General features: G+C 39.6%; 53 protein-coding genes (2 of these 53 cut by a window edge). 22 read left to right on the forward strand and 31 right to left on the reverse strand.

Features of this window, described 5'->3' with window-relative positions:
- The 14 genes from I6F43_RS09910 to rsmD form a co-directional block, all read right to left on the reverse strand.
- Nucleotides 1-33: the 5' end (the start) of a hypothetical protein gene (locus tag I6F43_RS09910; protein WP_010553373.1), read on the reverse strand. Its footprint begins 261 nt before the window's first position; only the first 33 of its 294 coding nucleotides appear in the window; the start codon lies at nt 31-33; its stop codon lies beyond the left edge, outside the window.
- A gap of 6 nt (nt 34-39) precedes the next feature.
- Nucleotides 40-849: a DUF2797 domain-containing protein gene (locus I6F43_RS09915; RefSeq protein WP_197102083.1), complete on the reverse strand. Its 810-nt coding sequence runs from the start codon at nt 847-849 to the stop codon at nt 40-42.
- A gap of 22 nt (nt 850-871) precedes the next feature.
- A complete protein-coding gene (locus I6F43_RS09920; RefSeq protein ID WP_197102085.1) occupies nt 872-3,412 on the reverse strand; it encodes an EAL domain-containing protein in 2,541 nt (846 codons plus the stop codon).
- Between the two features lie 112 nt (nt 3,413-3,524).
- A complete protein-coding gene (gene purD, locus I6F43_RS09925; protein WP_197102086.1) occupies nt 3,525-4,808 on the reverse strand; it encodes a phosphoribosylamine--glycine ligase in 1,284 nt (427 codons plus the stop codon).
- 15 nt (nt 4,809-4,823) lie between these two features.
- Nucleotides 4,824-5,645: a class I SAM-dependent methyltransferase gene (locus tag I6F43_RS09930; protein ID WP_007586523.1), complete on the reverse strand. Its 822-nt coding sequence runs from the start codon at nt 5,643-5,645 to the stop codon at nt 4,824-4,826.
- A 106-nt stretch (nt 5,646-5,751) separates the two neighbouring features.
- Nucleotides 5,752-7,338 (reverse strand): bifunctional phosphoribosylaminoimidazolecarboxamide formyltransferase/IMP cyclohydrolase, encoded by a 1,587-nt coding sequence (purH, locus tag I6F43_RS09935; RefSeq protein ID WP_007586526.1) that lies wholly within the window; start codon nt 7,336-7,338, stop codon nt 5,752-5,754.
- Nucleotides 7,339-7,529: 191 nt separating this feature from the next.
- Nucleotides 7,530-7,820 (reverse strand): DNA-binding transcriptional regulator Fis, encoded by a 291-nt coding sequence (gene fis, locus I6F43_RS09940; protein WP_002957804.1) that lies wholly within the window; start codon nt 7,818-7,820, stop codon nt 7,530-7,532.
- Nucleotides 7,821-7,839: 19 nt separating this feature from the next.
- Nucleotides 7,840-8,811: a tRNA dihydrouridine synthase DusB gene (dusB, locus tag I6F43_RS09945; RefSeq protein ID WP_010553368.1), complete on the reverse strand. Its 972-nt coding sequence runs from the start codon at nt 8,809-8,811 to the stop codon at nt 7,840-7,842.
- A 281-nt stretch (nt 8,812-9,092) separates the two neighbouring features.
- Entirely contained in the window at nt 9,093-9,974 is an 882-nt protein-coding gene (gene prmA / locus I6F43_RS09950; RefSeq protein WP_197102087.1) for a 50S ribosomal protein L11 methyltransferase, read from the reverse strand.
- Between the two features lie 67 nt (nt 9,975-10,041).
- The gene (rpoD, locus tag I6F43_RS09955) at nt 10,042-11,889 is read right to left on the reverse strand and encodes an RNA polymerase sigma factor RpoD (RefSeq protein ID WP_007586533.1); all 1,848 of its coding nucleotides are present in this window, start codon (nt 11,887-11,889) and stop codon (nt 10,042-10,044) included.
- A gap of 124 nt (nt 11,890-12,013) precedes the next feature.
- Nucleotides 12,014-13,765, reverse strand: a complete 1,752-nt coding sequence (dnaG, locus tag I6F43_RS09960) for a DNA primase (RefSeq protein WP_007586534.1) — start codon at nt 13,763-13,765, stop codon at nt 12,014-12,016.
- Between the two features lie 244 nt (nt 13,766-14,009).
- A complete protein-coding gene (locus I6F43_RS09965) occupies nt 14,010-14,456 on the reverse strand; it encodes a GatB/YqeY domain-containing protein (protein WP_007586535.1) in 447 nt (148 codons plus the stop codon).
- 19 nt (nt 14,457-14,475) lie between these two features.
- A complete protein-coding gene (gene rpsU, locus I6F43_RS09970) occupies nt 14,476-14,691 on the reverse strand; it encodes a 30S ribosomal protein S21 (protein WP_002957797.1) in 216 nt (71 codons plus the stop codon).
- A gap of 145 nt (nt 14,692-14,836) precedes the next feature.
- Complete coding sequence (gene rsmD, locus I6F43_RS09975) at nt 14,837-15,442, reverse strand: 16S rRNA (guanine(966)-N(2))-methyltransferase RsmD (protein WP_165725129.1); 606 nt, start codon at nt 15,440-15,442, stop codon at nt 14,837-14,839.
- Between the two features lie 228 nt (nt 15,443-15,670).
- On the opposite strand from rsmD, the gene ftsY reads away from it, so the two are divergent.
- From ftsY to rpoH, 4 genes are all read left to right on the forward strand, one after another.
- Nucleotides 15,671-18,007 (forward strand): signal recognition particle-docking protein FtsY, encoded by a 2,337-nt coding sequence (gene ftsY, locus I6F43_RS09980; RefSeq protein WP_442960238.1) that lies wholly within the window; start codon nt 15,671-15,673, stop codon nt 18,005-18,007.
- A gap of 87 nt (nt 18,008-18,094) precedes the next feature.
- On the forward strand, nt 18,095-18,772 hold the full coding sequence (gene ftsE, locus I6F43_RS09985) for a cell division ATP-binding protein FtsE (protein WP_007582842.1): 678 nt from the start codon (nt 18,095-18,097) through the stop codon (nt 18,770-18,772).
- Nucleotides 18,769-19,755 (forward strand): permease-like cell division protein FtsX, encoded by a 987-nt coding sequence (ftsX, locus tag I6F43_RS09990; RefSeq protein ID WP_007582840.1) that lies wholly within the window; start codon nt 18,769-18,771, stop codon nt 19,753-19,755. The genes ftsE and ftsX overlap by 4 nt, the downstream gene beginning before the upstream one ends.
- A gap of 314 nt (nt 19,756-20,069) precedes the next feature.
- Nucleotides 20,070-20,933: an RNA polymerase sigma factor RpoH gene (rpoH, locus tag I6F43_RS09995; protein ID WP_007582838.1), complete on the forward strand. Its 864-nt coding sequence runs from the start codon at nt 20,070-20,072 to the stop codon at nt 20,931-20,933.
- A 382-nt stretch (nt 20,934-21,315) separates the two neighbouring features.
- On the opposite strand, the gene I6F43_RS10000 is transcribed toward rpoH, so the two are convergent.
- The 4 genes from I6F43_RS10000 to gpmM are packed head-to-tail and all read right to left on the reverse strand — an operon-like array spanning nt 21,316 to nt 26,114.
- Complete coding sequence (locus tag I6F43_RS10000) at nt 21,316-22,077, reverse strand: divergent polysaccharide deacetylase family protein (protein ID WP_169044347.1); 762 nt, start codon at nt 22,075-22,077, stop codon at nt 21,316-21,318.
- Between the two features lie 49 nt (nt 22,078-22,126).
- Nucleotides 22,127-23,392 carry a S41 family peptidase gene (locus tag I6F43_RS10005; RefSeq protein WP_197102089.1) on the reverse strand — a complete coding sequence of 422 codons (1,266 nt, stop codon included), beginning with the start codon at nt 23,390-23,392 and terminating at the stop codon, nt 22,127-22,129.
- 34 nt (nt 23,393-23,426) lie between these two features.
- The gene (locus tag I6F43_RS10010) at nt 23,427-24,566 is read right to left on the reverse strand and encodes a murein hydrolase activator EnvC family protein (protein WP_197102090.1); all 1,140 of its coding nucleotides are present in this window, start codon (nt 24,564-24,566) and stop codon (nt 23,427-23,429) included.
- 3 nt (nt 24,567-24,569) lie between these two features.
- Nucleotides 24,570-26,114 carry a 2,3-bisphosphoglycerate-independent phosphoglycerate mutase gene (gene gpmM, locus I6F43_RS10015; protein ID WP_197102092.1) on the reverse strand — a complete coding sequence of 515 codons (1,545 nt, stop codon included), beginning with the start codon at nt 26,112-26,114 and terminating at the stop codon, nt 24,570-24,572.
- A 603-nt stretch (nt 26,115-26,717) separates the two neighbouring features.
- On the opposite strand from gpmM, the gene I6F43_RS10020 reads away from it, so the two are divergent.
- The 4 genes from I6F43_RS10020 to gpsA are packed head-to-tail and all read left to right on the forward strand — an operon-like array spanning nt 26,718 to nt 28,969.
- Nucleotides 26,718-27,149, forward strand: coding sequence for a rhodanese-like domain-containing protein (locus tag I6F43_RS10020; RefSeq protein ID WP_002957784.1), 432 nt, complete (start codon nt 26,718-26,720; stop codon nt 27,147-27,149).
- Between the two features lie 31 nt (nt 27,150-27,180).
- On the forward strand, nt 27,181-27,438 hold the full coding sequence (grxC, locus tag I6F43_RS10025) for a glutaredoxin 3 (protein WP_002957783.1): 258 nt from the start codon (nt 27,181-27,183) through the stop codon (nt 27,436-27,438).
- 34 nt (nt 27,439-27,472) lie between these two features.
- Entirely contained in the window at nt 27,473-27,958 is a 486-nt protein-coding gene (gene secB / locus I6F43_RS10030; protein ID WP_007582825.1) for a protein-export chaperone SecB, read from the forward strand.
- 3 nt (nt 27,959-27,961) lie between these two features.
- On the forward strand, nt 27,962-28,969 hold the full coding sequence (gene gpsA, locus I6F43_RS10035) for an NAD(P)H-dependent glycerol-3-phosphate dehydrogenase (RefSeq protein WP_007582822.1): 1,008 nt from the start codon (nt 27,962-27,964) through the stop codon (nt 28,967-28,969).
- Between the two features lie 69 nt (nt 28,970-29,038).
- On the opposite strand, the gene trmL is transcribed toward gpsA, so the two are convergent.
- Nucleotides 29,039-29,503, reverse strand: coding sequence for a tRNA (uridine(34)/cytosine(34)/5-carboxymethylaminomethyluridine(34)-2'-O)-methyltransferase TrmL (gene trmL / locus I6F43_RS10040; protein WP_007582820.1), 465 nt, complete (start codon nt 29,501-29,503; stop codon nt 29,039-29,041).
- Nucleotides 29,504-29,664: 161 nt separating this feature from the next.
- On the opposite strand from trmL, the gene I6F43_RS10045 reads away from it, so the two are divergent.
- Nucleotides 29,665-30,531: a cation diffusion facilitator family transporter gene (locus I6F43_RS10045; protein WP_101163300.1), complete on the forward strand. Its 867-nt coding sequence runs from the start codon at nt 29,665-29,667 to the stop codon at nt 30,529-30,531.
- Here I6F43_RS10045 and I6F43_RS10050 read toward each other — a convergent pair.
- The 3 genes from I6F43_RS10050 to I6F43_RS10060 are packed head-to-tail and all read right to left on the reverse strand — an operon-like array spanning nt 30,491 to nt 33,524.
- Nucleotides 30,491-31,438 carry an alpha/beta fold hydrolase gene (locus I6F43_RS10050; RefSeq protein WP_007586153.1) on the reverse strand — a complete coding sequence of 316 codons (948 nt, stop codon included), beginning with the start codon at nt 31,436-31,438 and terminating at the stop codon, nt 30,491-30,493. The two genes, I6F43_RS10045 and I6F43_RS10050, sit on opposite strands and share 41 nt — an antisense overlap.
- Nucleotides 31,439-31,441: 3 nt before the next feature.
- Complete coding sequence (locus I6F43_RS10055) at nt 31,442-32,857, reverse strand: ATP-binding protein (RefSeq protein ID WP_197102094.1); 1,416 nt, start codon at nt 32,855-32,857, stop codon at nt 31,442-31,444.
- Nucleotides 32,835-33,524, reverse strand: a complete 690-nt coding sequence (locus I6F43_RS10060) for a response regulator (protein ID WP_101163286.1) — start codon at nt 33,522-33,524, stop codon at nt 32,835-32,837. Before I6F43_RS10060 ends, I6F43_RS10055 begins: the two co-directional genes overlap by 23 nt.
- 165 nt (nt 33,525-33,689) lie before the next feature.
- Here I6F43_RS10060 and I6F43_RS10065 point away from each other — a divergent pair, with 165 nt between their 5' ends.
- Nucleotides 33,690-34,178: a periplasmic heavy metal sensor gene (locus I6F43_RS10065; protein WP_197102096.1), complete on the forward strand. Its 489-nt coding sequence runs from the start codon at nt 33,690-33,692 to the stop codon at nt 34,176-34,178.
- 71 nt (nt 34,179-34,249) lie between these two features.
- Here the strand turns inward: I6F43_RS10065 and yacG are convergent, their stop codons facing one another.
- From yacG to I6F43_RS10090, 5 genes are all read right to left on the reverse strand, one after another.
- Nucleotides 34,250-34,480 carry a DNA gyrase inhibitor YacG gene (yacG, locus tag I6F43_RS10070; protein WP_007586146.1) on the reverse strand — a complete coding sequence of 77 codons (231 nt, stop codon included), beginning with the start codon at nt 34,478-34,480 and terminating at the stop codon, nt 34,250-34,252.
- A gap of 114 nt (nt 34,481-34,594) precedes the next feature.
- On the reverse strand, nt 34,595-36,271 hold the full coding sequence (gene pilB, locus I6F43_RS10075) for a type IV-A pilus assembly ATPase PilB (protein WP_197102098.1): 1,677 nt from the start codon (nt 36,269-36,271) through the stop codon (nt 34,595-34,597).
- A gap of 126 nt (nt 36,272-36,397) precedes the next feature.
- On the reverse strand, nt 36,398-37,039 hold the full coding sequence (gene coaE / locus I6F43_RS10080) for a dephospho-CoA kinase (RefSeq protein ID WP_197102100.1): 642 nt from the start codon (nt 37,037-37,039) through the stop codon (nt 36,398-36,400).
- A 1-nt stretch (nt 37,040) separates the two neighbouring features.
- Nucleotides 37,041-37,934 carry a prepilin peptidase gene (locus tag I6F43_RS10085; RefSeq protein ID WP_197102102.1) on the reverse strand — a complete coding sequence of 298 codons (894 nt, stop codon included), beginning with the start codon at nt 37,932-37,934 and terminating at the stop codon, nt 37,041-37,043.
- Nucleotides 37,935-38,049: 115 nt separating this feature from the next.
- Nucleotides 38,050-39,276: a type II secretion system F family protein gene (locus I6F43_RS10090; RefSeq protein ID WP_197102104.1), complete on the reverse strand. Its 1,227-nt coding sequence runs from the start codon at nt 39,274-39,276 to the stop codon at nt 38,050-38,052.
- 123 nt (nt 39,277-39,399) lie between these two features.
- On the opposite strand from I6F43_RS10090, the gene I6F43_RS10095 reads away from it, so the two are divergent.
- Nucleotides 39,400-40,011 (forward strand): fimbrial assembly protein, encoded by a 612-nt coding sequence (locus tag I6F43_RS10095; RefSeq protein WP_197102105.1) that lies wholly within the window; start codon nt 39,400-39,402, stop codon nt 40,009-40,011.
- Here the strand turns inward: I6F43_RS10095 and I6F43_RS20240 are convergent.
- The 3 genes from I6F43_RS20240 to nadC form a co-directional block, all read right to left on the reverse strand.
- Nucleotides 39,992-40,423: a pilin gene (locus I6F43_RS20240; RefSeq protein ID WP_197102106.1), complete on the reverse strand. Its 432-nt coding sequence runs from the start codon at nt 40,421-40,423 to the stop codon at nt 39,992-39,994. The genes I6F43_RS10095 and I6F43_RS20240 overlap by 20 nt on opposite strands.
- 13 nt (nt 40,424-40,436) lie before the next feature.
- The gene (locus I6F43_RS10105) at nt 40,437-40,859 is read right to left on the reverse strand and encodes a pilin (protein ID WP_269435318.1); all 423 of its coding nucleotides are present in this window, start codon (nt 40,857-40,859) and stop codon (nt 40,437-40,439) included.
- A 482-nt stretch (nt 40,860-41,341) separates the two neighbouring features.
- The gene (gene nadC / locus I6F43_RS10110; protein ID WP_197102107.1) at nt 41,342-42,193 is read right to left on the reverse strand and encodes a carboxylating nicotinate-nucleotide diphosphorylase; all 852 of its coding nucleotides are present in this window, start codon (nt 42,191-42,193) and stop codon (nt 41,342-41,344) included.
- 421 nt (nt 42,194-42,614) lie between these two features.
- Between nadC and ampD the strand changes: the two genes are divergently transcribed.
- The 7 genes from ampD to I6F43_RS10145 all read left to right on the forward strand — a co-directional run bounded on the left by ampD (nt 42,615) and on the right by I6F43_RS10145 (nt 52,427).
- The gene (gene ampD, locus I6F43_RS10115) at nt 42,615-43,169 is read left to right on the forward strand and encodes a 1,6-anhydro-N-acetylmuramyl-L-alanine amidase AmpD (protein WP_197102108.1); all 555 of its coding nucleotides are present in this window, start codon (nt 42,615-42,617) and stop codon (nt 43,167-43,169) included.
- A gap of 13 nt (nt 43,170-43,182) precedes the next feature.
- Nucleotides 43,183-44,034 (forward strand): beta-lactamase regulator AmpE, encoded by an 852-nt coding sequence (ampE, locus tag I6F43_RS10120; protein WP_007586130.1) that lies wholly within the window; start codon nt 43,183-43,185, stop codon nt 44,032-44,034.
- A 351-nt stretch (nt 44,035-44,385) separates the two neighbouring features.
- On the forward strand, nt 44,386-45,135 hold the full coding sequence (gene pdhR / locus I6F43_RS10125; protein ID WP_008170672.1) for a pyruvate dehydrogenase complex transcriptional repressor PdhR: 750 nt from the start codon (nt 44,386-44,388) through the stop codon (nt 45,133-45,135).
- 90 nt (nt 45,136-45,225) lie between these two features.
- Nucleotides 45,226-47,892, forward strand: a complete 2,667-nt coding sequence (gene aceE, locus I6F43_RS10130; RefSeq protein WP_197102109.1) for a pyruvate dehydrogenase (acetyl-transferring), homodimeric type — start codon at nt 45,226-45,228, stop codon at nt 47,890-47,892.
- A gap of 10 nt (nt 47,893-47,902) precedes the next feature.
- Complete coding sequence (aceF, locus tag I6F43_RS10135) at nt 47,903-49,822, forward strand: pyruvate dehydrogenase complex dihydrolipoyllysine-residue acetyltransferase (protein WP_007586126.1); 1,920 nt, start codon at nt 47,903-47,905, stop codon at nt 49,820-49,822.
- A gap of 175 nt (nt 49,823-49,997) precedes the next feature.
- A complete protein-coding gene (gene lpdA / locus I6F43_RS10140; protein WP_007586124.1) occupies nt 49,998-51,422 on the forward strand; it encodes a dihydrolipoyl dehydrogenase in 1,425 nt (474 codons plus the stop codon).
- Nucleotides 51,423-51,746: 324 nt separating this feature from the next.
- Nucleotides 51,747-52,427 (forward strand): tRNA-uridine aminocarboxypropyltransferase, encoded by a 681-nt coding sequence (locus I6F43_RS10145; protein ID WP_024590630.1) that lies wholly within the window; start codon nt 51,747-51,749, stop codon nt 52,425-52,427.
- A gap of 10 nt (nt 52,428-52,437) precedes the next feature.
- Here I6F43_RS10145 and I6F43_RS10150 read toward each other — a convergent pair whose 3' ends face one another.
- The gene (locus I6F43_RS10150; protein ID WP_024608319.1) at nt 52,438-52,953 is read right to left on the reverse strand and encodes a hypothetical protein; all 516 of its coding nucleotides are present in this window, start codon (nt 52,951-52,953) and stop codon (nt 52,438-52,440) included.
- Between the two features lie 937 nt (nt 52,954-53,890).
- On the opposite strand from I6F43_RS10150, the gene I6F43_RS10155 reads away from it, so the two are divergent.
- The 4 genes in view from I6F43_RS10155 to I6F43_RS10170 are tightly spaced (at most 48 nt apart) and all read left to right on the forward strand, a layout consistent with a single transcriptional unit that may run on beyond the window.
- Complete coding sequence (locus I6F43_RS10155) at nt 53,891-54,895, forward strand: Fe(3+) ABC transporter substrate-binding protein (protein ID WP_197102111.1); 1,005 nt, start codon at nt 53,891-53,893, stop codon at nt 54,893-54,895.
- The gene (locus tag I6F43_RS10160; RefSeq protein WP_197102113.1) at nt 54,895-56,526 is read left to right on the forward strand and encodes an ABC transporter permease; all 1,632 of its coding nucleotides are present in this window, start codon (nt 54,895-54,897) and stop codon (nt 56,524-56,526) included. The genes I6F43_RS10155 and I6F43_RS10160 overlap by 1 nt, the downstream gene beginning before the upstream one ends.
- Entirely contained in the window at nt 56,527-57,576 is a 1,050-nt protein-coding gene (locus tag I6F43_RS10165) for an ABC transporter ATP-binding protein (RefSeq protein WP_197102115.1), read from the forward strand.
- 48 nt (nt 57,577-57,624) lie between these two features.
- Nucleotides 57,625-57,671: the 5' end (the start) of a Dyp-type peroxidase gene (locus I6F43_RS10170; RefSeq protein ID WP_197102117.1), read on the forward strand. The gene runs 853 nt beyond the window's last position; 47 of the gene's 900 nt are visible here — the first part of the coding sequence; its start codon is at nt 57,625-57,627; its stop codon lies off the right edge, out of view.

Raw genomic sequence — 57,671 nt, forward strand, 5'->3', positions numbered from 1 at the left:
AATAACCAATAACTGTGGGTAGCTGTTTAACATAGCCCGTTAGCCTACGGTTACTTCATAAGACGTAAATTTACGAATATTAATAACGCCTTTTTCAAAAATTAAGTATTGGCCTTTAATACCTTGTAAAACACCACTTACAACAGGGTCTTTATCAAAGTTAAATGAGCTGATTTTTATTGGGTATTCGGTTACTGGAAAGTTTAAATCAACCACATCTTCATCAAGTTGTTCTATTGCTGTTGCGCCAAATAATTCACTGAGCTCGTTTAGCTTTTCACTAATTTGTGGGATCAGCTCGGCTGCAGCTGCTTTTAAGTCAATTGCTTCGTTTTGACCTTTTAGCATATTGCGCCAATTCGTTTTATCGGCAATAAATTCAGCCAATGCAACTTCCACTAAACCTGATTGCAGGCGAGTTTGCACTTTAAAAATAGGTAATGCCTGAGTCGCGCCTTGATCAACCCAACGAGTCGGTATTTGTGTGTGGCGGGTAATACCTACTTTTAACCCAGAGGTGTTAGCGAGATATACATAGTGTGGGATCATGCAGTTTTCTTCGCCCCACTGTGGCTCTCGGCAAGTGCCTTGATCGTAGTGGCAGGTTTCTGGTTTCATAATACACATATCGCAACTAGCGAGCTTGCGCATGCATACAAAACAGTGACCTTGAGAATAGCTTTTTTTGGTTTTTTTACCGCAGTTAGAACATAAAATAGTGCCACTAAAGGTAAGCGTAAGCTCCTTACCTATAAATGCATTTAAGTCTACTAGGTGTTCACCTACAGGTAAGTGATATTGTACTGGTTCGGTTAAGCTCGATTTTAATTTACGCAGTGTGCCTTGCATCTTTACTTGGCCCCTAAAGATGTTAAAAAGAGGAGTCTAACATTTTTAAGCTATATTGGCTTTTTAAGAAGTGTAAATAGTCGGTGTAAGGCAGTGCTTTTGCGTATAAATAACCTTGGGCGTAGTCAGCGTTCATATCTTTGAGTAAGTGATGGATTTCCTGGGTTTCTACCCCCTCAATTGTTATTGATAAATTGAGATTATGCGCCATATCAATGGCTGTTTGTACAATAACCTGGTGAGTAGGGTTATTAGGTAAATCAAAAACAAATGACTTATCTATTTTAAGTTCACTAAAGTGATAATTGACTAAGTAGCTAAGTGACGCATAGCCTGTCCCAAAGTCATCCAGTACTACTTTAATACCTAATGCGGTTAGCTCATCAACTAACTTTATAAGTGCATCCTGGCTATCTACGAAGGCCGATTCGGTTAGTTCAAATTTAAGTAACTGTGCCGGCACTTGGTATTTAATTAAAATATTTTCTACTTTTTCGGCTAAGTTATTTATAGTTAAGTTTTTAGCGCTTAAATTTACGCTAATTGTGTGCTCGTTATAGCCATTTTTTGTAAGCTTGACTATGTCTTTACAGGCTTGCTCTATTACCCACAGTGTTAGCTCGTTAATAATGCCTGTGTGCTCAGCAAGTATTATTAGTTCTTCAATTGATAAGTTGCTGTAAGTTGGGTCGGGCCAACGTAATAAAGCTTCAGCACCACTTACGTGGTTACTTAATAAGTTTATTTGAGGTTGGTAATAAAGTGCCAGTTGATTTGTTTTGATGGCTTGTTGCAGCTTAGCGGCTAGAGCAACGTCCATCATTAGATTATTACCGTTTGACGATGACCCAACTTGATTAACGCTACCTTTTGCTTTTTTAAGCGCTAAATAACCACGCTTTAACCAATATTCAAAGTCGTTACTCTTACCTGCACTACTAATACCTATACTGTAACTAAGCTGCAGGTTTAGCCCTTTAATTTCATATTGTTTTGGTAGGCTGCTAATTATTTTAGTCAGTAGTGCTTCTAGCATTTCTTGGTTTTGTGTTTTAGTAGAAATACAGGCAAATACGCCACTGCTTAAATCGGCTAAGCGTGGGCTGGTGTTTAAATCTGTTTCGAGGTTTGTAAATTCGCGTTCATGGCTGAGTTCTAATTCAAGCTCTTTGGCTACATGCTTTATAAGTGTGTAGCCCTGAGAAGAGGTAATAATTGTATTGAGCGAATTAAAGTGACGTATTTTTATTAAACATAAAGTTGTTGAGCGGTTTTGGCTTTGTAGCGCCATAAATGCTTGTTTTAGCTTGGAGCTATTAAGTAACTTTGTTTGTTGTGTGTGCGTGGCATGGTAAAGCGCACGTTCGCGCTGATACCTTACTCGGTCAGCTAACGCCATTGCCATTAAAATAACTTCGCACAAAATAGCCATTAAAAAGGCATGGCGGGAGGTAAAGCTATAAGCCAAAAAGCCAGTGAGCTCCATAGGCTGTATTACCGCACCAAATATCAGCGGTATCCACGAAAGTACATAAAACTTAGCCCACCTAAAGCCGCTACGTAGCTTGTTATAAATTAAAATAATACAAACAACGTATAAAAGTGCCATTACACAAAAAAACAACGGGGCTGCAATGTACTCAGGAATAAATAGACTAGCTATAGCCATTACTGACATAAACAAAAGCAGTTTTACGCTCATTTTGTATCGCCAGCAATTGTCCTTGTGATAGCGTAAAAACATAGTACAAAAGGCGAGAGTGAAAAATGATATTGCGTAGTTAAAAAATATGACTTTTTCGTGAATATATAACTGCCATTGCACTGGCCATAAATAAAATCCAAAACCAAGCACTGCACCCAATAAGGTTAACGCACTAATGATATAGCCAATATAAATTAAATAAACACGGTCTTTTATGCCAAAATAAAGCACCAAGTTATAAAGCGCAGCCATCAATAGCACGCCTACAAAAATGCCCCAGATCCCAGTTTGAGAGCGCACTAAGTCAATAAACTCTTTATCACGATATAAGTTTACAGGTGTTTTACTTATGCCGATTGTGTCTATTTTCATTACTAGGCGCTGTGACGATTTTCTTTCTACTAAAAAACGAATATGCGGTACGCTGTACTCAAACAAAGAGAGGGCTTCTTCTTTATCGCCGAGTTTGTATGTTTCAATTAGTTTGTTATTTTTGTCGAGGCGATAAACCGTAAGATGATCGACCATAGGGTTGTCAAAATGTGCCACAACATTTTGCTTGTTAAGGCTTTTATTTTCTAAATCAAGAAACAACCAATAGTTTTGCTGGCTAAAACTCCATGGAACATCTGAAAATGGTTGATGAGTAAGTAATTCAGGTTGGTTAATGATGGTATCGAATGTTTTAGTTTTGGTTTCGTCAATATAGTAGGCGTAATCGAGGTACATTGGAGCCGTTTTATCAATTGTATATCGTGTAGGCACGACAAGGTTTGATGCCAATGTACTGATTATAAAAAATATAAATATCAGTATGGCAACAGCAATTGCATGGTAACGTAAAGTTCTTAGTTCCAACGTTAATTTACTTTTAAAAAACCTTTTAATTAGTGTAGCACTAAAAAAGCGCAGATAAACTGCGCTTTTGTAGTTAAATTAACTGGTTATACCAATGAATAGGTATTACAGGCTATTGCTCGCGTGCAATAGCACGGTAAGCTATATCAGTACGATATTCCATACCATCCCAGCTAATTTGTTTAACAAGCTCATAGGCGCGCTGCTGCGCTTGCGTAACGGTGTTACCAAGTGCTGTTGCGCATAATACGCGACCGCCTGCGGTTACAACGTCATTGCCACTTTTCTTAGTACCCGCATGAAACACTTTTTCACCCGCAGGGTAATCAACTTTTAGCCCCGAAATTGCATCACCTTTAGGGTAATCACCAGGGTAACCTTTAGCTGCAAGTACAACACCAACGGCTGCGCGTGGGTCAAACTTAATCGTTGTTTTATCAAGTTCTACACGGTTAGCAGCTTCAATCAATTCAACTAAATCTGATTGCAAACGTAGCATCATTGGTTGAGTTTCAGGGTCGCCAAAGCGACAGTTGTACTCAATTACTTTAGGGGTACCTGTATCGTCAATCATCAAACCTGCGTATAAAAAGCCGGTGTACGGATGGCCTTCGCTTGCCATGCCTTCTACCGTAGGGTAGATCACTTCATTCATAATACGCTGGTGGATTTCATCCGTAACAACTGGCGCAGGAGAGTATGCACCCATGCCACCCGTGTTAGGACCAGCATCGCCATTGTAAGCGCGTTTATGGTCCTGACTGGTAGCAAATGGTAATACGTTTTTGCCATCAACCATTACAATGAAAGACGCTTCTTCACCGTCTAAAAACTCTTCGATAACAACACGACTTCCCGCATCGCCAAAAGCATTACCCGCAAGCATATCGCGAATAGCTGCTTCGGCATCGGCTTCCGTCATTGCTACAATTACGCCTTTACCCGCAGCCAAACCATCTGCTTTTACAACAATTGGCGCGCCTTTTTCTTTTAAATAAGCAAGGGCTGGGTCAATTTGTTCAAACGTTTGATAATCGCCTGATGGGATATTGTGGCGTGCTAAAAAATCTTTAGTAAACGATTTAGAGCCTTCAAGCTGGGCTGCGCCTGCCGTTGGGCCAAAAATAGCCATGTTATGTTCACGAAACTTATCAACAACACCCAGTACTAACGGTATTTCTGGACCTACAATAGTAAGCTCTACATTGTTTTGCTGTGCAAAACTAAGTAAACCCTCTAAGTCGTCAACGTTTATTGCTACGTTTTCAAGTTTTGGTTCAAGTGCAGTACCTGCATTACCAGGGGCTACAAATACAGTATTTACTTTGGTGTTTTGAGCGGCTTTAAACGCAAGTGCGTGTTCGCGGCCGCCGCTGCCAATGACTAAAACATTCATGGCGAAAATTCCTATTTAAAGCGGTTTCTTAAATTTCAGCGTCATGCGGTCGCTTTCACCAATGGCTTTATATTTGTCAGCATCTTGTTCGCCGAGTCTTAAGCTTGGTGGTAGCGTCCATACACCTTTAGGGTGATCGGCTGTATCTTTTGGATTTGCATTTATTTCACTGCTTGCTACTAATTCAAACCCAGCTTGTTTAGCAAGGTCTACTACGTAGCTCTGCTTCATATAACCTGATGTTTTTTGATCTTCGTCAGCACGCTCTTCAGCTAAACGGTGCTCAACTAAACCTAATGTACCACCTGGTTTAAGGGCTTTATAAAAAGCTTGGAATGCACTTAATGCACCGCTTTTATCTTTGCCCATATACCAGTTATGTACATTACGGAAAGTTAAAACCATATCGGCACTGCCAGCTGGCGCAATATCTAAATGTGTTACAGGTGCAAACTCAGTAATTTTAACGCTACTAAAGCGCTCATCTTCAGCCACTTTTTGTTTAAAGCCCGCAAGAGAGCGTTGGTAGTAGCCAACTGATGAATCAGCAGGAAAGTGCGCGGCATAATAAGTGCCTTGCTCTTTTAGTGCTGGCGCTAAAATTTCACTATACCAACCACCGCCTGGCGCAATTTCAACAACTGTCATAGTTGGTTTAAAGCCAAAAAATGCAAGTGTTTGAGCCGGGTGACGATATTCGTCACGAACGCTGTTTTTAGCGCTACGTTCGCTTGATTGAAGCGCATGCTCAAGGCTCGATTCGTGGTTATGGCTAAGCGCCATAGTCGATGTCATCGTTAGTGTGGCTACAAGTAGCGATTTTAGCGCAAATTTCATTGTTTGTTCCTTCACATTATAATTTTAAATAGGTTATTGAATAATCAGAATACGTGAATTTATAGCAAACAAAAAGGGTTAAACCAACGTTTAACCCTTTGTGTGATTAGTGGCGGAAATGGCGCATACCAGTAAGTACCATTGCCATGCCAGCTTCATCAGCAGCTGCAATCACTTCTTCATCACGCATTGAGCCACCGGGCTGAATTACCGCAGTAATACCAGCGGCTGCTGCTGCGTCAATTCCATCACGGAATGGGAAGAACGCATCAGACGCCATAACTGAGCCTTTAACTTCAAGGTTTTCGTCTGCAGCTTTTATGCCTGCAATTTTAGCTGAGTATACGCGGCTCATTTGGCCTGCGCCTACACCAATGGTCATACCGTCACGGGCATAAACAATTGCGTTTGATTTAACAAACTTAGCTACTTTCCAACAAAATAGTAAATCTTTAAGTTCTTGCTCTGTAGGCTGGCGCTTAGAAACAACTTTTAAGTCGCCTTGCGTTACCATGCCTAAATCGCGGTCTTGAACTAAAATACCGCCGTTAACGCGTTTAATATCTTGGCCAGCTGCTTTACCTGTCCACTGTCCACATTCTAATAAACGAACGTTCTTTTTAGCTTCAACAATTTTTGCAGCGTCGCTCGAAATACTAGGTGCGATAATGACTTCAACAAACTGACGATCAACAATTGCTTGTGCAGTTGCTGCATCTAGCTCTCGGTTAAAGGCAATAATGCCACCAAATGCTGATGTAGGGTCTGTTTTAAAAGCGCGCTCGTATGCTTGTAGAATATTGTCCCCAATTGAAACACCACACGGGTTAGCATGTTTTACAATTACGCACGCAGGTACGTCAAATTCTTTAACACATTCAAGTGCTGCATCGGTATCTGCAATGTTGTTAAACGAAAGGGCCTTACCTTGCAATTGAGTTGCTGTTGCAACTGATGCTTCAGCAATGTCACTTTCAACATAAAAAGCAGCATCTTGATGTGAGTTTTCACCGTAACGCATATCTTGCTTTTTAGTGAACTGCATATTGATAGTACGTGGGAATTTAGTCTCTACAGCAGCTTCCTCGGTGTAATCAGGAACCATTTTACCGAAGTAGTTAGCAATCATGCCATCGTATGCGGCAGTGTGCTCGTAAGCAGCAATCGCTAAGTCAAAACGTGTTTTATACGTAGTAGAGCCATTGTTGTTTTGCATTTCGCTAATAACACGGTCGTAGTCGCTCGCGTTTACCACGATTGTTACGTCTTTGTGGTTTTTAGCGGCTGCACGAACCATTGTAGGGCCGCCAATATCAATATTTTCAATAGCATCTTCAAGGCTGCAGTTTTCTTGAGCGACTGTATTCGCAAAGGGGTATAAGTTAACTACAACTATGTCGATAGCAGAAATGTTGTTATCTGCCATTACGCTTTCATCTTGTCCGCGACGGGCTAATATGCCGCCGTGAATTTTTGGGTGAAGAGTTTTTACGCGACCATCCATGATTTCAGGGTGGCCTGTGTGATCTGATACTTCAGTCACTTTTATGCCGTTATCAGCAAGTAGTTTACATGTGCCGCCAGTTGATAATATATCAACGCCTTGCGCTTCTAGTGCGCGGGCAAATTCAACAATACCGGTTTTATCAGACACACTTAATAGTGCGCGACGAATGGGACGATGAGTATCCATTGTAGTTTGATTTCCTCAGTTAATGAGCTAGCTTAGAAGCGGGCATTTTAACTGATTACAACTCAAAAAACGACTTATAAAGCGCCGATGAGGGTGAGCATTTTGCAACACGGCTATTAAACTACGGGCATAAAAAAAGCACCCTAGGGTGCTTTTTTAATAATTAGCTGTGATAAATCACAGCCAGCATATTAGTTCATGCCGTATTTTTTAAGCTTTTTACGTAAAGTACCACGGTTGATACCTAGTAAAATTGCTGCACGAGTTTGGTTACCACGTGTATATGTCATCACTTCTTCAAGTAATGGCGCTTCTAGCTCTGAAAGAACAAGGTCGTAAACGTCTTGCACATCTTGACCGTTAAGCTGCTTTAAATAGTGGTGAACAGCTTTTTTTACTGCATCACGCAATGGCTGCGGTTTCTCGTGTGACTGAACATGAGGGTTAGTGATAAATGGAGAAGTCACGTTTTGTTCGAACATTATTAAGTCTCTTTCTTTCTTAGTTAGCTGCTAGTGTTTTAAAGTATTGCTCTAATGCGACGACCTGTGCTTGTGGGTTGTCGAGCGCATTAAATACTCGCCTAAACTGACCATCACTGTCATGGGTTTGCAAATACCAAGATACATGTTTGCGAGCAATTCGCGCTCCCATTGGCTCACCGTAAAACAGATGGAGGTTTGTTAAATGCTCCATTAAAATACTGCGCACCTCTGCAATAGCAGGCGGCTGTAAGTGTTCCCCAGTTCGCAAATAGTGGTCTATCTCCCTAAATATCCAAGGGCGACCTTGGGCGGCTCGGCCAATCATAATGGCATCTGCACCCGTATAGTCTAAAACCTGTTTTGCTTTTTCTGGTGATGTAATATCACCATTTGCAACAACAGGAATCGACACTGAACGTTTTATATCCCTAATCGTGGCGTACTCAGCATCACCTTTGTACATACATGCGCGCGTACGCCCATGTACAGCAAGTGATGCAATGCCATAACGTTCAGCTATTCTCGCAATCTCTACACCATTACGGTTATCCGGATCCCATCCTGTACGGATTTTAAGTGTCACAGGTATATCAACAGCATTAACGACTGCATCAATAATCTCTTCCACAAGTTCAGGAAACTGTAATAAGGCAGAGCCTGCGAGTTTCTTGTTCACTTTTTTTGCTGGGCACCCCATATTGATATCTATGATCTGTGCACCGTTAGCAACATTGAATTGTGCGGCCTGCGCCATAAGCTCAGGATCTGCTCCTGCAATTTGCACAGCGCGTATACCCGACTCACCGCTGTGATCCATACGGTTCATCGACTTTTCCGTTTTCCAAACCTTAGGATTAGACGATAGCATTTCAGAAACAGCTAGCCCTGCGCCTAAACGACGGCAAAGTTGTCTAAATGGTCTGTCTGTAATGCCAGCCATTGGCGCGACAATTACATTATTCTCAAGTTGGTATTTACCGATACGCACTATATTCAATAGGCCTCTTTTCAAGGGGCGCTAAGTTTACGGTTTTTTTCACAAAAATCAAAGGCTATAAATTGAACAAAAGTAACTTTTTTTTGCCCTTTTCGTATTGACATTTGATAACCACATGACAAGTAGGTTGATTTGTTTGAAATTTATACAAGTTTTATTTTTTACACAATAATCAGAAAACTTTTAATATGTAAAAAAATAGTAAAGCCTGTTAAATACAGGCTTTACATGCAGGTTTTGAGTTAATGCTCTAAATTTGGTTATGCAGTTTATTACGCTTTTTTAGTGCCACTCACTCGAGTCCAATCACCTTCAACGGCAATGTCATCTAGTTCAATAAACGGTGCATAAATATCAGCAACTGATTGTGCTTGTTCTTCTAAAATACCCGACATTGCAATCTTGCCGCCAGGCTTTAATAAACCTAAAATTACACTGTGCAATTCGCGAAGTGGCTGGGCTAATATATTTGCCACTACTATGTCGGCGGTAAACTCAGGTTGGTTTTCTGGAAGGTATACTTCAAGTTTGTCTGCAACGCCATTACGGTTAGCATTATCGAGGCTTGCCTCAAGCGCTTGAGGATCAATATCAATCCCAATCATGCGCTCTGCGCCTAGTTTTATAGCTGCAATACCTAAAATGCCTGAGCCACAACCAAAATCAACAACCGTTCTACCTGTTAGATCTTGGCTTTCTAACCACTTAAGACATAAGGCCGTTGTTGCATGTGTGCCTGTACCAAAAGCAAGGCCAGGGTCAAGCAGTACATTTACTGCATCAGGATCTGGAATGTCGCGCCAGCTTGGACAAATCCATAGTCTTTCACCAAATTGAATAGGGTGGAAGTTATCCATCCATTCACGTTCCCAGTCTTTATCCTCAAGCTGCTCTATTTTGTATACTAAATTGTCTTTTAGTTCATCATGGCGTTTCAATAACGCAACGACTTCATTCATATCGTGATTAGCTTCAAACAAGCCAATTACTGTTGTATCAGCCCAAAATACAACGGTGCCAATTTTGGGTTCGTAAATAGGGGTGTCTTTTGCGTCAATAAAGGTTACTGAAGCACTACCCGCTTCCATTAATAGGTCACTTACTGCATCTGCTGTTGCAGCATTGGCGTTAATACGAATTTGGATCCAAGCCATGATTATTTCCTTCAAATAGAAAAAAGGCCGCTATAGCGGCCTTTTTAGTTTATATAGTAGCGCTAAATTATTTAGCGTCTAAAAAGCTTTTCAGTAAATCTGAGCGAGAAGGGTGGCGTAATTTACGCAGCGCTTTCGCTTCTATTTGACGAATACGTTCACGTGTTACGTCAAACTGTTTACCTACTTCTTCTAAGGTGTGGTCGGTATTCATATCAATACCAAAACGCATACGTAGTACTTTAGCTTCACGGGCTGTTAGGCCTGCAAGTACATCGTTAGTTGCGCCACGAAGAGACTCCATTGTTGCCGAATCGATTGGCGAATCAATAGTTGTATCTTCGATAAAGTCACCTAAGTGAGAATCTTCATCATCACCGATTGGTGTTTCCATTGAAATTGGCTCTTTAGCAATCTTAAGTACCTTACGGATTTTATCCTCAGGCATCATCATGCGTTCTGCTAATTCTTCTGGATTTGGCTCACGACCCATTTCTTGTAACATTTGACGAGAAATACGGTTAAGTTTATTAATCGTTTCAATCATATGTACTGGAATACGGATTGTTCTTGCTTGGTCAGCAATAGAGCGAGTGATTGCTTGACGTATCCACCACGTAGCATAAGTAGAGAACTTATAACCACGGCGATATTCAAACTTATCAACTGCTTTCATCAGACCAATGTTACCTTCTTGAATTAAATCCAAGAATTGTAAGCCACGGTTTGTATATTTTTTAGCAATTGAGATTACAAGACGTAAGTTAGCTTCAACCATTTCTTTTTTCGCACGGCGTGCTTTCGCTTCACCAATGCTCATTCGACGGTTAATGTCTTTAATACGCTCAATGCTTAAACCTGTTGTTTGTTCAATAACAGATAGTTTATTAATGCTACGAATGATTTCTGGCTTAACTTCTTCAAGTTTAGCTGAGTATTTTTCGTTACCTGAAATTTCTAAATCAACCCATGAAGCGTCAGTTTCGTTATTAGCAAAATGCTTAACGAATGTTTTCTTCGGTAATTTAGCAATTTGTACAGCTTGTTTCATGATTAGACGTTCTTGAACGCGAACACGATCCATCATTTCACGCATGTTATTTACCATGCGGTCAAACTGTTTAGGTATTAATTTAAAGGTTCTGAAAAGCTCACCAATTTCAAAAATGGCGGCTTGTGATTCAGGATGCGAACGACCTTTAGCTTCAAACGTATCACGTGCTTTATTGTATAAATCACGTAAATTTTCAAAATGAATGCGCGCTTCTTCAGGATCTGGCCCTGTGTCTACTTCTTCTTCATCTTCGTCATCGCTATCAGCATCATCTTTGTCATCTTTATCGTCATCAAGTTGCTTAGCACTTAATTCTGAACCGATATTAGTTGCTGAAATTGGCGCTGTATCTTCATTAGGATCGATAAATCCAACGATGATATCGCTTAAACGCATTTCTTCAGCTTCAAACTTATCCCACTGCTCTAGCAGGTAAGTGATTGCTTCAGGGTACTCTGCAACAGAAATCTGTACTTGGTTAATGCCTTCTTCGATACGTTTAGCGATTACAATTTCGCCTTCACGTGTAAGAAGTTCAACAGTACCCATTTCACGCATGTACATGCGAACCGGATCCGTTGTACGGCCGATTTCTTTTTCTACAGTCGCAAGGGCTGCAGCGGCAGCTTCAGCTGCGTCTTCGTCTGTCGTTGTTTCTTGCATCATTAATTCATCAGCATCAGGCGCGTTTTCGCTAACCTTGATACCCATATCATTAATCATGCTTATGATATCTTCTACTTGATCTGAGTCTATAATGTCTTGTGGAAGGTGATCATTTACTTCTGCAAAAGTTAAGTAGCCTTGCTCTTTACCTTTTTGAATCAGAAGTTTTAATTGTGACTGAGGAGTTGGATCCATAGAGATTGTTTCTTCCACTCTGATAAGTTGATACAACAGGCGCCATCATGTAGTTTGCATTAAAGCCAACTAGAATAATGTGACGCAGTGAATAGCACAGTATAACAGTTTAAATCAATTTTGACTAGCTGTTAGTGGCTTTTAACGCTGTCATTAACAAATGACACTCAAGTCTTTCGTCGCTACTAAGGCCTTGAGTCTTGTCCTTTATTAATAGGGTCTCGAGTCGATAATTTAAACACTGATCTTCAATAAACTTGAAAGTATTTTTAAAAACCGTCTCTAAACGCTCTTCATTTATGTCGTGTTGCCACGTTGCAAGCTTGATTAAGGGCTCGTAATCTTCAGTTCCTCTAAAAAATTCGAGTAGTTGCGCTGTGGTAATGCTTTCTTTTTCTAAAGCTTGCTCTTGTAAGCGTAATAATAGCCCTATACCAGCAATATTCATTTGTGCGAGTTCAGGCAAATATGGCACATTTTTAGCCAAATTAGGATGTTGAATTAAAATACCAATCGCTTGACGCATTGGTGTTATTTTAAACTTACGTTCAATCGAATGCTGTTGCTTTGGCGTTTTTAAACGGTTATTTAATTGCTCACGTGTTCTTCCGATTAAACGCCCTAACTGTTCAAGAATGTTTTCTTGATAAAATTCACTTGGGATTTTTTCAATGAGTGGAAGTGCTGCACTGAGTAATTTAGCTTTTCCTGAGTCGAGTGTTAAATCAACTTCTTGGCTTAATTTATTAAACAATACTTTGGTAAAGTCATCTGCTTGGCTTAGGCGCAATTCGAATTGCTCCTTACCTTCTTTTTGTACAAGAGAGTCAGGGTCTTCGCCATCGGGTAAAAAAGTAAATTGCAGTGCTTTACCGTCATTTAAATAAGGAAGTGCGTTTTCAAGCGCCCTCCAAGCTGCATCACGGCCAGCTCTGTCGCCATCGTAACAACAGATTACTTTATCTGTTGTTCTAAACAGCGTATGCATGTGCTCGCTTGTTGTTGCGGTACCTAGTGATGCAACAGCATATTCAATCCCTTGCTCGGCTAAGGCAACAACATCCATGTAACCTTCCACAACCATTACATGCTCAAGTTTTTTATGGGCTTGCTTTGCTTCATAAAGTCCGTAAAGCTCAAAGCCTTTATGAAAAATTCGGGTCTCTGGCGAGTTTAAATATTTTGGCCCTTGGTCGGCTTGCATTACACGCCCACCAAATGCAATAACGCGTCCGCGTTTATCGCGAATAGGGAACATTAATCGGTCGCGGAAAAAATCAAATTGTCTGCCCGGTGTTTTTTCTGAAGCTAGCTTTAATTCAACTAATTGCTCTTTTTGTTCTTTATTACGGCCAAGCTGAAGACATAATCCATCCCATTCGCTGGGGGCGTAGCCAATCATAAACTTTTTAACTGTCTCACCACTTAAACCACGGCCTTTTACATATTCAATAACGGCGGCAGAATTACTGTGGTGTTTTAATTGGTGCTGATAAAAGCGCGCAGTATGAAGCATTAAATCGTAATCAGAGCGCTTTTGCGCAGCAGTACGTTCTGGTGCTGAGTTTGTGCCTTGTTCTCGAGGTACTTCTAAGTTAAGCATGCTTGCTATTTCTTCAATAGCATCTACAAACTCAAGCTTTTCATACTCCATTACAAACGAAATAGCATTACCATTAGCGCCACAACCAAAGCAATGATAAAACTGTTTGTCTTGCGATACGGTAAATGAGGGCGATTTTTCGTTATGGAATGGGCAACAAGCTTGATAATCCTTACCTGCTTTTTTTAGACCTACTTTTGAGTCTATCAGGTCGACAATATCGGTTCTGGCAAGTAAATCGTCTATAAAGTTACGTGGGATCTTTCCAGCCATTAGTAAAATACAGTCCTGAAATAATAAGAAGAATAACGAATATGAAATTTACTTTTTTATACTTGCTTGATGCAAAGTATAGCGTGCTTTAACTTACCAAAATGATAACAAAATAAATAGGGAAGCTATAAAAAATTTCATTTTAAAGTAACCTAGTAGGTGTACTTTTTATTAAAGTTAAAAACAAAGAAACCGAGCGCAAGGCTCGGTTCACTTCAATCATACTTTAATGTATGTGGGAGTATTAGGCAGTTAATCGTTGCTTAATTAAACCAGAGATTTTGCCCATATCGGCACGACCTTCGGCTTTGCTTTTGATTATACCCATTACTTTACCCATGTCTTGCATACCTGCTGCGTTAGTATCAGCAATAGCCGCATCAATGAGAGCAATGATTTCTTCTTCACTCAATTTTTGAGGTAAGAAAGTTTCAAGTGCCACTATTTCATTGGCTTCAATATCAGCTAAATCATCACGCCCAGCATCTTTGTACTGAGTGTAAGAGTCACGACGTTGTTTAACAAGCTTCACTATAACGGAGGTAATACCTGCGTCGTCTAGTTCTATGCGCTCGTCAATTTCACGTTGCTTGATTGCAGCAAGTACCATACGAATAGGGTTAAGACGTTGTTTGTCTTTAGCTCTCATCGCATCTTTTTGCGCATCTTTTAGCGTTATTAAAAGGCTCATTTATACAAGACCTAATATATTAGTATAATTTAACGCGACGTGCGTTATCACGAGAAAGTTTTTTCATGTGACGTTTTACTGCAGCAGCTTTTTTACGCTTACGCTCAGCTGTTGGTTTTTCATAGTGCTCGCGACGACGAACTTCTGAAAGGATTCCTGCTTTTTCACATGAACGCTTGAAGCGACGAAGTGCTACGTCAAACGGTTCGTTCTCTCTTACTTTAATTACTGGCATTAAAAATTCACCTACCTAAATTATGAGCGTTGCTCAAGTTGATCAAACATTGATCAAGTGGTTCAAAAATGGTGCGGTATTGTAATCCGAAGCAACACCACATGTAAAGGACAATATTAACAGAAACGCATCATGTAAAACAGTATTAATTTGCTTGGCGCTGGTAGAGTTTGCAAAACACTTGGCCTGCTTTTTTTTCTTTAATTAACAACCAGTTGCTCGGGTTATTGAAGGTGGTTAACTCTGTTTCTACTTCAACATAAATTAATGCATCATCGCTTAACCATTGGTTTTTTTCTAATAAATCGCAGGTTGTTTGCGCTAAATCTTTACGAAATGGTGGGTCAACAAATACAAGATTAAACGCTTCGTTTGTGTTTTTTTGCTCTAAAAAGGAGAGTGAATTAGTATGTTTAACGTATGCGTTGTCGAGTTTTAAAGTGCTAATGTTTTGTTCTAATTGCTTGGCAGCTGACGAGTCGAGCTCGATAAATGTGGCGTTTTTAGCAAATCGAGATAGCGCTTCAAATCCTAACCCACCAGAACCTGCAAAACAATCAAGTACATTTGTGTCACGCGTATCTTGCATTAGCCAATTAAATACAGTTTCTTTAATTCGATCGGTAGTAGGTCTTAAGCCTTCTACATTTTTAACAGGGAGTTTTCGGCCTCGAAATTGGCCACTAATCACTCTAATAAAGCCATCACTGGGCTTGTTAGTAGCTTTATTTTGCGTTGTTTTTTTTCTCATTTAGCTCACTAAAAAATGGTATATGGTATCTAGCTCAGATAATATTATGGGTGATTACGTGTAGCTTCATTTTTCAACCGTATTAAAAGTGTTACTATTGAACACTTACGTTTTGAATGGTTGTATTTATTAGCAACTATTGCTGGGCATTGCCAAGCTATTTCAAATTTTAGTTTATCAGATTTTTATAAGTGGTTATTAGCAAGTATGACAAAAAAAAGTAAATTCATGTCGTGGCTCGGTTTTGGCAAGTCAGATAAAAAAGAAGCAGAGCAAAAAGCAGCCGCTGATAAACAACAAGCATTAGCGCAAGAAGAAGCGCAGAAGCTAGAGCAAGAAAAGCTTGCACAGCAAGCTGAAGTTGAACGTTTACGAGCCGAGGCGGAAACAGAGCGTTTAGAGCTAGAGCGTATTGCTGCTGAACAAATTGAAGCCAAACGTTTAGAGCAAGAAAAGCTAGCACAGGAGCAAGCTGAAGCTGAACGTTTAAAAGCAGAAGCCGAAACAGAGCGCTTAGAGCAGGAGCGTATTGCTGCTGAACAAATTGAAGCTAAACGTTTAGAGCAAGAAAAGCTAGCACAGGAGCAAGCTGAAGCTGAACGTTTAAAAGCAGAGGCCGAAACAGAGCGCTTAGAGCAGGAGCGTATTGCTTCTGAACAAATTGAAGCAAAACGTTTAGAGCAAGAGCGTGCTGAAAACGCAGAAAAGATTGCCATTGAGCAGGTCAATGCTGAATTGCTTGCAAAACAACAAGCTGATGCAGAAGCGCAAAGACAAGAATATGCACAACGTTTAGCCGATCAAGAAACGCAGATGCGCTTAGAGCAAGAGCGATTGGCTGCAGAAAAAGTAGAGGCTGAGCGACTAGAGCAAATACGCCTTGAAAAAAAGGATGAAGCTGTAAAAGCTGAAAAGCTTGCAATAGAGCAAGCGAATGCTGAGTTATTAGCAAAAGAACAAGCAGATGCTGAAGCACAAAGACAAGATCAAGCAAAACGTTTAGCAGAACAAGAAGCGCAAATGCGTTTAGAGCAAGAACGCATTGCAGCTGATAAAGCAGAAAGCGAACGTTTAGAGCAAGTACGTACTGCTGCTGAAAAAGCTCAGAACGAGCGCTTAGGGCAAGAACGCATTGCAGCTGATAAAGCAGAAAGCGAACGTTTAGAGCAAGAACGCATTACTGCTGAAAAAGTAGAAAGCGAGCGTTTAGAGCAAGAACGCATTACTGCGGAAAAAGCAGAAAATGAACGTTTAGAGCAAAAGCGCATTGCGGGTGAAAAAGCAGAAAATGAACGTTTAGAGCAAGAACGCATTGCGGCTGAAAAAGCAGAAAATGAACGTTTAGAGCAAGAGCGCATTGCGGCTGAAAAAGCAGAAAACGAACGTTTAGAGCAAGAGCGCATTGCTGCTGAAAAAGCAGAAAATGAACGTTTAGAGCAAGAACGCATTGCAGCTGAAAAAGCAGAAAATGAACGTTTAGAGCAAGAGCGCATTGCGGCTGAGAAAGCAGAAAACGAACGTTTAGAGCAAGAGCGCATTGCAGCGGGAAAAGCAGAAAACGAGCGTTTAGAACAAGAACGTATCACAGCAGAGCTTGCAATTGAAGAAGCTAAAAAAGCAGAAAAGCCGAAAAAAGAAGGGTTTTTCTCTCGCCTTAAAAAGGGCTTGTTAAAAACTCGCGTTAATATAGGTTCTGGGTTTGCATCTATTTTTAGTGGTAAAAAAATAGATGACGAATTATTTGAAGATCTTGAAACACAGTTGCTCACCGCCGATTTAGGCGTTGATACCACCATGAAGTTGATTGATAGCTTAACTGATGCTGCGAACCGTAAGCAGTTAAAAGATGGTGATGCGCTTTATGAGTTAATGAAACAAGAAATGGCTGCGATGCTAAAAACGGCTGAACAGCCTTTAGTCATTACCAAAGATAAAAAGCCATTTGTTATTTTAATGGTGGGCGTAAATGGCGTTGGTAAAACAACGACTATTGGTAAGATGGCTAAGCAATTTCAAAGCGAAGGTAAGTCGGTTATGCTGGCTGCTGGCGATACGTTTAGAGCGGCTGCTGTTGAGCAACTTCAGGTTTGGGGTGAACGTAACAGCATTCCTGTTATTGCACAGCATACGGGTGCAGATAGTGCATCGGTTGTTTTTGATGCATTCCAAGCTGCAAAAGCACGTAATATAGATGTGTTAATTGCAGATACAGCGGGTCGCTTGCAAAATAAAGATAACTTAATGCAGGAGCTTGAAAAAATAGCTCGTGTTATGAAAAAAATTGATCCTGATGCGCCGCACGAAGTGATGCTAACCATTGATGCTGGCACAGGTCAAAATGCAATTAGCCAAGTGAACTTATTTAATCAATGCGTTGGCTTAACTGGTATTACGCTTTCAAAACTTGATGGAACTGCAAAGGGTGGTGTTATTTTTGCGGTTGCAGATAAGTTTAATATTCCAATTCGTTACATTGGTGTTGGTGAAGGTATTGATGATTTACGCGCTTTTAAAAGCGATGACTTTATTGATGCGTTATTTAGCCAAGATGAGGACGACGTTTAATTTACCAAAAGAGGGAGCTTGCTCCCTTTTTAATTGCGAGGAATACCAATTTTATTAGTAAACTAATTGAATTGGCATAATAAAAAGATGATAAATTTTCAGCAAGTAAGTAAGACTTATCCTGGAGGGCACCGCGCCCTCGAAAAAGTTAATTTTCATGTTAAACCGGGTGAACTTGCCTTTTTAACCGGCCACAGTGGTGCGGGTAAAAGTACGTTGCTTAAGTTAATTAGCTTAATGGAACGCCCATCGGCAGGCAGTGTATTTATCAACGGTGTTGATTTAAATAAAGTAAACTCGCGTCAAATTCCTTATGCTCGCCGTGATATAGGTATTATTTTTCAAAACCACCGTTTACTAGAGCGCTATACCATTTTTGATAACGTGGCACTGCCTCTTATTATTGAGGGTACTCACCATAAGCAAATAGCTAAACGTGTTCATGGTGCGCTTGATAAAGTAGGCCTGATAGACAAAATAAAATGTCATCCGTCTATGCTCTCTGGAGGCGAGCAGCAACGTGTTGGTATTGCCAGAGCAATTGTAAACTCCCCGCCAATTCTGTTAGCCGATGAGCCTACAGGTAACCTAGACCCTGAGCTTTCAATGGAAATCCTAAAGCTGTTTGAGGATTTTAATAAACACGGCACCACTGTTCTTATAGCGACGCATGACTTAGGTTTGGTTGCACGTATGAAGTACCGCAGTCTAACCTTAAAAGATGGCCGCATGCTTCAAGATCCGCTCGCTGAGGGAGCACTATGAGTTTACTTTTTAAAAGTCGTCAAAATAGTAACGACAAGCAAAAAAAATCAGTATTAGCTGGCGGTTATTTTTTCATTATTAATATTTTTCGCCAAGGTGTTCATAGCTTAGGTGAAATGTGGCGTACGCCGCTTGCATCTATGATGACTATTGCTGTACTTGGTTTGAGCCTAACGTTACCTGCAACACTTTATCTCGTTGTTAAAAACGTACAGCAAGTAAGTAGTGGTTTTGAAGAAGCGAGTGAAATATCGTTGTTTGTAAAAGAAAGTATGAACGAGCAAGAAACGCAAACATTAGTAAAGCGTTTAGCACTTTATCCAGAAGTGGAAAGCGTTGAATTTATATCAAAGCAAAAAGCACTAACTGAATTTAAAGACGTATCTGGCTTTGGGCAAGCTTTAGAGTACTTAGATAAAAACCCATTACCTGATGTGGTACTTGTTACTCCTACAAAACGTCATAGACACCCAAATGCCGCTAAAGTACTGCTAACTAAATTAGAAAGTGAACGTGAAGTTGATTTTGGTAAGCTCGATATAGCGTGGCTAGAGCGTTTAAATGCATTACTAGATTTACTGAAAGAAAGTGTAATAACCATCGCATTATTACTGCTTACCTCAGTGACGCTTATTATTGGTAACACCATCCGTTTGTCGATCATGGATAAAAAAGAAGAAATACAAGTAATGAAGCTAGTCGGCGCAACTAACACCTTTATACATGCCCCATTTTTGTGGACAGGTATTTGGTATGGTGTAATAGGTGGTTTATTCGCCTTTATATGCGTAGGACTAATGATGTGGTGGCTTTCAAGCGCTGTGAGCAGTGTAGCGGGGGTGTATCAAACAAGCTTCTCGTTAATTGGATTATCGCTTAATGAGCTCGGCTTTTTAGTGTTACTTGCAACAAGCTTAGGATTTGTAGGCTCGTACCTTTCTGTAAATCGATATATTAAAGAAATAGAACCCGATAAAGTATAAACAATCCTGCAAACTATAAGTGAACCAACCCAGCTTGATATGCGTATCGTACCGAACTGGGTTGTACCTCCTGTTATTAATACTGTCATATTTATGTACTATCCTCCCATGAAGTAATGAGTTGTAAATAAGGTGATGCAGCGAGGTTAACCTGCTGCAGCTCCTCAATTCATCACTTATTCAGTCGCTTGTAGTAGACTAAACACATACTAAAAACTGCTTGATTTATACTTTAAAAAAGTTTTAAATTGGGGTTAGCACTCTTAAAGAAAGAGTGCTAAGATAGTTTCAAATGTTTATCACCGAGGTGAAAAATGAGTAAAGATTTATACGCAATGGCACTTACAGTCGGACAACAAAGCGCAAGCATGGACGGTTACCTTCAAGCGGTAAGCACTATTCCTATGCTTAAAGTTGAACAAGAGCAAGAACTTGCTAAAAAGCTTCAGGAAGAAGGTGATCTTAGTGCTGCCAAGCAACTCATTATGTCGCATTTACGCTTTGTAGCACATATTGCTAAAGGCTACTCGGGATACGGCTTACCACAAGCTGACCTTATTCAAGAAGGTAATATAGGCCTGATGAAAGCGGTTAAGCGTTTCGACCCTACTGTGGGTGTACGTTTAGTATCGTTTGCAGTGCATTGGATTAAAGCCGAAATTCACGAGTTTGTGCTTAAAAATTGGCGCATAGTTAAAGTTGCAACCACTAAAGCGCAACGTAAATTGTTTTTTAATCTTCGTAAAAACAAAAAGCGTTTAGGTTGGTTTAATCAAGCTGAGGTTAGTACCGTTGCTAGCGAGCTAGGTGTGAGTGAAAAAGAAGTACGTGAAATGGAATCGCGCATGAGCGGCCAAGACATGGGCTTTGACCTAACTGGCGACGATAACGACGACGCACCAACAAGTACGTACTCTCCAGTACAGTATTTAACAGATGGCGCAGCTGATTTAGCTGACGACGTTGAACAAGAACAGTGGAAAGAGCAAGCGCATACTCGTTTATTTAGCGCACTTAAAACACTAGACGAACGTTCACAAGATATTGTTAGCGCACGTTGGTTGTCGGATGATAAAGCGACTCTTCAAGAGCTTGCACAAAAGTACAGTGTATCTGCTGAACGTGTTCGCCAGCTTGAAAAAACAGCGATGAAAAAATTACAAAGCGCTATGAGCTAAACACAGTTCAAGCTGCAAAATTTAAAAAGCCCTGCATGAAAATGCGGGGCTTTTTGCTTTCGCGTAGGTTGGTTTGAGCGAAGCGAAACCCAATGATAAAATATCCTATCAAGTAATACCGATACTCTGCATTATTGAATGGCTATACCAATCCGCAATAATACTTAATCATTTTGCGGGGCTAAACGTGTCGCTACCTGCGTTAAAAAATTCTCATTTAGAACAACTAAATAGCGAATTTTTTGCCTAGCTATCAACACGTTTTTCCGCCCTCAAAATAGACCACTTAATTAAGCGAATTGGTATTAGTTTATCATTCGGATATAGCATTATTTAAAGCTTNTAGTTTATCATTCGGATATAGCATTATTTAAAGCTTATATCACCGAGCACTAACTCCTTTACCCTCAGCATGCGCTAACTGAATGTATTTACGCTCAACCAGCTGCGAAACCGGCACGAGCTCAAAACCTTGTTTAGTTAGCTCGGGTAAGGCATGACGTAAAAATTCGATTGTTTCTGGGTAGGGATGAGCAATTGCAATAGCGGAATTATGAGTGATGGCTAGTTGTTTTAATTCTTCAAGCCTTAGCTGCAGTTGTTCTGGTGTAGTTATATTGTCTAAGAACACTTGGCGACTAATATTGGCAACACCTAAAAAGTTAGCAGCATTTTGTGCTTGGCTTAAATCGGTTGTGCGGCTATCTAAAAAATATAAATGGCGCTTTTTAAGCACTTCCATTGTCCACTTCATAGCTTGGCTTTGCTGCGTAAGCGCTGAGCCCATGTGGTTATTAACGCCTTTAACTTGCGGTAAACTAGCGAGAGCTGTTCCTAGAGTTTGCTGAAGCTGCTCTTTATTCATATTTAAAGTAAGCGCGCCAGGTCCGAGTTCTTTACCGTTAAGTGCCTGCATAGGTACATGAAGTAATAACTCTTTATTTGATTGACTAGCAAGCGTTGCAAAAATTTGCGAATAAGGAGTATGGGGCAAAATTGAATACGACAATTGCCCTGGTAAGGAAAGGAACTCTAAGTCCCGTTGATGATAGCCTATATCGTCTATCACTATTGCTATTTGTTTGGCGCTAATTGTTGCTGAGCTAAAACAAATAGCTAATATTAGCCATTTTATTATTTTCACGTTTATAGTTTTTATTATCTTTTTAGCTTTGTTTAACAGCTTATACAAGCTATTGCATGCTGAGTAATTGTTTTGCTTTAACTAACTGTAAGTCGGCTAAGTTACCAGTAAGTAATTGCGTGTTACTGTTAGTGTGTTTATTTTTTATTATAACGGCTTTATTACTTTGTGAAAGGTTTGTTTGATTAACCGCCACATCTGGGGTTATTCCTATTCCATCAATCGACTTACCTAGCGGCGTAAAGTATTTAGCTGTGGTGAGCTTTAATGCAGTGTTGCCGTCACCTAGCGGAATGAGCGATTGTACAGAACCCTTCCCAAAAGACTGACTGCCAACAACGGTTGCTCGTTTATTATCTTTTAGCGCTGCTGCAAGTATTTCGGCTGCAGAGGCTGAATTTTCGTTTATAAGCACAACAATAGGGGCATTTTTTAGAATGTCTCCACGCTTTGCATAAAATGCTTGGTTGGCATCGTAAAAACGCCCTTTAGTCGTCACTATAGTGCCACTTTGTAAAAATAGGTCTGATACCGCTACTGCGCTTTGTAATGTACCCCCTGGGTTATCACGTAAATCAATTACTAAGCCTTTGAGCGGGTAACCAAAGTGGCTTTGCAGGGCAGCAACTTGCAGAGCAACCTCATGTAATGTGTGGTTAGAAAAATTATTGATAGCTATATAACCAGTACCAAAATCTAGAAGTTCGCTTGTTACGCTTTCGAGGTTTATTTGGCGGCGTGCTACATGAAACGTGAGTGGGTTTTTATTGTTATCACGACTTATAATTAGTTCTATATTTGAAAATTTACTGTTTCTTATTAGTGTTGCTACTTCATCGATTGTAAGGTTTTGGGCTGCTTGGTTGTTTACACTTACAATAATATCACCTTGCAAAATACCCGCTGCTTTTGCGGGGGAGTTATTAACCACATTAACAATAGTCATATTCTCGTCGATATTTTTAACTTCAATACCAATACCTGTATAGCGCCCGTTTGTGTTATCAAATAATGAGGTTAGTTCGTGCTCATTTAAGTACTTAGAGTAAGAGTCGAGCTTTGAATATAAGCGCTCAAACTGTTGGCTATTATATTTAATGTGGTGGCTATTTTGTAAGGTGAGATCTTCAACATAGTAGGCATGGATGTTAAAGAGTATTTCGTCTATTTGTTGTCTTTTAAGATCTTTAATCGAGCTTGCTAGTGCGTTACTAGAAAAAGCGATTAAGGTTAGTAGTACAAGTAAATACAGACTTTTATAAAAGCCTGTATTTTTTTTATCAATAGTAATTACTGCAGTTTTTTTAGTTGTCATCAGCTGCTCCAGAGCGGTGCAGCGATTTATTTAATTAAATGCGTTTGCACCATTTTACAGGATTTACTGCGCGTCCTTTGTGGCGTATTTCAAAGTATAGACCAGAACTAGCTTGTCCGCCGCTTTGGCCAACTAAAGCAAGGGTTTCGCCTTCGCGTACCATGTCGCCTACATCTCTTAGCAGTGTTTGGGCATGACCATATAGGCTCATAAAACCTTCACCATGGTCTACAACAATTACCCAACCATAGCCCTTTAGCCAATCGGCAAATACAACTTGGCCATTATGTACGCTATTAATATTAGTGCCTTCTTTTGCACCAATTAATACGCCTTTCCAATCAATACCACCATGTTTACGTTGGCCGAATGTGTGCTCTAACTTGCCTTTGCTCGGCCAGTCCAATTTACCTTTGTTTTTATTTAGGCCCAGTAATTCAATTTTCTGTGTTTTTTCTTTTTCGAGCTCTTCAATTGTTGCTACCAAAGTTTGTTGGTTTTCTTTTAAATAGTTTATTGAACTTTTGGTGCTGTTGAGCTGAGCTTGTAAATTTTTAAGATTAGCTTGGCGTTCACTTTGTGCATTAAGCAATGCAGTTTGACGTCTTTTTTGCTCATCAAATAAAAGCGCTAGTTTTTCTTGTGTTTTAACAAGCTCTTTTTGGTTTTGTACTATTTGCTTTTGAAGGTCTTTTAGATCTTCAATTTGTTCAATACGGGCTTTATTTAAGTAGTTGTAATAACTAAGTGTGCGCTCAAATTTTGCAGTGTCTTCTTGATTTAACAGCATTTTAGAGTAGTCGTCGCCACCGGCCATATAGGCGCTTTTAAGTTGCGCGGCTAAAATTTTCTGAAATTGAGTGTGCTTTTTATCGAGCTCATCGGCTTTATTTTGTAGCTCTTTTTGCTGTGTTTTAGTTTCTTTTACTGATTGCTCTGCCATGTTAAGTGCTTTAGCATTTTTAGCTATATCGAGTTCATGGCTTTTTAGGTTTTTTTGTAGCGACGCTATTTTTTTTCTTTGGGCGTTATACTCAGCTTGGCTTTGCTCAAGTGCATTTTGAACTTCTGATAAGTCTTTTTTAGTACGATCTTCATTAGCAGCTGCAGATGCAGTCACTAATGAAGTTAGTATTAAACCGCACTTAATTAACCGGTTAATACGTCTATTCATGTGTTATTTCAACATCATGATAGGCGTACCAGTCATTTCGTTTGGTTGCTCCATGCCCATTAAGTGAAGCATTGTAGGGGCTACATCACTTAATGCTTTACCTTGCATAGGCTCTGCATCGCGACCAACATAAATAAAATGTACTGGTTCACTAGTGTGAGCTGTATGCGCTTGGCCTGTTTTAAGATCAGCCATTTGCTCAGCATTACCATGATCGGCTGTTATTAGTGCTTCACCACCAAACTCTTCAAGTGCATCAACAACACGTCCGATACAGCTATCTACAGCTTCACAAGCTTTAACAGCAGCTTCAAATACACCAGAGTGACCAACCATATCGCCGTTAGGGTAGTTACAAATAATAGCATCGTATTTACCGCTTTTAATTGCTGCTACTAGTTTGTCGGTTAGCATTTCTGAGTTCATTTCAGGTTGTAAGTCGTAGGTTGCAACTTGCGGCGAAGGAATTAGCTCGCGTGTTTCGCCTTTAAATTCACTTTCGCGCCCGCCACTAAAGAAAAACGTAACGTGTGCGTATTTTTCGGTTTCTGAAATGCGAAGCTGTGTTTTGTTATTTTTTTCAAACCACTCACCAAGTACGTTTACTAACGGTGTTGAACCAAAGGCAATAGGTGCATCTATATCGGCTGCATACTCTGTCATCATTACAAATGCACTAAGCTCTGGCGTTCTTTTTCTTGCGAATCCATCAAAATCAGGCTCAACAAAAGCGCGAGTAATTTCGCGGGCTCTATCTGCTCTAAAGTTGGCAAAAATTAGAGTGTCGCCATCGTTTATTGAAGCAGGAGCGGCGCCTGTTGGTGTAATGGTTGTAGCGGCCACAAATTCGTCGTTTTCGTCGCGTTCGTACGCTGCATTAAGTGCCTCTAAGCCGTTATCAAAATTAAAGTCACCTTCAGCTAATGCAATTACGTTGTAAGCTTTTTCTACGCGGTTCCAACGGTTGTCTCTGTCCATTGCGTAGTAGCGGCCAATAAGTGACGCCAAACGACCGCATTTAAGTTCGCTAAATAACGCTTCAATACGTTCGATTGACGCTTTAGCACTACGTGGAGGTGTATCGCGGCCATCTAAAAAGCCATGAAAGTAAACTTCTTTAGCGCCACGTTTTGCAGCAAGTTTTATGCTAGCAACTATGTGGTCTTCATGGCTATGCACACCACCTGGGCTTAAAAGACCCATTATGTGAACTGCTTTTCCTGCACTTACCGCTTTATCTATGTTTTCAACTAAGGCTGGGGTTGAATCAAATTCGCCATCGTTAATTGCTTTAGTGATACGGGTAAAATCTTGATAAACAATGCGACCAGCACCTAAGTTCACATGGCCAACTTCTGAGTTACCCATTTGACCATCAGGAAGACCAACATCTAAACCCGAAGCTGATATTAATGTGTGTGGCCGTGTGGCCCATAAATTGTCTAATACCGGTGTGTTAGCTGCAAGAATAGCATTACTTTGCGTATCTTCGCGGTATCCCCAACCGTCTAAAATCATTAATACCAGTGGTTTTTTATGCTCTGTCATAATAGCTCCTGAAAATTAGTATCTGTTGATGGATACTGTGCACCTAAAAGGTTTATTAGCGTGGTTTTAGCATACCGTGTTTTTAAGCTAGGATCAGCATTGAAAACAAGATATTAAATTTTTTCACTTATACCTCATTGACTAACCTGAACTCTGCTTGAGATAGATTTATTATCCAGAGTTCTTGTTAACTATATATGGGGGGCTTTATCGTTTTTTAAACGTCTCTAAGTGCTCCTAAACTCGCATTTTAGGTTGGTTTGGGTATACTTGCGTGGCTAAAGTACAAAATCCTTAAAATATTAGGGCGTGTTGCACTTTGGTGGTTGAATTTGCAGCAGTATGTTTGGTTTTTAGGCAAGGCAGAGCCTATGAAGTGTGGTTACTCCCCATAAATAGGCGATAACGTAGCATAAATACCAAACATACGCTGCCCGTTGGGTTCTTTCTAGGGACTATTACCTCTTTGTTGCTCGGTTTTTACTTAGCCCACTAGGTTACAAATCTCGCGCCGCGATTTAATCGCCCCTAGATTGAACAAATTTCAATCCACAAAGGCCAACACGCCCTAGGTTTAAAACATAATTTCATAGTGGAAGTAGAATGGATCAATATATTGAATTTATTACAAATCATCCCATTTTAAGCCTTGCTTGGGTTGGTATTGTTTTCCTTATTGTTAGTGGCTGGATAAAGAGTAAGCTTTCAGCTGTTCGTCAAATAAATCCTCAGCAGCTTACGTTACTTATTAACCGTGATGACGGTCAAGTAATCGATATACGTGCGCAAAAAGAGTTTAATGCAGGGCGTATTTCTGGTGCTGAGCACTTAAGCCCAGAGAATGCGAAAAAATCTGACTTTTCAAGCCTTGAAAAGTACAAGACTAAACCCATTATAGTTGTATGTACTACAGGTATGACTGCCCAAGGTACTGCAGCCGCTATGAGTAAAGCTGGTTTTGAACGAGTTTACTTATTAGCAGGTGGCATGGGTGCGTGGCAATCTGCCAGCTTACCAACTACAACAGGTCGCTAATCAGTTTAGCTAGGCCGATAGAGGATTTATTATGAGTAATGTTGTTTTATACACCAAGGCGTATTGTCCATTTTGTCAGCGTGCTCTTTCGCTTTTAAACAGCAAAGGCGTTGAATACACAAATTATGATATTGGTGTACAGCCTGAGCTACGCGATGAAATGATTGCCAAAGCAGGTGGTGCAAGCACAGTACCGCAAATTTTTATTAATGATGAACATATCGGTGGCTGCGACGACATGATGGCTATTGAAGCGCAAGGTAAACTTGACGCTAAGCTAAACGCTTAATTTAATTATAATAACGAACAAGTTAGGAATAACAATGAACGAAGAAAATCAAAACGTAGCAGCTGCACAAGACGGCGCACAATTTACTATTCAACGTATTTACACTAAAGATGTATCGTTTGAAACGCCAAACTCTCCGGCCATTTTTCAAAAAGAATGGACGCCAGAAGTTAAGCTAGACCTAGATACACGCTCTAATAAACTAGACGAAGGTGTATTTGAAGTTGTTTTAGCGCTAACTGTAACCGCTTCTCTTGGTGAAGAAACTGCGTTCTTATGTGAAATTCAACAAGCAGGTATTTTTACTATTGCTGAAGTTGAAGAAGTGCAACTTGCGCACATGCTAGGTGCATTTTGTCCTAACGTGTTGTTCCCATATGCACGTGAAGCTGTTTCAAACCTTGTTAACCGTGGTACTTTCCCACAGCTTAACCTTGCGCCAGTTAATTTTGATGCGTTATTTGCACAATACATGCAACAACGTACTGCGCAAGCTGACCAGGCTTCAGCAGACGCATAACTTATGAGTACAGCAACTACAGCTGTTACTGTATTAGGGGCGGGGTCTTACGGCACCGCCCTTGCTATTTGTTTAGCCCGAAATGGTCACCACGTGACACTTTGGGGACGAAATAGCGACGACGTTGCCACGCTTGCAGCTGAGCGGAAAAATCAACGTTACTTACCTGATGCTCCTTTTCCAGATACTCTTACTCTTGAAGCTAACTTACAACATGCCGTTGCTAGCAGCGCTATTGTACTTGTTGTTGTGCCAAGCCATGCTTTTGGCGACACACTTGCGCAGATTAAACCTGCATTGCAAGACGGTGCTAAAGTAGCGTGGGCAACTAAAGGGCTTGAGCCTAATACTGGACGTTTGTTACAAGAAGTGGCTTTGCAAGAATTAGGTGATGATATTCCACTTGCGGTACTGTCGGGTCCTACGTTTGCAAAAGAAATGGCGATGGGCTCACCTACAGCTATTTCAGTGTCTTCTACGTCGCCTGAATTTGCTCAGCAGCTCGCTGATTTACTTCATTGTGGTCGCTCATTCCGTGTGTATAACAATGATGATTTTATTGGTATACAGCTCGGTGGTGCGGTTAAGAATGTAATTGCCATTGGTGCCGGTATTTCGGACGGTGTTGGTTTTGGCGCTAATGCGCGTACCGCACTTATCACCCGAGGCCTTGCAGAGCTTACTCGTTTAGGTTGCGCTCTTGGTGCTAAGCCAGAAACCTTCATGGGGATGGCAGGCCTTGGCGATTTAATACTAACGTGTACAGATAACCAATCACGTAATCGTCGATTTGGTTTAGCGTTAGGTAAAGGCGAAAGCGTTGATGCTGCTATTGAATCAATTGGTCAAGTAGTTGAAGGCTTTAGAAATACCAAAGAAGTGTATTTATTAGCGCAGCGTAGCGGTGTAGAAATGCCGATTACCGAGCAAATTTATAAAGTGCTTTATGAAAATAAAGATATGAAAGAAGCTGCAATGGCGCTATTAGGCCGAGAGCAACGTTCTGAATAATTTTATAAGCGTTTATAAAACTAAAAAACCGACGTTATGTCGGTTTTTTGTTGTTTAGCTCAAAGCTATTTACTGCGCGTTAGGAAAACCCAACTGGCGCCACGACTCGTAGACAAACACAGCTACTGCGTTTGATAAGTTCATGCTTCGGCTATTGGCTTGCATAGGAATACGCACACGCTGCTCTTTTGGCAGTGCTTGGATCATATCGTCAGGCAAGCCGCGAGTCTCTGGGCCAAATACCAAGCAGTCACCCGCTTCGTAACTTGCTTCATGGTGAAACTGACTACCTTTGGTTGTACATGCATATATTTTTTTTGGTTTACATTTTTCAAGGTAATCTTCAAATGAGGCATGGCGTTGAACATGACTAAATTCATGATAATCAAGTCCTGCACGTTTCACGCGCTTATCGTCCCACTCAAAACCTAGCGGCTCAATTAAATGTAATGCATAGCCGGTATTGGCACATAGGCGAATAATATTACCAGTGTTAGGCGGTATTTCAGGTTGGTATAAAACAATATCCAGCATAATGAGCCTTATAAAATAATCTGTAGTTTGACGAAGGGCAGTATACACGAAACCTTTTAAAAAAATGATATACTCACACTATTGAATACTCCTAATTATCGGATTAAAACGTGCATAACCGTAGCTACGAATTTTGGGTTAAAACTTCAAGCATTGTTACCATGGTAATGGTTAGTTTAATGATTGGCGCAAAAACATGGGCATGGCTGGCTTCTGGCTCGGCTTCAATGCTTGGCTCGTTAACTGATTCGTTAATGGATATAACAGCCACCGCCATGAGTTTTTTAGTGCTAGGTTACGCACTGCGCCCAGCAGATGATGACCATAGATTTGGACACGGTAAAGCTGAAGCACTTGCTGGACTTGGGCAAGCCGCGTTTATTGCAGGCTCAGGTTGCCTACTTGCTTTTCATGGTATTGAGCGATTATTTAACCCTATACAGTTAAGCCATTCTTTATTAGGTGTGTGGGTAAGTATTTTTGCTATTGCGTGTACGTTGGTCATTGTATTTGTACAAAACAAGGTGGTTAAATACACCGATTCAATTGCTATAAAAGCCGACTCAGTACATTACAAAGGTGATTTAATATTAAATGCCGCTGTGCTATTAGCTATTTTGTTAGCTTATTATGGTGTGTTGTATGCAGATCCTGTTTTTGCGATAGGTGTAGCGGGTTACTTACTTTATAACAGCTGGGATATTGCTCGCGATAGTGCCGATCATTTAATGGATAAAGAACTGCCAGATGATGAAAAGCAAAGCATATTTGATATAGCCAGAGCCCATGCTGATGTACATGGTGTGCATGATATTCGTACGCGCCAAGGCGGAAAAGTTAAGTTTATCCAAATGCACTTAGAGCTTGATGATCATTTAAGTTTGATTCGCGCACATAATGTGGCTGATGAAGTAGAGGCAATGCTTAGCGAACGTTTTGAGTCTGAGGTAGATATACTGATCCACCTCGACCCTTTGTCGGTACTTGTTAAGCCGTCACCGACTCACAAAACTGATACAAGCTTTTAAGCAATGGCTGGCGTATTTCATCACGTTCAAAAAACAGCTCGTGTTTAGCGCCTTCAAAGCTTTTAAGTACAGTGTTTACGTGCCTGTTTGCTAATTTATATTGGGCATTGTTATCAACCACTTCGTCGTTTTGTGCACTGGCAATATAAAGTGGAATAGTCACACTTAAGTTATCCACCGAAGTTATAAATGCAAACGTCGCATTTAGCCAGCCGTAAGTAACACCGCCGAGCTGTAGTAATGGCTCTTCTTGATATGTTTGCCTAAATAGCTCGTAACGCACTGGGCTGCTGGTTAATACATTTGTAGCAAACTCATCGGGTATGTAATCGGTTTGCCCTAGTGCGTAATTGTCTTTTTGACCCAAAAGGGTTGCAGTACTTGCTATTAATTTAGCTAAAGGCTTTGGTGTATTTTTTGTATAAATATCAAGCATAGGCGCTGATAAAAACGCGCCACTAAAATTGTGTTCGAAATGCGCAAGATAGTCAAATGCTATGGCGCCGCCCATTGAATGACTCACTAACACCTTTTTACCTTGCCAATGAGTATCCACTATTTGTGTATTAAATAAGTTTAGGTCTGCGCTGTAATCTTTAAATTGATTAACATGGCCTTTGTGCTTATTTAGTAGGTGGCGATAAGAGCGGCCTTGTCCTTGGTGATCGGCTATGAATATGGCAAAATTATTGTTATACAGCTCCCATAACAACTCTTTATATTTATCTAACCCTTCAAGGCGCCCAGAGCTTATTACAATGGCATTTTTGGCTTTATCTGGTATGGCATAAGCATAAAATAATTGCCCGTTAGGTGTATCTAAATAAGCTTTAATTAGCGTGTTTTTATAAAAGTTATTAATTGTTATTTGATTACTCTTAAGCTCACGCTCACTACTATAAAACATGCTTTACTCTTTTATTAATGGCAAGGTTATATTAGCACACAAGCCACCTTGTTCTTTATTTGATAATACTAAACTGCCGCCATGCGCAGTAATAGCATTTTTAGCAATCGCCAGACCTAACCCCGTGCCACCACTTACGCGATCCCGCGCATCTGACTGTCTAAAAAAGGGCTCGCAAAGCTTGCTCAGTTGATCATCTGGCACACCAGAGCCATCGTCACATATTTCTATATAAATGGCATCAGCATGCTTTAGAGTAATGCTAATTGTATTATTTGCGTATTTAATAGCGTTGCGCAATAGGTTTTCAAGCGCACTGGCAATAAGGCCTTCGTCGCAATTAATATTTACGTCTACAGCGCCCACTATATTTAGCTGCTTATTATTTTGTTTTGCTTCAAACTGCGCATCATTAATAACGTGATCTACAATTATTTGTAATGATTGTTTTTGCAGTGAAAGCGCTTGGCTTTTTGCTTCTAAGCGAGAAACTTGTAGCACGTCGGCAATCATCTTATCGAGTTGGTTTGCTTCTTTTTCTATGCGTAATAAATACGATTGGCTAGCGTCGTTAGCTTGCATTTGTGCAAGTCCGGTAGCCATTTTTAAACGTGTAAGAGGCGATCGTAATTCATGTGATATGTCGGCTAATAAGCGTTTTTGTGAGCTGATTAAAAGCTCTAACTGATTAGCCATGCTGTTAAAATCTCGCCCTAGTATTCCTAGCTCATCTTTTCGGTTTACAGAAATCTCGGCTCTTGCGCTTAGGTTACCCGCTGATAGTTTAATTGCCGCTTTTTTAAGGCTATTTATAGGGGCTATTAAGTTACGGCTAAATACAAAGCTTAAAATGAGAGATGCAACAATTGCGATGACTATTTTCATCCAATTAGGCATAAGCTTAAAGCGCATTATTAGCGGTGGTTGATGGTTAATATCTATTTCGTAAAGATAAAAACTCCCTTCAGGCACGTTTATATTAACAGGGCCGAAGGCTTGATATTTTTCAGTGAAAATAATTTGCGGTGACATATTTTGAGTGAAGTTTAATAAACTTAAATCGATGCTCTCTGGCACCTCTTTACTACTAAGAGAGTCCTCGCTTTGGGCTGCGCTTAAGTATAAAAGTTTACGCTTTGATAGGCGAGGGTGTACTAATACTTCACTTAGGCTGCGCTTATGTTTAATGGCAGTACGCTCAATACTTTTGGCGGTGTATATTAGGTTTTTTTTCATAGGGCCATAAAGTGGCTCGTTAGATACCGCATTAATAGCGGTTATATTACTTAAAAATATAAGCGCTGCTACGGTGCCGATTATAGTTAACCAAAACCAAATAAATACTTTAAAAAACAGGTAGTGCCCAGGGTGTTTTAACCAAGCAAAGTAAGTGCTTTTATTCGCCTTGGATAAAGACATAACCCGTACCTCGCATTGTTTTAATTCGCTCACCTGAAATATGCTCAGCTATTTTTTTACGGATATTACTTACATGCATATCGATAGAGCGATCAAAAGAAGCTAAACGCCTGCCTAGTACTTCTTCGCTAATTTGCTCTTTACTAACCACTTCGCCTGCATTTTTACACAATAGCGTGAGTATTTCGTACTCTGTACCAGTAAGAGTCAGTGTAGAGCCGTCGATTGAGGCCTCTCGCGCAGCAAGGTTAACAGTAATACCATTAACGAGTAACTTACTCGTTGTAGCTGCATTTAAGCTATTAATGTGCTCTATACGGCGTGTTATTGCTTTTACGCGGGCTAGTAATTCACGATGATTAAAAGGCTTTGGTATGTAATCGTCAGCGCCTAGCTCTAGACCAAAAATACGGTCAAAGTCTTCACCTTTTGCAGTAAGCATTATCACCGGTGTGAGTTTTGTTTGCCTAAGTTGTTTAAGCACTTCAAAACCATCAAGCGTTGGTAACATTACATCTAGCAATATAAGGGCGTAGTCATTTGCTTGTGCTAGTTTAAGGCCTTGCTCACCGTCGTGTACGCTTTGTATTTCAAACCCTTGGGCAGTTAAATACTCACTTAATAGCTCGCAAAGGCCAGTGTCGTCATCAATCATTAATAGTTTCATTTACAAACCCTTAGAGTTGTTTATAGCGTTATTTTACCCGCTAAATAGTGCAAAGGTGAATCTTTACACAACCTTTACACTGCTTTGCGTTACTTTGCATTGAGTTAGGTATAGTTAACTCACTGGCTTAGCAGCCACAACCAACCCAATATTAAGGTAATGATTATGACTAAATTAAATACACTTTCAAAATTAGTACTTATCTGTGGCTTAGCAACAGCAACGCTTGGTGCTGGTAGCGTATTAGCTAAAGGCGACGGACATAAACAAGGCCATTCTCAAGCTCGCTTTTTACTTTCTGAGCGCGGCGTTGAAAAATTAAGCTTAACAGATGAGCAGCAAACTAAGCTAAAAGCTATTTTTGAAGCGCAAAAAACACAGATGAAAGCGTTGCGTGGCGACGATAAAGAAGCCCGTAAAGCGATGCGTGAAGCGCACAAAGCTAAAATGGATGCGTTACTTTCGGCGGCAACATTTGACGAAAATGCAGCAAAAGAGCTATTAAATGAACGCCGCGAAAAAGGTGAGCAATTTGGTTTAATTAAACTAAAAACGCAGCATCAAGTAATGCAAGTACTTAACGCTGAGCAAAAAGAGAAATTTGCTAAAATGCAAAAGCGTATGAATAAAAAGCACCGTAAACAAAAAAGTTAATTATACTTTTTGTAAATACTAAAAAACCAGCTTAATGCTGGTTTTCGTATTTAGGGCATAATGAAGATAAATTACTTAAAAAAGTCATCTTCATTTTTAGCCAGCATAGCTTCAATATCTTCAATCATGTCTTGGCTAAACTCTTCTGCGGACGTGATTGGTGCAGAAATTCTGTTATTTTCAAACGACCATTCACCTAAATCAATTAGCTGACAGCGTTTTGAGCAAAAAGGACGAAATGGGCTTTGCTCTGACCATTCAACTTTAGTTTTACAGGTTGGGCAGTTTACAATAGTAGGCATAATTTACTCTTTACAATCTTTTTCTGCATTTTACATTACTTAGATATGAGTCTCTAGGTATAAGTAAGGCTCTGAATTTAGTGTTCAGAACCTTGTAGCTTTTACTATGGACCTTTAAAAATTAGTCACACGATTAATTTCACCAAGGGATGTAAGGCCATCGGCTGCTTTGCGTAAACCAGATAAACGTAAATTATTAAATCCGGCTTTAAGTGAAACGTCAGCTATTTCAAGCGAGTTACCACCGCGCATAATAATTTGGGCAATTTCAGGGGTAATTTGCATTACTTCGTAAATACCCACTCGGCCTTTATAACCATCGGTACAGCTATCACACCCTTTAGGCGTATATAACGTCATTTCTTCAATTTGCTTGGCGCTAAATCCTTGGCGAGCCAGTTCTTCACTCGGAAGTTGTTCTGGCGTTTTACATTTAGGGCACAAACGACGTGCTAAACGCTGGGCTATAATTAAGCTGATCGAACTTGCTACGTTATAAGCCGGCACACCCATATTTAATAAACGGGTGATTGTTTCCGGCGCTGAGTTTGTATGCAATGTTGATAAAACCAAGTGACCTGTTTGCGCCGCTTTTATTGATATTTCTGCGGTTTCTAAGTCACGTATTTCACCTACCATAACTACATCAGGATCTTGACGTAAAAATGCACGCAGTGCATTGGCAAAAGTCATATCGGCTTTAATATTAATTTGTACTTGGTTTACACCTTCAAGGTTAATCTCAACCGGATCTTCCGCAGTACTAATATTACGCTCTGGCTGGTTTAATATATTTAAACCTGTGTATAGCGATACTGTTTTACCAGAACCCGTTGGCCCTGTTACCAATATCATCCCTTGAGGCTGGGCAAGCGCATCCATATAGAGCTTTTTCTGCTCAGGCTCATAGCCTAATACATCAATGCCTAACATAGCGCTTGATGAATCAAGGATACGCATTACTATTTTTTCGCCCCACAAGGTAGGCATGGTACTTACACGAAAGTCGATACTTTTGCGTTCAGTAATTTTTAGTTTTATACGACCATCTTGTGGTTTGCGTTTTTCGGCAATATCGAGTCGCGACATTACTTTAATACGCGCAGAAAGCTTGGTTGCTAATGTATTAGGTGGGCTTGCCACTTCATGCAAAATGCCGTCAATACGAAAACGAATACGGTACTTGTGCTCATACGGTTCAAAGTGTAAATCAGAGGCGCCTTTTTTAATGGCATCCATTAAAATTTTGTTGATGTAAACGATGATAGGCGCATCATCTTTATCGTCATCTTGTGATGCTGTATCTCTTTGGCTTTCTGAATCTAAATCAGCAAATTCCTGAAATTCGTCATCAGTTAGATTTAAGCTACCAGTGGCATCTAACAACTGCTCAATTTTGTTATCGAGTTGAATATAATCAACAACAACAATTTCGCATGAAAGACCGGTACTAAACTCAAAGTTTTCGAATGCGCCGTAATCTGTTGGGTCTGATGCTGCTATATAAACTTTTCGATCTTTTTGAACAAGCGGCAAAATGTGATGTTTACGTATGAGTTTTTCTTTTACGAGATCGGCCGGGATTCTTGTAGGATCAAAATCTTTTAAATCAAAATAAGGTACGCGAAACAAATCAATACATTGTTCAGCTAAATCTTTACTATCGATTTTTCCACATTTAGAAATAAGCTCAGCTGTTGAGGCAAATTCATTTTGTTTGTTTTTAACCGTGTCGGCATCAATGCGGCCAAGGGTTATAAATTTTCTCAATAACGGTGAGTTAATATTCATTGCGCACCTGTTTTATTCCTTCAATAGTTAGCAATTTATCAGAAAAAAGAAGGTGATTACATCACCTTTCATTCTTTGTTGTGATTTTACTAACTAAAATACGAGTTTGTGTGAGTTAGGACAGTGTTAATGTGAGTTAGTTTTGTTGTGTAATGCATATTGTAGGTACTTTTTATGAAGATCAACAAGTTCTATATGCACTAGGTTTAAACTACGGTCGTTATTTAAAATATCATCCGCTTTTTGCTGCTTATCGGCACGTGACATTTGCGAGGCAATAATACTTTTAACTTGCTTAATACTTGTGCTGTCGCGTTTTGCTGTACGCGCTATCTGTACTGAGGTTGGTACATCAATAAGTAAGGTATGGTCGCAATATTTATCAAGGTTGTTTTCAAACAATAAAGGCGCTACTAAAACAACATAAGGGCTAGTTGCATTATTTAAATCGTTTAGTGTTTTTATCCGTATAAGAGGGTGCAGCAACGCATTAAGCCATTCTTTGTCATTGTTGTTAGTAAATATTTTTGCACGAAGCTCTGCTCTATTTAATGTGCCGTCGGGCAATAAAATATGTTCACCAAAGTGTTGGGTAATCGCTTTTAGCCCTTTGCTATTTGGGAGTACTACTTCGCGCGCAATTATATCGGCATCAACAATTGTAATACCAAGATCTTCAAACATATTGCTTACGGCTGTTTTACCACAGCCAATACCACCTGTTAAACCTAATACCCAGCTGTTTACTTTAGCTATTTGTTCACTCATTTTAATAACCAATTAAATTAAAATAAGCGCCTTGAATTTGGTTGCCCCAAAGCATTGTAATCCAGCCAGCTATCGCTAAATAAGGCCCAAAAGGGATAGGGGTCGCTTTGTCTTTACCTTGTATGCTCAGCAGTGCAATACCTATAATGGCACCCACTACGCTCGAAAGCAGAATAATAGTAAGTAATGACTGCCAGCCAAGCAAAGCACCAAATACAGCAAGCAATTTAAAGTCGCCATAACCCATGCCTTCTTTACCGGTTAATAACTTAAATAGCCAAAACACACTCCATAAGCTTAAATAACCGCAAGCAGCACCAATAATGGCATCGGTTGGTGTAATTGTGTAACCCATAACAGAGGCAATAAGTGCAAGCCATACCAGCGGAAGTGTAAGTTGATCTGGCAGCAGCATGTGGTCAATATCAATAAAGGTCAGTGCTACCAATATCCACGTTACAAAAATATATAAAAGGGCTTGCTCGGTCGCACCAAAACTATAGGCAACAATTAAACTTAATAGGGCAGTAATTAGCTCTACAGCAGGGTATCGAGCAGAAATAGGGTTACTGCAACTTGCGCATTTACCTTTAAGTATTAACCAACTAATAATAGGAATATTCTGCCAAGGCTTAATGGCAGTTTTACATTTAGGGCAGGTAGAATTGGGTTTTACTAAGTTAAAAGGCTCATTGATATTGGCTTGTTTAGATTTATTAGCTGTAAGTTCATCTTCTAGCAGTAGTCTGCATTCGCTTTGCCACTCACGTTGCATCATCAGCGGTAAGCGATAAATAACTACATTTAAAAAACTACCAATACATAAACTAATTAAGCCAACGGTTATTAAATAAAACCACAATTGGCTTTGCATTACTTCTATAATACTTTGCATTTATTTACCTAAAACTAAAATATTTCAATAATACAATTAGGAGGACGCGATATAAAATCGCTGCTACATGTGCTTCCCTCTAAAATCGCAAGGTTTCTTATATTTTTTAAAGAAATTAAATAACAGCGCCAAGTTGGAAAATAGGTAAATACATCGCGATAATTAAGCCACCAATAAGCACACCTAGCACAGCCATAATAAGTGGCTCTAGTAGGCTAGAAAGGCCATCTACAGCATCATCAACTTCCTGCTCGTATATAGTAGCCACTTTTGCGAGCATGCCATCAAGGGAGCCTGACTCCTCACCAATAGCGACCATTTGTATTACCATATCAGGGAATATTTTTGAGTTACGCATAGCCCAGTTCATCTGATTACCTGAACTAACCTCAACTTTTATATCTAAAATAGCATATCGGTACACTGCATTACCGGAAGCCCCAGCAGCAGAATCAAGCGCATCAACAAGCGGCACACCTGCAGCAAACGTGGTCGAAAGTGTACGAGCATAACGAGCAACAGCTGCTTTATTTAAAATCATACCGATAACAGGGAGTTTAAGTATTAATCGATCAGTTGCATCTCTTAATTTTTGGCTTTTCAGCAGTGCTTCTTTATAGCCATAACCAAACGCAGCAATAATTAATGCAATTACCCACCAATATTCTTGCATGAATTCAGATATTGCAATCACGAGTAGAGTAAATGCAGGTAATTCAGCTCCAAAACCCGCAAAAATATCTTGGAATTGTGGAACAACAAAAATTAATAATATGGATGTAACAATTAGTGCTATGACTAGTACAGCTATAGGGTAGAACATTGCTTTTTTAATTTTCGATTTTAAAGCTTCTGATTTTTCTTTATATAAAGCGACACGATCAAATATTTTATCAAGTGCGCCTGATTGCTCGCCAGAGGCAACTAAGTCACAGTATAAATCATCAAAATAACGAGGATGTTTTCTAAGCGCTGTAGATAAAGGTTGGCCTGCTTTTACTTCATCAGCAATAGTTTCCATTAATTTACCGAGACTTTTATTTGTTGCTCCAGTACCAATCATTTCTATTGATTGGATTAATGGCACGCCAGCCATGAGCATAGTTGCAATTTGCCTTGTGACCATTGCAATATCTTTGGGGGTTATTTTTTGAAGGCGAGTTCCAAAAAGAGGTTTAGGTTTCCGTTTTACTTTTGATGGTGTAATACCTTGTTTTCTAAGTTGAGCTTTTACAAGAGCAATACTATTTCCTGTAAGCTCGCCTTCAAGTTTTTTGCCTCTTGCACTTACTCCAACCCATACAAAGGTATCTTGCCCTTTTTTTTCTTGTTGTTTAGCCATTATGATCCTGAATATAAGTATGAGGTATAAGATTTAATCGAATAATATATAATAGCTACAAAGTTGAACTTAAACAATTGATGCAGCTACTTTTAGTACTAAATAAATTACGGAGAATTTAAAGTGTTTTCTAAAAATATTAATAAAAAATTAAAGTGGTCAGGTATACACTTTATTACAGGCGTTATTTTATTATGCTTACTTGGATTATTTATTATAAATGTTTGGTTTGATAATGGGCGTTATTTATTAACTGATTTATTTGGTTTAGCTGTAATCATTTTATCATTAGACTTAATTCTAGGGCCTTTATTGAGTTTATGGTTACTTTCACCAATTAAATCATTTAAAGAAAATGTAATTAATATTAGCGTCATTTTGCTACTTCAGTTTAGCTCTTTAGCCTATGGAGTGTTGCAAATAGACAGCCAAAGGCTCGCGTACATCATAAAATGGCAAGGTTCTTACTTTGCTGTTACTAAAAGCGATTCAAGGAAAGGTAATAACCAAGAGCAATTTTATACATTTAAAGAACCTGCAGTTGGAAGTGAGCTGAGAGCTAGTTATGAAAGTCTAATCAAGAGCTCAATTTCGCCAATTGAAATGTTTGAGTTTTTTGAAAAATCAAGTTTTGAAAAAGAGTGCGGAACAATATGTGGGGTCATTACAAAAAAAGGTGTTGTAAATGTAACAAAAGAAACCAATGAATTAGTCTTTAACAAGTCCCTTCACTAATACAAGTACTAAGAGGCGATAGCTCCCATAACAACTGATTGGAATTTATCGTTGCAGTCATAATATAAGTATCTCCTGAGTTTGATATCGACGCTTCGCTAGCCGCAGTAGACTTTATTTGATAATTACCAGATGAGTTAGATATTTCAATGTCAGATATGTAGCTAGGTGCTATAAAGTCAGATTTTTTAGAGCTTGTTTTTTCAAAAGAATCGCATTCATTAAGAGCATGCTTAATGTAAAAGCAAATTTCTACTTGGCGCTGAAGTGCGTTAGAAGCAAGAACAACCTCGGTAAACTTAGAACGTTTAAAGTGATTGTTATAAGCAGGTAGAGCTAATGATATCAATATCCCCATTATAGCGATAACTATCATCAGCTCTATTAAAGAGAAGCCGTTGGCTTTTCTCATATTTAAAACTTAATTAACAAAGACCAGCAGCGACACAATCACCAGTTTGAGCCCATGTTAAAGTTCCACCTGCTACAGTAGGTGTTAAAATAAACGTTTTACTGTCAACACTAGCCGCACCTGTTCCTGTAACAACAGCATCACCTGTAATTGTAACACTATTAACATGCGTACCTGAAGCTGCACCAGTTAAGTCGGCGCCAACTAACGCATCTGTTTTACAATTATCTAGCACACCAGCTCCACGTGTTTGAAAACACACATCCACTAGACCCTTAACAGAAGAAGTAGCAAGTACAACTTCAGAAAAACGAGCCTTTTTAGTATATGTTTGATATTGCGGTAAAGCGATTGCCGCAAGAATACCGATGATTGCGATAACAATCATTAATTCAATTAGGGTGAAACCCTGTTGTTTTTGAGTCATTGTTTTCATGTTTCCTCTCCTAAAGGATAGATTTTTGTAACTTAAATCACTTAAGCGGCAAATGCCTCACTTAATTTAACTGATTTACTTTACAGTTTTACTTAAAATTAATTTTATTACACTTTAGCTTTAGAGTATGAAACACAAAAGCCGTATGTGAATTCATTATGTTTAGTACTAACTATAAAAGTTTACTAAGTGCACTACATGTTGTAGCAACAAATAGTATAGGCATAAAGTAAGTAGTTTAGTTGCTTTAGTTTTTAATTATGTCTTTAAAAACTAAAGGTACTAGTTATTTATGACTACCTTTTAAAATAAAATAGTACAACAGAATTAGTCTACCATTTTATTTTAGTATTTAGCACGTATCTTCTTATAAAAAAGCGATTTTATTTAACAAAATGTTACAAAGTAAGCCTTTCGGGTTATTTAATGCTTTTTTACTTAACTTGTCAATCGATTAGGGGTATTAATTGGCAGTTGTTGCTTTAAAATCGTTCAAAACGCATCGATAAATCGATTGATTGTAAGTTTTTTGTTAACGCTCCGCTTGATATAAAATCGACGCCGGCTTGTGAATAAGTTTTGAGCGTTTCTAGGGTCATATTGCCTGAAACCTCTAATTTTGCACGTTTGTTGGTTAAAATTACAGCTTGCTTAATTTGCTCTACGCTAAAGTTGTCTAGCATAATTATGTCGGCGCCAGCTTCAATTGCTTGCTTAAGTTCAGGGAGTGATTCTACTTCGACTTCGACAGGTTTGTTTGGGTGGTTTTGTTTAGCTTGAGCTACTGCTTTGTTTATTGTGCCACAAGCCGCTATGTGATTTTCTTTAATTAAAAAAGCGTCAAATAATCCAATACGATGGTTTGCACCCCCGCCACATTTTACTGCGTATTTTTGAAGAGCGCGCAGACCAGGTATGGTTTTGCGTGTATCGAGTAGTTGCGTAGTTGTACCACTTAACTCTTTTACGTAATGCGCTGTAGTAGTTGCTGTACCCGATAAGGTTTGCACAAAGTTAAGGGCAGTTCGTTCGGCAGTTAATATTGAACGAGCCGAGCCAATAGCGGTAAATAATGTGCTGTTTGCTTTAACTGCGTCGCCATCATTTATGAGTACATTAACCTTAACGCTTGGGTCTACTTGTTTGAATACTTCAAGGATGATGTCTTTTCCGCAAAAAATGCAGTCTTCGCGGGTGATTACTTTTGCGTTGGCTTGCTCGCTCTGAGGGATAAGCTGCGCGGTAATATCTCCGTCTTGAGCTGTTTGATAATTTAGATCTTCGTCGAGTGCAAGAGTGACAAGTTGGCTAACTAAAGAGTGCGGGATATACATAATAAAAGCTCATAAGCGTTAATAAATTAAGCAAATTTTACTATGTTTATAAAAGAAAGAGAAGCGATTGCCTTTTAGCTAATATAAAGATAAGCGCTTGTAGTAAATTCGCACCTACGTATGGGTTTGAATTATTTGTAGGTGAGGTTTTATGCCTCGCTTTTAATTTCAACAGTTACGTTACACGAGCGGATGTAAATTCGCACCTACGTGTGGGTTTGAATTATCTGTAGGTGAGGTTTTATACCTCGCTTTTAATTTCAAAAGTTATGTTACATGAGCGGATGTAAATTCGCACCTACGTGTGGGTTTGAATTATTTGTAGGTGAGGTTTTATACCTCGCTTGTTACTATCATTTTTTTAATAAATCCATTAGCATCAGCGATATGTATATCTTGATATTTATATAATAAACGTATCATGAAAATAAATTTAGACGGTGTTTTAAGTACGGTGGCGCAGCGGCCTTGTTCGCATTTTGATGAGCGCCCTGATGAGGCTGATATTTCTTTATTGGTGATTCACAATATATCATTGCCAGCAGGGCAGTTTGGTACACCTTTTGTTGATGAGTTATTTATGGGTAGCATTGATTGCAATGCTCATCCGAGTTTTAGTGACTTAAAGAATTTACGTGTATCGGCCCATTGCTTTGTAAAGCGCACCGGTGAGGTTATACAATACGTGCCTTTTGAAAAGCGCGCTTGGCATGCAGGGCAATCCGAGTTTGAGGGGGTACCTGCTTGTAATAACTTTAGCATTGGCATTGAGCTTGAAGGTACCGACACTGCTCCATATTCTTTAGCACAGTACAAAACATTAACTATTATTAGTAAATCTATAATGCAACGCTATCCAAAAATTACCCCTTCGCGTATTGTTGGGCATTGCGATATTGCCCCTGGGCGTAAAACAGATCCTGGCAGTAGCTTTAATTGGCCATTGTTTTTTAATATGCTTGAACAACTAAGTTAAGAGAGTAATTCCCATGATTTTAGTTTCTATAATAATTGCATTAATACTAGAGCGCTTAGGCGCTCGGTCTAATTACTGGCAGATAAGTTATTACGCAAATGGTTATTTAAATCGCTCTAATAAATTACTTGGTGATAAGGGCTTATTTAGCTCAGCACCGGGCTTTTTAATTTGGCTTTTGCTTCCGGTGATTGCGATGGCACTAATTTATTGTTTATCTGATTTTGTTTTGTGGCAGTTGGGCATTAATATCGCGGTGCTTTTGGTTTGCTTTGGTTGTGCTAAGCAGCGTGCTTTATATAAGTCGTATTTAAATGCGTTAACGCGAGATGACGGTACTGCTGCATCTTTATATGCGTTGCAAATAGGTCAAAAGCGTACTGATGATCAAGATGGTGGCGAAACCTTTGGGCAAACATTGGCGTGGGTAAACTTTAGATTTTACTGCGCGGTTATTTTTTGGTTTGTTGTTTTAGGCGCGCCAGGTGCGGTTTTATATGCTCTGGTACGTACTTTAGCTGATTTAGTACGAGAAGATCATAAAGTAATATTTGCTAAGCGTTTTAAACTTATACATAAACTACTGTTTTGGCTCGACTGGTTACCTGCACGCATTACAAGCTTTGGTTATTTAGTAATAGGTAACTTTAATAAAGGCACAAGCTGTTGGCTACGTTACGTACTTAACTTTAAATCTCCAAACCGAGAAGTAGTAACATGTACTGCGCTGGCTGCAGAGCAAGTTGAAAAGCGTTATTACGGCTGTACCTACGAGGCCACTTGTATGATTAAGCTTGTTAAGCGCAATGTATTATTTTACTTAGTACTTATAGCACTACTTACATTATTTGGTGGACTGTCTTAAGTTAATACCTTTTTAATAAAGTACCTTATGCAATGTAAGGTGCTTTAATCTCTCCTGCAATTTTTAAACACAATAAAATAGAGCTAACATTCTAATTCCTTCTGGTCAGACCAATTGTTTTCATCCTATTAACGTTATAACAATTTTTGTAAATTGCGCATTGTTTAATCTTCGTTCAAAATGCGTTACGCTACTTTAATTGCTCAAGTTACCTGTAAATTGACAGCTAATAAGGTTTTTGATACCGTATTGAAAATTTTTGGTATGACCAATTTACCTTTTGGGTAAATCATACTACTCAAAGCCCCGCTTTATGGGCTCTTGGTATTTATACAACGCGGACGTTGATTCATGTCTTTAAAGATCAAAGCAGCAAAGTTATCTGATGTTATTTTACAGCAACTCGAGAACATGATTCTTGAAGGCTCGTTAGCACCAGGTGAAAAGTTGCCACCAGAGCGTGAACTAGCAAAGCAATTTGAAGTGTCTCGCCCGTCACTGCGTGAGGCAATTCAAAAATTAGAAGCGAAAGGTTTAGTTACGCGTCGCCAAGGTGGCGGCACGTTTGTAAAAAATCAGCTCGAAGAAGGGCTTACTGATCCACTTTTTGATTTGATTAGTAAACACCCTGAGTCGCAGTTTGATTTACTTGAATTTCGTCATGCATTAGAAGGGATTGCTGCTTACTACGCGGCACTGCGCGGAACCAGCAACGATTTTAGTAAAGTGAAAGAAAGCTTTGATAAAATTGCCCTCGTTAATGATGATTTACAGCAAAAAGCAAAAGCAATTAATGCATTTCACTTTAGCGTGGCAGAAGCCTCGCATAATGTGGTTTTACTGCATTTAGTAAGAGGCATGAAAGCGCTGCTTGAGCAAAATGTATTGCAAAATTTAACTGTTTTATTAAAAAAGTCAGATATTAGCAGTCAGTTAGCCGAGCACAGGCGTTTATTAATGGATGCCGTTATTGACGGTAATCCAGAACAAGCCCGTTTAGCAAGTAATGCGCACTTGGCGTTTATTGAAGAAGCACTACTTGAAGCAGGCAAAGAACATTCGCGAATTGAACGTAGTTTAAGACGCACTAAACAAAATTAAGTTAGTACATAACTACTTTGAACACACAAATTAAGTAGCTGTGATATTAAATTAACAATATTCGTATTTTAAACATAAGGAAACCTCCATATGTCTGAAGTCAATAAAATTGACGTAGACGCGCTAGAAACACAAGAGTGGTTACAAGCTCTTGAATCAGTTGTGCGCGAAGAAGGTGTTGAACGAGCTCAGTTTTTACTTGAGCAAGTATTAGAGCAAGCCCGTTTAGACGGCGTTGATATGCCAACGGGTATTACCACGAACTACGTTAATACTATTCCTGTAGATCAAGAACCTGCTTACCCGGGTGATGTAAATCTTGAGCGTCGTATTCGTTCAATTATACGTTGGAACGCGATTATGATCGTTCTACGTGCATCTAAAAAAGATCTCGACTTAGGCGGCCATATGGCGTCTTACCAATCATCTGCTGCATTTTATGAAGTGTGTTTTAACCACTTTTTTAAAGCGCCAAATGATGTAGACGGTGGTGACTTAGTTTATTACCAAGGTCATATTTCTCCTGGTATTTATGCACGTGCATTTGTTGAAGGTCGTTTATCGGCTGCACAACTAGATAACTTCCGCCAAGAAGTTGATGGTGAAGGCTTACCATCGTACCCTCACCCTAAGTTAATGCCTGAATTTTGGCAGTTTCCTACGGTATCAATGGGCTTAGGTCCTATTTCGTCTATTTACCAAGCACGCTTCTTAAAATACTTAGATGGTCGTGGCTTAAAAGATACTAAAAACCAACGTGTATACGCGTTTTTAGGTGACGGTGAAATGGATGAGCCAGAATCACGTGGTGCAATCTCTTTTGCTGCACGTGAAAAACTAGATAACCTTTGTTACTTAGTTAACTGTAACTTACAGCGTTTAGATGGCCCAGTTATGGGTAACGGTAAAATTATTCAAGAGCTAGAAGGCTTGTTTAAAGGCGCTGGCTGGAACGTAATTAAACTAGTGTGGGGCAGCGGTTGGGATATTCTTCTAGCTAAAGACACAACGGGTAAATTACTACAGTTAATGAACGAAACTGTTGATGGCGATTACCAAACATATAAAGCTAAAGATGGCGCGTACGTACGCGAAAACTTCTTTGGTCGTTACCCAGAAACAGCTGCACTTGTTGCTGACATGACAGATGACGAAATTTTCGCGCTTAAGCGTGGTGGTCATGAGTCATCAAAATTATTTGCTGCATTTAAAAAAGCAGAAGACACTAAAGGCCGTCCAACTGTAATTCTTGCTAAAACTGTAAAAGGTTACGGCATGGGTGAAGCAGCTGAAGGTAAAAACATTGCGCACCAAGTGAAAAAAATGGACATGTCGCATGTTGCGCATTTACGTTCACGCCTTGGTCTTGATGATTTAGTATCTGAAGAGCAACTTGCAGAACTTCCTTACCTAGAGCTTGAAGAAGGTTCTCCTGAGTATAAATACCTACATGCTCGTCGTGATGAACTTAAAGGTTATACACCTAAGCGTATACCACGTTTTAGTGAAAAATTAGCGTTGCCAGAAGTAGAAGCATTTAAGCCGCTACTTGAAGAGCAAAAACGTGATATTTCAACCACTATGGGCTTTGTTCGTGCACTTAATATCTTATTAAAAGATAAAGGCATTGGTAAAAACATCGTACCAATTATTGCCGATGAAGCACGTACATTTGGTATGGAAGGTTTATTCCGTCAAATTGGTATTTACAATCCGCATGGCCAAAACTATACGCCACAGGATCGTGATATTGTTTCTTACTATAAAGAAACTGTATCAGGACAAGTGCTTCAAGAAGGTATTAATGAGTTAGGTGCAATGTCGTCATGGGTTGCTGCTGCAACTTCATACAGCACTAACGATTTACCAATGATCCCGTTCTACATTTACTACTCTATGTTTGGTTTCCAACGCGTTGGCGACATGGCATGGATGGCGGGCGATCAACAAGCACGTGGTTTCTTATTAGGTGCTACTGCGGGTCGTACAACGTTAAATGGTGAAGGCTTGCAACACGAAGATGGTCACAGTCATATTCTTGCTAATACGGTTCCTAACTGTATTTCTTATGACCCAACTTACGCGTTTGAAGTAGCTGTTATTGTACAAGACGGTATTCGTCGTATGTACGGTGATGACCAAGAAAATATTTACTACTACCTAACGCTTATGAACGAAAACTACCATCAGCCAGCTATGCCAGAAGGCGCTGAAGAAGGTATCCGTAAAGGTATTTACAAGCTTGAAAGTTACGAAGGTAAAAAAGCCAACGTACAGCTATTAAGCTCAGGTACTATTATGACTGAAGTGCGTAAAGCCGCTACGATTCTAAGCGAAGAGTATGGCATTGCGTCTGACGTGTTCTCTGTTACGTCTTTCAACGAATTAACGCGTGAAGGTCAAGATGTTGAACGTTTCAACATGCTTAATCCTGAAGGCGAGCAAAAAACAGCATTCATCACAAGCGTATTAAACGACTCTGTGACTGTTGCAGCAACGGATTACATGAAAAACTACGCAGAACAAGCGCGTTCATTCATTCCAAGCAGCAACTACAAAGTGTTAGGTACAGATGGTTACGGTCGTTCTGATAGCCGTGAAAACCTACGTCGTCACTTTGAAGTTAACGCGGGCTACGTTGTTGTTGCTACGTTATCTGAACTTGCTAAACGCGGTGAAGTTGAGAAGTCAGTAGTTGTTGAAGCACTTAAAAAGTTCAACATCGACACTAACAAACTTAACCCACTGTACGCATAAGAGGTTTGCAATGAGTATTGAAATTAAAGTACCAGATATTGGTGACGATGAAGTAGAAGTAACCGAAATATTAGTAAGCGTTGGCGACAAAGTAGATGTTGACCAATCATTATTAAATGTTGAAGGCGACAAAGCATCAATGGAAATACCTGCTTCGCAAGCGGGTACAGTTAAAGAAATTAAAGTAAACGTTGGCGACACCGTTACAACTGGCTCTTTAGTATTTTTGTTTGAAGGCGAGAGTGAAAGCACTGGTGAAGAAAAAGCATCAGCCGCTGCTCCAGCTAAATCTGAAGAGGCAGCACCTGCTGCTTCTACAGGTTCTTCAACTAAAGAAGTAACCGTACCAGATATTGGCGATGATGAAGTTGAAGTAACTGAAATCATGGTTGCTGTTGGCGACACCGTTTCAGAAGAGCAATCTATCTTAAACGTGGAAGGCGACAAGGCAGCAATGGAAGTTCCAGCTCCATTTGCCGGTATAGTTAAAGAAATTAAAGTCGCCGCTGGCGATACAGTTAAAACAGGCTCATTAGTGTTTGTCTTTGAAGTAGCAGGAAGTGAATCTGCAGCACCGGCTAAAGAGTCGGCTCCTGTAGAAGCGCCAGCAGCTAGCTCAACAGCAAACGCAGCACCAAGTACTAAAGAAGTGAATGTACCTGATATTGGTGGCGATGAAGTTGAAGTAACTGAAATTATGGTTGCAGTTGGCGATACGGTTGAAGAAGATCAATCAATCTTAAACGTTGAAGGCGACAAAGCTGCAATGGAAGTACCCGCTCCATTTGCAGGTACAGTTAAAGAAATTAAAGTAGCCGCTGGCGATAAAGTATCGACTGGCTCATTAATTTTTGTATTTGAAGTTGCAGGCAGCGCGCCAGTAGCAGCACCTGCACCCGCTGAAAAATCAGCACCTGCAGCTGCGGCTAAAACTGAGTCGGCACCGGCTCAAGCGGCACCAGCAAAAGCAAGTAATGAAAGCTTCACAGAAAACAGCGCGTATGCTCATGCATCACCTGTTGTTCGCCGTTTAGCGCGTGAGTTTGGTATTAACCTAGCTAATGTTAAAGGCACTGGTCGCAAAGCCCGTATAGTTAAAGAAGACGTGCAAAACTACGTTAAAAACTTAGTTAAGCAAGTTGAGTCTGGTCAATTGTCAGCAGGTAGTAGCGCTGGTGGTAGCGAGCTTGGTCTTATTCCATGGCCTAAAGTTGATTTTGCTAAGTTTGGCGAAATTGAAGAGCAAAAGCTGTCTCGTATTCAAAAGCTATCAGGCAAAAACTTACACCGTAACTGGGTGCAAATCCCACATGTTACACAGTTTGACGAAGCAGATATCACAAGCCTTGAAGTATTCCGTAAAGAGCAAAATGTGCTTAGCGAGAAGAAAAAGCTGGGTGTTAAAATTACGCCGCTTGTGTTTGTAATGAAAGCAGCTGCAAAAGCACTTGCTGAATTTCCAAAATTCAACTCATCGCTTTCTGAGGACGGCGAAAGCTTAATCCTTAAAAAGTACATTAACATTGGTGTTGCAGTTGATACGCCAAACGGTTTAGTTGTACCAGTGTTTAAAGATGTTGATAAAAAAGGCATTATTGAACTATCACGCGAATTAATGGAAGTATCTGTTAAAGCACGTGACGGGAAGCTTACATCGTCTGATATGCAAGGTGGTTGTTTTACTATTTCTAGCCTTGGCGGTATTGGCGGTACGGCATTTACGCCGATTGTTAATGCACCAGAAGTGGCTATTTTAGGTGTGTCTAAATCTGAAATGAAACCTAAATGGAATGGCAAAGAGTTTGAACCAAAACTAATGGTTCCGCTGTCTATGTCATACGACCATAGGGTTATTGACGGAGCCTTAGCTGCACGCTTTACTGTGACTCTTGCAAGTTACATGAGCGATATTCGCCAATTGGTGATGTAATCGCTGGACAATGAATAGAATCAAATCCCAGCCAGTTGTTTTTAGCTGGGATTTTTACCATTTGCAATGATACAATCTTTGCACAAATTTGTGATCTGCTCTCACTTTCTGCCTTGCAGAAACATGGCAGTTAAACTTTAGGGCAGTGTCCCGTTCAAACAATTAAGGTAATAGCATGAGCAACGAATTAAAAACTCAAGTTGTTGTACTAGGCGGTGGTCCTGGTGGTTACTCTGCGGCATTCCGCGCTGCTGACTTGGGCTTAGAAGTTACATTGGTAGAATCTCGTGAAACATTAGGCGGCGTATGTCTTAATGTTGGTTGTATTCCTTCAAAAGCACTTTTACACGTAGCTAAAGTGATTGATGATGCAGCTGAAATGTCATCTCATGGTGTTACTTTTGGCGCACCAAAGATCGATCTTGACCAAGTTCGTACTTGGAAAGATTCTGTAGTTGGCCAGTTAACTGGTGGACTAGAGGGCATGGCTAAAATGCGTAAAGTGAAAGTTGTATCTGGTTACGGTAAATTCACTGGCAGCAATACTTTAGTAGTTGAAGGCGAGAAAGACTCTACAACTATCACGTTTGATAACGCGATTATTGCAGCAGGTTCTAAACCAGTTAACTTACCTTTCATCCCACAAGATGACCGTGTAATTGATTCAACTGGCGCGCTAGAGCTTAAAGATGTACCAGAAAAACTACTTGTACTTGGTGGTGGTATTATCGGTCTTGAAATGGGTACGGTTTACCGTGCACTAGGTTCTGCAATTGATGTTGTAGAATTTGCTGACCAATTAGTTCCAGCAGCTGATAAAGACATTATCAAAATTTACCAAAAATACGTAAGCAAAAAATTCAACGTAATGCTTTCAACTAAAGTTGTTGGTGTTGAAGCTAAAAAAGATGGCTTATACGTAACGTTTGAAGGTAAAAACGCACCAGCAGAACCTGTACGTTACGACAAAGTGCTTGTTGCAGTTGGCCGTACTCCAAACGGTAACTTACTTGATGCTGAAAAAGCGGGCGTAAACGTTGATGAGCGTGGCTTTATTAATGTTGATAAGCAATTACGTACTAACGTAAGCCATATTTTTGCAATTGGTGACTTAGTTGGCCAGCCTATGCTTGCGCATAAAGCGGTTCATGAAGGTCATGTTGCTGCAGAAGTTATTTCTGGTCAGAAGCATTTCTTCGACCCTAAATGTATTCCTTCGATTGCGTATACTGACCCAGAAATCGCTTGGGTAGGTGTTACTGAGAAAGAAGCAAAAGAGCAAGGCCTAAAAATTGAAACTGCGGTATTCCCGTGGGCAGCTTCTGGTCGTGCTATTGCATCATCTCGTACTGAAGGTTCTACTAAACTTATTTTTGATAAAGAAAGTGGCCGTATAATCGGTGGTGCTATGATCGGTATTAACGCGGGCGAAATGCTTGGCGAAATCGGTTTAGGTATTGAAATGGGTGCTGATGGTGAAGACTTAGCGCTTACTATTCATGCTCACCCTACATTGAATGAATCAATCGGCCTTGCAGCTGAAATTTTTGAAGGTTCGATCACTGACTTACCAAACAAAAAAGCAGTTAAAAAGAAGTAATTTAACTTTTTAGCATTTGTTTGAAAAACCCAACTTCGGTTGGGTTTTTTTATGCCTGGTTTTTAATTTGAGAGATGTTGAATTAATTCAATGATACCAATCTGCTTATATATGGGGTCTATTTAACGTTAAGAAAATTACGCTAGAACTAGGCAAAAGTTTTTGTATCTAGTTGTTCTAAATAAAAAATTTTTAACGAAGTTATAGTGCAATTTAATTCGTTAAATTGATCAAAGATTTATGCAGGTTGGTATGGCTATAAATATAAGATTAAATTGCGATAAGTCGTTACAATGCGCGCTTAATTAATTGAAGGTAAATACAGTGAAAAACTCAGTTTTAGCATTACGCGCTCAACAAATAAGTGAATCCCGTCGAGAGTTTAATGCTCGAGGCGGTAAATTAGATCGCTGTGAGCAATGCTTAATAGCTAAGCACTACTGTATTTGTAAAGGTGTTGAGCATGCAGATTGTAAAGCAGCTGTGTGCTTATTAATGTATCACAATGAAAGTTTTAAACCTTCTAATACTGGGCGCTTAATTGCTGAAATAGTGCCAGATAACCACGCATTTAGATGGGATAGAACAGACCCTAACCCCGCTCTTTTAGCTTTGATAAGCGATTCACAATATCAGCCAATGGTAGTATTCCCTGCTGAAGATGTAGAAGAGGGCAGGGCCATTACCGAAATAAGTATTGAAGAGGGTAAAAAACCGCTATTTATATTTTTAGATGGTACCTGGCGTGAAGCTAAAAAAATGATTCGCAAAAGCCCATACTTAGATAACTTGCCTGTACTTTCTGTTACTGCTGATAAACTATCTGATTACCGATTACGTGTTGCCCCTCATGCGCATCAACTAGGCACTGCTGAAGTGGCTATTATGGTGCTAGCGCTTGCGGGAGAAATGGATGCATCTTCTAAATTAGAACAGCATTTTATTAAGTTTCGTGATGCGTATTTGCTTGGTAAGCGCAATAAAGGCCGACCGCTAGAAGAGTAGTTTTACGCAGTTAAGCGAAAGCTTGCTGCTCTTTTAAGTGAGCAAGTGCTTTATTTTGAATTGCTCTGAAGCCTTCTTCAGATGTTAATTGTAAAACCGTATTATATAATTGGCTTACGCTATTGTGAGCCTGAATAAACGAGGTGCAGTCCTCACCAATCATATCCTTAGCCTCTTCGACTCGCTTTAAAAAGTAACAGCTAATATCGGTTTTTCCCTTAAAGTGAGTAGTCGCAATAGCGTTTGCTATTCTATTAAGCTGATAACTAAATTCATCAGGTCGAGAACCCTCACCCCATTTACTAATAGAAATATCGCTTTCTAACTGGATAATTACGTTAAGTATGTTTTTAAACTCACTCATTGGCATATTTAAAAAGTTATAACCTTTGGGGCTAAATAAAGCTTTATACGGATTTTTGTTGGGAGTTTGGGCACTAAAAACACCAATTGGTTTTGCTGTACTTGCGTCTGATACTTTACATAAAAAGGTATTGCTTTGCGGCATTTTAAAATTCATATCCATTGAGTATTTATGATCCTTGCGTTACTTAGTTATCGGCGCAATTAATGAAAAACTTAGCGAAATTTAAAATATTAATAAAGTATTTGAAGGTATTAATATTGATTAGCTGGGATGCAGTATTACCCTGCAAAAGTTAGTGGTAGTTGCTTAGAGCTTTACTAAACCCAAATTTTAGGCAAAGAAAAGCGCGCTCTATCTCTAGGCGCGCTTGCGGAATCTTCTAATTTTCTGCATCCTGCAATTGAACTTAATCAACTCCAATTTTTACTAATCCATGTTTATTACTATATTACTTTTTAGTTCTATGTAATGTAGACCATCCGGGCCTGTATCCTTAAATTCCTAAACATCCTGTAGGGTAAATACTATTACCAAATCCCTAATTACACTTCCTAGTGTATCCCTATTTTAACCAATCCATTGTGTTGCCTTAAAGGCCTGTCCATTTATTCCCTCAACATCCTGTTAAACAACTTAGCCGTGTTGTTATCCTTTTCGCATCTTCCTGACGCTGTCCTTTTTACAACATTGCGTTGTGATACTCATCCTGAGCCTGTCCTAAAATCCGTGTTGTCCTGGTAACCTAATCATTGGTTGGTTGAGTAAGCAGTCCATTTCCTTTTACTCAATAAGCGTCATTGCTTGGTTGATGCGTAAATTATAGTGCAATAGAGCAACTAAAATAGGGATAAAACTACGTTCAATTAGTATTTATGCAATAGTAATAATGTAAAAGTTCAATTAATACATGTTGTTAGGTTGTTTTTGTGTGTTTTTTATCTTGATTTTTACTCATTAGCTGTCACATCCGTGAGACATCTCTTACACTGCATTTCCTTTTTGGGCGTTATTTACATATTTACATTTATTTAAAGTGTGCACTTTTTGAATGAGCGCGGTAGAATTCGATGATAATAACAATTATTTAGGTGAAATAATGAAGACAGTATTTACACTTGTTTTAGGATTAGCAGCATCGGCACCAGCCTTTGCAAGTGACGTTGTTAATATCTATTCTTTTCGTCAGCCGTTTTTGATTCAGCCAATTTTAGACGATTTTACAAAACAAACGGGAATAAAAACCAATGTTGTTTTTGCTAAAAAAGGGTTAATTGAGCGTGTTAAACGTGAAGGTAAACATAGTAAAGCCGATTTAGTATTAACCTCTAATTTTAGTGCGCTTATTCAATTAGAAGATTTAAAATTAACACAAATTATAAAAAGTGACAGTGTAAATAATAACGTGCCTGCAGCTTTTCGTGACGGTGATGGCCAATGGGTCGCGCTTACTAAGCGAGTTCGTAATGTGTATTCATCAAAAGAGCGAATTGGTGCGTTACCTAAGCTCACTTATGAAGATTTAGCAGATCCTAAATACAAAGGACAAATTTGTACGCGATCAGGCAAACATCCATATAACTTAGGTTTAGTGGCTTCTATGATTGCACACCATGGTGAAGCGCAAACCAAAGAGTGGCTTGAAGGTGTTAAGGCTAATTTAGCACGTAAACCTCAAGGTAACGATCGTGCTCAAGTTAAAGCAGTTAAAGAAGGTTTATGTAACTTGGCATTAGGTAATAGTTACTATCTTGGTAAAATGCTAGAAGATAAAGAGCAAAAAGGTTGGGCAGAGGCCGTAAATATTAACTTTCCGAATCAAACTAATCGTGGCTCACACATAAATGTTTCGGGTGCGGTTATTACCAAATATGCTAAAAACCCTGAAAATGCATTAAAGCTCATAGAATATATGACCGACAGCAAAGCACAAAACATGTATGCCTCATTAAATATGGAGTATCCAGTTAAGTCGGGTGTTGAACTATCAAGTTTGGTTGCCTCTTGGGGGAGTTTTAAAGAAGACAGCTTGCCACTTGATGAGATTAGTAAATATCGTCCGTTAGCGCTTAAGCTAATTGATGAGGTGAAGTTCGATCTTTAATGACTAATAAATTTAAGCTGTCTAAATGGCAGCTCTTTGCGTGGTCGACTGGCTTAATTCTATCGGCCCCGTTGTTTTTTCTTCTTTTTGAATCTCTACAAGGTAGCTCTGAGGTGTTTTCCCACCTGTGGGATACCGTGCTTTGGGATTACATAACCAATACCGTATTGCTTGTTTTAGGTGTTTGCGTCCTTAGCTGCGCCATAGCTTTGCCACTTGGATGGCTAACGGCTTACTGTAGTTTCCCGGGTAAAAAACAGTTTGAATGGGCACTTATGCTGCCCCTTGCTATGCCCACCTATATTATTGCCTATGTATACACTGATTTATTAGATTATGCGGGCCCGGTGCAAATAGCGCTGAGAGAATGGTTTGGTTGGCAATCGCCTAATGACTATTGGTTTTTTGATATACGTACATTACCCGGCGCCATCGTTATGATTGCCTTGGTGCTTTATCCGTATTTATTTTTGATTTTTAAAACGGCTCTTCGCGAGCAGTCATTCAAATTAGTACAAGCTAGCCAGTTAATGGGATTATCTCCTTGGCAAAGTTTCTTTAAAGTAAGCTTAGTACTCTCTCGTGGGGCTATTGTGGCGGCTCTTGCGCTTATAAGTATGGAAACCATGGCTGACTTTGCAACAGTGAGTTATTTTGCCGTAAGTACATTAACGACTGCCGTATACGATACGTGGTTTGGTTATTACTCACTTACAGCGGCAGCTAAAATATCGGGTGTGATGTTATTACTGTTATTTTTAGCATTAATGGCGGAGCGCTTTAGTCGTCGTAACCAAGCGGTATTTGAGCGCCAATCAAGTGTAAATAGTGAATCTCTCTATGTATTAAAAGGAAAGTCAGCTTGGCTCGCAACGGTATTTTGCAGCTTTATTTTACTTATCGCGTTTGTAATTCCTATTGCAGTACTTATAAATTATGCCATTACCTACTTTGATAAAGCATGGGATGTAGAGTTTTTTAGTTACGCTTGGCAAAGTTTAAAAGTGGCAGGGGTTGTGAGCCTAATAACGATTACGTTGAGTGTTTTTGTGGTTTTTTATCAGCGTGTGGCAAAGCAAGCGTATCCGCTTATTCCTGGGCGTTTAGCAAGCACAGGCTATGCGCTGCCTGGCACAGTACTCGCTATTGCGGTTTTATTACCGCTTACGTTATTAGAGAACACCATTAACACAGCGCTCGAGCCGTATAATTTAGATATTGGCTTGCTGCTTACAGGTAGCATTCTTACTATTATTATTGCTTATATTGTTAGGTTTTACGCCATTGCACACGGAGCAATTGAGTCGAGTTTTTTACGTATTAGCCCATCACTTGATATGGCAAGCCAATCAATGGGTAAAAGCCAAGGACAAACACTGCGTTTAGTGCACCTACCTTTACTGCGAAGAGGATTGCTTACTGCTGCGTTATTGGTATTTATTGAGTGCATGAAAGAACTGCCGGCTGCGCTATTGCTCAGGCCGTTTAATTTTGAAAGCTTAGCTACTCATGTATTTCAGTATGTGAGCGACGAGCAATTAGAGCTTGCTTCTATATCGGCATTATTTATTGTTATTGTTGGGTTTATTCCTTTGTATTTTATTAATCGTTCTATGGAGCAGCGTAGTTAAATGAGTAGTTTAATTTTACAAGGCGTGAGCTATCACTATAACGGCACAAAGGTTATCCACAATTTAGATTTAACAGTGGGTAAAGATGAAATTGTTTGCCTACTCGGAGCTAGTGGGTGCGGCAAAACGACCACGTTAAAAGCGATTGCAGGTTTAATTGAAGCTAAGCAAGGGTCTATTTTTATAGACGGTAAATTAGTGAGTGATGAGCAATCGTTTGTCTCGCCTGAGCACCGTAACATCGGCATGATGTTTCAAGATTATGCATTGTTTCCGCATTTAACGGTAGCAAATAATATCGCATTCGGGCTTAGTAAAATGAGTAAAGCTCAAAAGCAGCAACGCGTTGATGAAATGCTTAAGCTGGTACATTTAATTGGCTGTGCTGACAGGTTCCCGCATCAGTTATCGGGTGGTCAACAGCAGCGTGTAGCTATTGCTCGTGCATTAGCTTATAAGCCTAGTTTATTGCTACTTGATGAGCCCTTTTCAAATATCGACACACAAGTACGCTTTGAATTAATTGCCGATATACGTCGAATTATTAAGGCAACTCAAGTGTCTGCTGTGTTTGTTACACATTCAAAAGAAGAGGCGTTTGCGTTTTCAGATACACTTGCCATTATGCATCGCGGTAAAATTGAGCAACAAGGCACGCCCGAGCAGCTTTTTGCAGCTCCATGTTCAAAGGAGGTTGCAGAGTTTCTGGGTCAAGGCATATACTTGAGCGCAGAAGTATTAACAGCAACTGAATACAAAACACCATTTGGTTTAGTCGAATCTTATATTGAGAGTAAGCAAAACGTAAGCGTAGGGCTTATATATGTGCGCCCTCATCAAATAGAATTAGTGGCAGATAACCAAAGTGACAAACTCAGCAAGCGAGCTACAATCATAAGTCGTCGCTTTATTGGTTCGGCGTATGTTTATTCACTTGTTATTGATAAACAAGAAATTGAAGTTGCTGCACAATATGGCCAGTCATTTGAAAATAATGAACAGGTTATAATAAAAATAAAACCTCACACGGTGAATTTTTTCGAATCTTAATTAATTTGTTATTCGCTGTGTTTTTATCTGTAAAACTAAGGAATAACAATGGCGCAAGCGCAATCAGGGATTTGTGCTGAAGCAAACTTACACGG

The sequence above is a fragment of the Pseudoalteromonas sp. NZS71_1 genome, from assembly GCF_015864305.1.
GTDB classification, from domain to species: Bacteria; Pseudomonadota; Gammaproteobacteria; order Enterobacterales; family Alteromonadaceae; genus Pseudoalteromonas; species Pseudoalteromonas arctica.

Excerpts from the sequence above, each read along its gene's own strand:
- fis (WP_002957804.1), bottom strand. The coding sequence starts at position 7,820 with ATGTTCGAACAAAACGTGACTTCTCCATTTATCACTAACCCTCATGTT.
- I6F43_RS10045 (WP_101163300.1), top strand. The coding sequence starts at position 29,665 with ATGGTAATGGTTAGTTTAATGATTGGCGCAAAAACATGGGCATGGCTG.
- prmA (WP_197102087.1), bottom strand. The coding sequence starts at position 9,974 with ATGGCTTGGATCCAAATTCGTATTAACGCCAATGCTGCAACAGCAGAT.
- I6F43_RS10020 (WP_002957784.1), top strand. The coding sequence starts at position 26,718 with ATGGATCAATATATTGAATTTATTACAAATCATCCCATTTTAAGCCTT.
- I6F43_RS09965 (WP_007586535.1), bottom strand. The coding sequence starts at position 14,456 with ATGAGCCTTTTAATAACGCTAAAAGATGCGCAAAAAGATGCGATGAGA.
- I6F43_RS10055 (WP_197102094.1), bottom strand. The coding sequence starts at position 32,857 with ATGTCTTTATCCAAGGCGAATAAAAGCACTTACTTTGCTTGGTTAAAA.
- I6F43_RS10155 (WP_197102111.1), top strand. The coding sequence starts at position 53,891 with ATGAAGACAGTATTTACACTTGTTTTAGGATTAGCAGCATCGGCACCA.
- I6F43_RS10165 (WP_197102115.1), top strand. The coding sequence starts at position 56,527 with ATGAGTAGTTTAATTTTACAAGGCGTGAGCTATCACTATAACGGCACA.
- secB (WP_007582825.1), top strand. The coding sequence starts at position 27,473 with ATGAACGAAGAAAATCAAAACGTAGCAGCTGCACAAGACGGCGCACAA.
- ampD (WP_197102108.1), top strand. The coding sequence starts at position 42,615 with ATGAAAATAAATTTAGACGGTGTTTTAAGTACGGTGGCGCAGCGGCCT.
- grxC (WP_002957783.1), top strand. The coding sequence starts at position 27,181 with ATGAGTAATGTTGTTTTATACACCAAGGCGTATTGTCCATTTTGTCAG.
- I6F43_RS09930 (WP_007586523.1), bottom strand. The coding sequence starts at position 5,645 with ATGAAATTTGCGCTAAAATCGCTACTTGTAGCCACACTAACGATGACA.
- yacG (WP_007586146.1), bottom strand. The coding sequence starts at position 34,480 with ATGCCTACTATTGTAAACTGCCCAACCTGTAAAACTAAAGTTGAATGG.
- ampE (WP_007586130.1), top strand. The coding sequence starts at position 43,183 with ATGATTTTAGTTTCTATAATAATTGCATTAATACTAGAGCGCTTAGGC.
- I6F43_RS10160 (WP_197102113.1), top strand. The coding sequence starts at position 54,895 with ATGACTAATAAATTTAAGCTGTCTAAATGGCAGCTCTTTGCGTGGTCG.
- I6F43_RS10010 (WP_197102090.1), bottom strand. The coding sequence starts at position 24,566 with ATGAATAGACGTATTAACCGGTTAATTAAGTGCGGTTTAATACTAACT.
- ftsE (WP_007582842.1), top strand. The coding sequence starts at position 18,095 with ATGATAAATTTTCAGCAAGTAAGTAAGACTTATCCTGGAGGGCACCGC.
- I6F43_RS10060 (WP_101163286.1), bottom strand. The coding sequence starts at position 33,524 with ATGAAACTATTAATGATTGATGACGACACTGGCCTTTGCGAGCTATTA.
- gpsA (WP_007582822.1), top strand. The coding sequence starts at position 27,962 with ATGAGTACAGCAACTACAGCTGTTACTGTATTAGGGGCGGGGTCTTAC.
- purH (WP_007586526.1), bottom strand. The coding sequence starts at position 7,338 with ATGGATACTCATCGTCCCATTCGTCGCGCACTATTAAGTGTGTCTGAT.
- aceF (WP_007586126.1), top strand. The coding sequence starts at position 47,903 with ATGAGTATTGAAATTAAAGTACCAGATATTGGTGACGATGAAGTAGAA.
- rpoH (WP_007582838.1), top strand. The coding sequence starts at position 20,070 with ATGAGTAAAGATTTATACGCAATGGCACTTACAGTCGGACAACAAAGC.
- I6F43_RS09915 (WP_197102083.1), bottom strand. The coding sequence starts at position 849 with ATGCAAGGCACACTGCGTAAATTAAAATCGAGCTTAACCGAACCAGTA.
- I6F43_RS10150 (WP_024608319.1), bottom strand. The coding sequence starts at position 52,953 with ATGGATATGAATTTTAAAATGCCGCAAAGCAATACCTTTTTATGTAAA.
- ftsX (WP_007582840.1), top strand. The coding sequence starts at position 18,769 with ATGAGTTTACTTTTTAAAAGTCGTCAAAATAGTAACGACAAGCAAAAA.
- aceE (WP_197102109.1), top strand. The coding sequence starts at position 45,226 with ATGTCTGAAGTCAATAAAATTGACGTAGACGCGCTAGAAACACAAGAG.
- I6F43_RS10085 (WP_197102102.1), bottom strand. The coding sequence starts at position 37,934 with ATGCAAAGTATTATAGAAGTAATGCAAAGCCAATTGTGGTTTTATTTA.
- lpdA (WP_007586124.1), top strand. The coding sequence starts at position 49,998 with ATGAGCAACGAATTAAAAACTCAAGTTGTTGTACTAGGCGGTGGTCCT.
- pilB (WP_197102098.1), bottom strand. The coding sequence starts at position 36,271 with ATGAATATTAACTCACCGTTATTGAGAAAATTTATAACCCTTGGCCGC.
- rpoD (WP_007586533.1), bottom strand. The coding sequence starts at position 11,889 with ATGGATCCAACTCCTCAGTCACAATTAAAACTTCTGATTCAAAAAGGT.
- purD (WP_197102086.1), bottom strand. The coding sequence starts at position 4,808 with ATGAATGTTTTAGTCATTGGCAGCGGCGGCCGCGAACACGCACTTGCG.
- I6F43_RS10065 (WP_197102096.1), top strand. The coding sequence starts at position 33,690 with ATGACTAAATTAAATACACTTTCAAAATTAGTACTTATCTGTGGCTTA.
- rsmD (WP_165725129.1), bottom strand. The coding sequence starts at position 15,442 with ATGAGAAAAAAAACAACGCAAAATAAAGCTACTAACAAGCCCAGTGAT.
- I6F43_RS10005 (WP_197102089.1), bottom strand. The coding sequence starts at position 23,392 with ATGACAACTAAAAAAACTGCAGTAATTACTATTGATAAAAAAAATACA.
- trmL (WP_007582820.1), bottom strand. The coding sequence starts at position 29,503 with ATGCTGGATATTGTTTTATACCAACCTGAAATACCGCCTAACACTGGT.
- dnaG (WP_007586534.1), bottom strand. The coding sequence starts at position 13,765 with ATGGCTGGAAAGATCCCACGTAACTTTATAGACGATTTACTTGCCAGA.
- ftsY (WP_442960238.1), top strand. The coding sequence starts at position 15,671 with ATGTCGTGGCTCGGTTTTGGCAAGTCAGATAAAAAAGAAGCAGAGCAA.
- I6F43_RS20240 (WP_197102106.1), bottom strand. The coding sequence starts at position 40,423 with ATGAGAAAAGCCAACGGCTTCTCTTTAATAGAGCTGATGATAGTTATC.
- gpmM (WP_197102092.1), bottom strand. The coding sequence starts at position 26,114 with ATGACAGAGCATAAAAAACCACTGGTATTAATGATTTTAGACGGTTGG.
- I6F43_RS10050 (WP_007586153.1), bottom strand. The coding sequence starts at position 31,438 with ATGTTTTATAGTAGTGAGCGTGAGCTTAAGAGTAATCAAATAACAATT.
- coaE (WP_197102100.1), bottom strand. The coding sequence starts at position 37,039 with ATGAGTGAACAAATAGCTAAAGTAAACAGCTGGGTATTAGGTTTAACA.
- pdhR (WP_008170672.1), top strand. The coding sequence starts at position 44,386 with ATGTCTTTAAAGATCAAAGCAGCAAAGTTATCTGATGTTATTTTACAG.
- I6F43_RS10090 (WP_197102104.1), bottom strand. The coding sequence starts at position 39,276 with ATGGCTAAACAACAAGAAAAAAAAGGGCAAGATACCTTTGTATGGGTT.
- rpsU (WP_002957797.1), bottom strand. The coding sequence starts at position 14,691 with ATGCCAGTAATTAAAGTAAGAGAGAACGAACCGTTTGACGTAGCACTT.
- I6F43_RS10105 (WP_269435318.1), bottom strand. The coding sequence starts at position 40,859 with ATGAAAACAATGACTCAAAAACAACAGGGTTTCACCCTAATTGAATTA.
- nadC (WP_197102107.1), bottom strand. The coding sequence starts at position 42,193 with ATGTATATCCCGCACTCTTTAGTTAGCCAACTTGTCACTCTTGCACTC.